General features: G+C 70.6%; 54 protein-coding genes (2 of these 54 only partly in view). 21 read left to right on the top strand and 33 right to left on the bottom strand.

Features of this window, described 5'->3' with window-relative positions; all coding sequences use genetic code 11:
- The 6 genes in view from D7X30_RS32220 to mraZ are tightly spaced (at most 49 nt apart) and all read right to left on the bottom strand, a layout consistent with a single transcriptional unit that may run on beyond the window.
- Positions 1-181, bottom strand: partial view of a UDP-N-acetylmuramoyl-L-alanyl-D-glutamate--2,6-diaminopimelate ligase gene (locus tag D7X30_RS32220; RefSeq protein ID WP_120566802.1) — the start only. Its footprint begins 1,358 nt before the window's first position; 181 of the gene's 1,539 nt are visible here — the first part of the coding sequence; the start codon lies at positions 179-181; its stop codon lies off the left edge, out of view.
- A 49-nt stretch (positions 182-230) separates the two neighbouring features.
- Positions 231-2,252 (bottom strand): penicillin-binding protein, encoded by a 2,022-nt coding sequence (locus tag D7X30_RS32215; RefSeq protein ID WP_120566801.1) that lies wholly within the window; start codon positions 2,250-2,252, stop codon positions 231-233.
- The gene (gene ftsL / locus D7X30_RS32210; RefSeq protein ID WP_120566800.1) at positions 2,249-2,641 is read right to left on the bottom strand and encodes a cell division protein FtsL; all 393 of its coding nucleotides are present in this window, start codon (positions 2,639-2,641) and stop codon (positions 2,249-2,251) included. Before ftsL ends, D7X30_RS32215 begins: the two co-directional genes overlap by 4 nt.
- On the bottom strand, positions 2,638-3,543 hold the full coding sequence (rsmH, locus tag D7X30_RS32205; protein WP_120566799.1) for a 16S rRNA (cytosine(1402)-N(4))-methyltransferase RsmH: 906 nt from the start codon (positions 3,541-3,543) through the stop codon (positions 2,638-2,640). The genes ftsL and rsmH overlap by 4 nt, the downstream gene beginning before the upstream one ends.
- 23 nt (positions 3,544-3,566) lie before the next feature.
- Entirely contained in the window at positions 3,567-3,950 is a 384-nt protein-coding gene (locus D7X30_RS32200) for an STAS domain-containing protein (protein ID WP_120566865.1), read from the bottom strand.
- 49 nt (positions 3,951-3,999) lie between these two features.
- Complete coding sequence (gene mraZ / locus D7X30_RS32195; protein WP_120566798.1) at positions 4,000-4,452, bottom strand: division/cell wall cluster transcriptional repressor MraZ; 453 nt, start codon at positions 4,450-4,452, stop codon at positions 4,000-4,002.
- Between the two features lie 237 nt (positions 4,453-4,689).
- Here mraZ and D7X30_RS32190 point away from each other — a divergent pair, with 237 nt between their 5' ends.
- Positions 4,690-5,400: a PilZ domain-containing protein gene (locus tag D7X30_RS32190; protein ID WP_120566797.1), complete on the top strand. Its 711-nt coding sequence runs from the start codon at positions 4,690-4,692 to the stop codon at positions 5,398-5,400.
- A 31-nt stretch (positions 5,401-5,431) separates the two neighbouring features.
- On the opposite strand, the gene D7X30_RS32185 is transcribed toward D7X30_RS32190, so the two are convergent.
- Positions 5,432-7,240, bottom strand: a complete 1,809-nt coding sequence (locus tag D7X30_RS32185) for an acyl-CoA dehydrogenase family protein (RefSeq protein WP_120566796.1) — start codon at positions 7,238-7,240, stop codon at positions 5,432-5,434.
- Positions 7,241-7,421: 181 nt separating this feature from the next.
- Entirely contained in the window at positions 7,422-8,075 is a 654-nt protein-coding gene (locus D7X30_RS32180; protein WP_370051856.1) for a hypothetical protein, read from the bottom strand.
- Between the two features lie 292 nt (positions 8,076-8,367).
- Between D7X30_RS32180 and D7X30_RS32175 the strand changes: the two genes are divergently transcribed.
- The 7 genes from D7X30_RS32175 to D7X30_RS32145 all read left to right on the top strand — a co-directional run bounded on the left by D7X30_RS32175 (position 8,368) and on the right by D7X30_RS32145 (position 16,039).
- On the top strand, positions 8,368-10,581 hold the full coding sequence (locus D7X30_RS32175; protein WP_120566794.1) for a serine/threonine-protein kinase: 2,214 nt from the start codon (positions 8,368-8,370) through the stop codon (positions 10,579-10,581).
- A 97-nt stretch (positions 10,582-10,678) separates the two neighbouring features.
- Positions 10,679-10,894 (top strand): hypothetical protein, encoded by a 216-nt coding sequence (locus D7X30_RS32170; protein ID WP_120566793.1) that lies wholly within the window; start codon positions 10,679-10,681, stop codon positions 10,892-10,894.
- A 78-nt stretch (positions 10,895-10,972) separates the two neighbouring features.
- Entirely contained in the window at positions 10,973-11,932 is a 960-nt protein-coding gene (locus D7X30_RS32165; protein ID WP_120566792.1) for a CarD family transcriptional regulator, read from the top strand.
- 83 nt (positions 11,933-12,015) lie between these two features.
- Positions 12,016-12,528, top strand: a complete 513-nt coding sequence (locus D7X30_RS32160; protein WP_120566791.1) for a hypothetical protein — start codon at positions 12,016-12,018, stop codon at positions 12,526-12,528.
- Entirely contained in the window at positions 12,515-13,465 is a 951-nt protein-coding gene (locus D7X30_RS32155; RefSeq protein ID WP_120566790.1) for a hypothetical protein, read from the top strand. The genes D7X30_RS32160 and D7X30_RS32155 overlap by 14 nt, the downstream gene beginning before the upstream one ends.
- Positions 13,462-15,324: an ArnT family glycosyltransferase gene (locus tag D7X30_RS32150; RefSeq protein ID WP_370038365.1), complete on the top strand. Its 1,863-nt coding sequence runs from the start codon at positions 13,462-13,464 to the stop codon at positions 15,322-15,324. The genes D7X30_RS32155 and D7X30_RS32150 overlap by 4 nt, the downstream gene beginning before the upstream one ends.
- A gap of 148 nt (positions 15,325-15,472) precedes the next feature.
- Positions 15,473-16,039 (top strand): hypothetical protein, encoded by a 567-nt coding sequence (locus D7X30_RS32145; protein ID WP_120566789.1) that lies wholly within the window; start codon positions 15,473-15,475, stop codon positions 16,037-16,039.
- A gap of 80 nt (positions 16,040-16,119) precedes the next feature.
- Here the strand turns inward: D7X30_RS32145 and D7X30_RS32140 are convergent, their stop codons facing one another.
- Positions 16,120-16,509: an ATP-dependent DNA helicase gene (locus tag D7X30_RS32140; RefSeq protein WP_120566788.1), complete on the bottom strand. Its 390-nt coding sequence runs from the start codon at positions 16,507-16,509 to the stop codon at positions 16,120-16,122.
- A gap of 192 nt (positions 16,510-16,701) precedes the next feature.
- Here D7X30_RS32140 and D7X30_RS32135 point away from each other — a divergent pair, with 192 nt between their 5' ends.
- Positions 16,702-17,226 carry a hypothetical protein gene (locus D7X30_RS32135; RefSeq protein ID WP_233591907.1) on the top strand — a complete coding sequence of 175 codons (525 nt, stop codon included), beginning with the start codon at positions 16,702-16,704 and terminating at the stop codon, positions 17,224-17,226.
- 83 nt (positions 17,227-17,309) lie between these two features.
- Here D7X30_RS32135 and D7X30_RS32130 read toward each other — a convergent pair whose 3' ends face one another.
- The 4 genes from D7X30_RS32130 to D7X30_RS32115 all read right to left on the bottom strand — a co-directional run bounded on the left by D7X30_RS32130 (position 17,310) and on the right by D7X30_RS32115 (position 22,101).
- Entirely contained in the window at positions 17,310-17,726 is a 417-nt protein-coding gene (locus D7X30_RS32130) for an ATP-dependent DNA helicase (RefSeq protein WP_120566787.1), read from the bottom strand.
- 158 nt (positions 17,727-17,884) lie between these two features.
- Positions 17,885-19,069 carry an iron-containing alcohol dehydrogenase gene (locus D7X30_RS32125; protein WP_120566786.1) on the bottom strand — a complete coding sequence of 395 codons (1,185 nt, stop codon included), beginning with the start codon at positions 19,067-19,069 and terminating at the stop codon, positions 17,885-17,887.
- Between the two features lie 13 nt (positions 19,070-19,082).
- Entirely contained in the window at positions 19,083-20,546 is a 1,464-nt protein-coding gene (locus D7X30_RS32120; RefSeq protein ID WP_199724610.1) for a glutamine synthetase family protein, read from the bottom strand.
- Positions 20,547-20,613: 67 nt separating this feature from the next.
- On the bottom strand, positions 20,614-22,101 hold the full coding sequence (locus D7X30_RS32115) for an aldehyde dehydrogenase family protein (RefSeq protein WP_120566785.1): 1,488 nt from the start codon (positions 22,099-22,101) through the stop codon (positions 20,614-20,616).
- Positions 22,102-22,189: 88 nt separating this feature from the next.
- On the opposite strand from D7X30_RS32115, the gene D7X30_RS32110 reads away from it, so the two are divergent.
- The 5 genes from D7X30_RS32110 to D7X30_RS32090 all read left to right on the top strand — a co-directional run bounded on the left by D7X30_RS32110 (position 22,190) and on the right by D7X30_RS32090 (position 28,397).
- A complete protein-coding gene (locus D7X30_RS32110) occupies positions 22,190-22,948 on the top strand; it encodes a glutamine amidotransferase (RefSeq protein ID WP_199724609.1) in 759 nt (252 codons plus the stop codon).
- Positions 22,949-23,050: 102 nt separating this feature from the next.
- Positions 23,051-23,878, top strand: coding sequence for a triacylglycerol lipase (locus tag D7X30_RS32105; protein WP_120566783.1), 828 nt, complete (start codon positions 23,051-23,053; stop codon positions 23,876-23,878).
- 3 nt (positions 23,879-23,881) lie between these two features.
- Positions 23,882-24,343 carry a hypothetical protein gene (locus D7X30_RS32100; protein ID WP_120566782.1) on the top strand — a complete coding sequence of 154 codons (462 nt, stop codon included), beginning with the start codon at positions 23,882-23,884 and terminating at the stop codon, positions 24,341-24,343.
- Positions 24,344-24,472: 129 nt separating this feature from the next.
- Positions 24,473-25,690 (top strand): AI-2E family transporter, encoded by a 1,218-nt coding sequence (locus D7X30_RS32095; protein ID WP_120566781.1) that lies wholly within the window; start codon positions 24,473-24,475, stop codon positions 25,688-25,690.
- Positions 25,691-25,829: 139 nt separating this feature from the next.
- Positions 25,830-28,397: an ATP-binding protein gene (locus D7X30_RS32090; protein WP_120566780.1), complete on the top strand. Its 2,568-nt coding sequence runs from the start codon at positions 25,830-25,832 to the stop codon at positions 28,395-28,397.
- Positions 28,398-28,418: 21 nt separating this feature from the next.
- On the opposite strand, the gene D7X30_RS32085 is transcribed toward D7X30_RS32090, so the two are convergent.
- Together D7X30_RS32085 and rho are read right to left on the bottom strand one after the other, a co-directional pair.
- Positions 28,419-28,739 (bottom strand): hypothetical protein, encoded by a 321-nt coding sequence (locus tag D7X30_RS32085; RefSeq protein WP_014398915.1) that lies wholly within the window; start codon positions 28,737-28,739, stop codon positions 28,419-28,421.
- Positions 28,740-28,765: 26 nt separating this feature from the next.
- Positions 28,766-30,379, bottom strand: a complete 1,614-nt coding sequence (gene rho, locus D7X30_RS32080) for a transcription termination factor Rho (RefSeq protein WP_120566779.1) — start codon at positions 30,377-30,379, stop codon at positions 28,766-28,768.
- Between the two features lie 497 nt (positions 30,380-30,876).
- Between rho and ligA the strand changes: the two genes are divergently transcribed.
- The 6 genes from ligA to D7X30_RS32050 all read left to right on the top strand — a co-directional run bounded on the left by ligA (position 30,877) and on the right by D7X30_RS32050 (position 39,149).
- On the top strand, positions 30,877-32,901 hold the full coding sequence (gene ligA / locus D7X30_RS32075; protein ID WP_120566778.1) for an NAD-dependent DNA ligase LigA: 2,025 nt from the start codon (positions 30,877-30,879) through the stop codon (positions 32,899-32,901).
- A gap of 10 nt (positions 32,902-32,911) precedes the next feature.
- Complete coding sequence (locus tag D7X30_RS32070) at positions 32,912-33,199, top strand: acylphosphatase (protein ID WP_120566777.1); 288 nt, start codon at positions 32,912-32,914, stop codon at positions 33,197-33,199.
- Positions 33,196-33,639, top strand: a complete 444-nt coding sequence (locus D7X30_RS32065; protein WP_120566776.1) for a DUF3052 family protein — start codon at positions 33,196-33,198, stop codon at positions 33,637-33,639. Before D7X30_RS32070 ends, D7X30_RS32065 begins: the two co-directional genes overlap by 4 nt.
- A gap of 575 nt (positions 33,640-34,214) precedes the next feature.
- Positions 34,215-36,920, top strand: a complete 2,706-nt coding sequence (locus D7X30_RS32060; protein ID WP_120566775.1) for an Rne/Rng family ribonuclease — start codon at positions 34,215-34,217, stop codon at positions 36,918-36,920.
- A 376-nt stretch (positions 36,921-37,296) separates the two neighbouring features.
- Positions 37,297-38,673, top strand: coding sequence for a YhjD/YihY/BrkB family envelope integrity protein (locus tag D7X30_RS32055; RefSeq protein ID WP_120566861.1), 1,377 nt, complete (start codon positions 37,297-37,299; stop codon positions 38,671-38,673).
- 125 nt (positions 38,674-38,798) lie between these two features.
- Positions 38,799-39,149: an HU family DNA-binding protein gene (locus tag D7X30_RS32050; RefSeq protein ID WP_043321998.1), complete on the top strand. Its 351-nt coding sequence runs from the start codon at positions 38,799-38,801 to the stop codon at positions 39,147-39,149.
- 3 nt (positions 39,150-39,152) lie between these two features.
- On the opposite strand, the gene D7X30_RS32045 is transcribed toward D7X30_RS32050, so the two are convergent.
- The 11 genes from D7X30_RS32045 to D7X30_RS31995 all read right to left on the bottom strand — a co-directional run bounded on the left by D7X30_RS32045 (position 39,153) and on the right by D7X30_RS31995 (position 48,185).
- Positions 39,153-41,228, bottom strand: coding sequence for a flagellar biosynthesis protein FlhA (locus D7X30_RS32045; RefSeq protein WP_120566774.1), 2,076 nt, complete (start codon positions 41,226-41,228; stop codon positions 39,153-39,155).
- The gene (locus D7X30_RS32040; RefSeq protein ID WP_120566773.1) at positions 41,228-42,274 is read right to left on the bottom strand and encodes an EscU/YscU/HrcU family type III secretion system export apparatus switch protein; all 1,047 of its coding nucleotides are present in this window, start codon (positions 42,272-42,274) and stop codon (positions 41,228-41,230) included. Before D7X30_RS32040 ends, D7X30_RS32045 begins: the two co-directional genes overlap by 1 nt.
- A complete protein-coding gene (locus D7X30_RS32035) occupies positions 42,271-43,065 on the bottom strand; it encodes an EscT/YscT/HrcT family type III secretion system export apparatus protein (RefSeq protein ID WP_120566772.1) in 795 nt (264 codons plus the stop codon). The genes D7X30_RS32040 and D7X30_RS32035 overlap by 4 nt, the downstream gene beginning before the upstream one ends.
- On the bottom strand, positions 43,062-43,331 hold the full coding sequence (locus D7X30_RS32030; RefSeq protein ID WP_120566771.1) for a flagellar biosynthetic protein FliQ: 270 nt from the start codon (positions 43,329-43,331) through the stop codon (positions 43,062-43,064). The genes D7X30_RS32035 and D7X30_RS32030 overlap by 4 nt, the downstream gene beginning before the upstream one ends.
- Positions 43,332-43,335: 4 nt before the next feature.
- Positions 43,336-44,061, bottom strand: a complete 726-nt coding sequence (gene sctR, locus D7X30_RS32025) for a type III secretion system export apparatus subunit SctR (RefSeq protein WP_120566770.1) — start codon at positions 44,059-44,061, stop codon at positions 43,336-43,338.
- Complete coding sequence (locus D7X30_RS32020) at positions 44,058-44,549, bottom strand: flagellar biosynthetic protein FliO (RefSeq protein WP_120566769.1); 492 nt, start codon at positions 44,547-44,549, stop codon at positions 44,058-44,060. Before D7X30_RS32020 ends, sctR begins: the two co-directional genes overlap by 4 nt.
- Complete coding sequence (gene sctQ, locus D7X30_RS32015) at positions 44,546-45,697, bottom strand: type III secretion system cytoplasmic ring protein SctQ (RefSeq protein ID WP_233591906.1); 1,152 nt, start codon at positions 45,695-45,697, stop codon at positions 44,546-44,548. Before sctQ ends, D7X30_RS32020 begins: the two co-directional genes overlap by 4 nt.
- Positions 45,698-45,829: 132 nt before the next feature.
- Positions 45,830-46,309 carry a hypothetical protein gene (locus D7X30_RS32010; RefSeq protein WP_120566768.1) on the bottom strand — a complete coding sequence of 160 codons (480 nt, stop codon included), beginning with the start codon at positions 46,307-46,309 and terminating at the stop codon, positions 45,830-45,832.
- A 7-nt stretch (positions 46,310-46,316) separates the two neighbouring features.
- Positions 46,317-47,135, bottom strand: a complete 819-nt coding sequence (locus D7X30_RS32005) for a flagellar M-ring protein FliF (protein ID WP_120566767.1) — start codon at positions 47,133-47,135, stop codon at positions 46,317-46,319.
- A 15-nt stretch (positions 47,136-47,150) separates the two neighbouring features.
- On the bottom strand, positions 47,151-47,639 hold the full coding sequence (locus D7X30_RS32000; protein ID WP_120566766.1) for an ATP-dependent helicase HrpB: 489 nt from the start codon (positions 47,637-47,639) through the stop codon (positions 47,151-47,153).
- Between the two features lie 12 nt (positions 47,640-47,651).
- A complete protein-coding gene (locus D7X30_RS31995; RefSeq protein ID WP_370039809.1) occupies positions 47,652-48,185 on the bottom strand; it encodes a hypothetical protein in 534 nt (177 codons plus the stop codon).
- Between the two features lie 190 nt (positions 48,186-48,375).
- On the opposite strand from D7X30_RS31995, the gene D7X30_RS31990 reads away from it, so the two are divergent.
- Entirely contained in the window at positions 48,376-48,708 is a 333-nt protein-coding gene (locus D7X30_RS31990; protein WP_120566764.1) for a PilZ domain-containing protein, read from the top strand.
- An 18-nt stretch (positions 48,709-48,726) separates the two neighbouring features.
- Here D7X30_RS31990 and D7X30_RS31985 read toward each other — a convergent pair whose 3' ends face one another.
- The 7 genes from D7X30_RS31985 to D7X30_RS31955 all read right to left on the bottom strand — a co-directional run.
- Positions 48,727-49,128 carry a response regulator gene (locus D7X30_RS31985; protein ID WP_120566860.1) on the bottom strand — a complete coding sequence of 134 codons (402 nt, stop codon included), beginning with the start codon at positions 49,126-49,128 and terminating at the stop codon, positions 48,727-48,729.
- A gap of 129 nt (positions 49,129-49,257) precedes the next feature.
- Positions 49,258-49,983 carry an SH3 domain-containing protein gene (locus D7X30_RS31980; RefSeq protein ID WP_120566763.1) on the bottom strand — a complete coding sequence of 242 codons (726 nt, stop codon included), beginning with the start codon at positions 49,981-49,983 and terminating at the stop codon, positions 49,258-49,260.
- The gene (locus D7X30_RS31975; RefSeq protein ID WP_120566762.1) at positions 49,983-51,857 is read right to left on the bottom strand and encodes a BatD family protein; all 1,875 of its coding nucleotides are present in this window, start codon (positions 51,855-51,857) and stop codon (positions 49,983-49,985) included. Before D7X30_RS31975 ends, D7X30_RS31980 begins: the two co-directional genes overlap by 1 nt.
- Complete coding sequence (locus D7X30_RS31970) at positions 51,841-52,869, bottom strand: tetratricopeptide repeat protein (RefSeq protein WP_120566761.1); 1,029 nt, start codon at positions 52,867-52,869, stop codon at positions 51,841-51,843. Before D7X30_RS31970 ends, D7X30_RS31975 begins: the two co-directional genes overlap by 17 nt.
- Positions 52,866-53,921: a VWA domain-containing protein gene (locus tag D7X30_RS31965; RefSeq protein WP_120566859.1), complete on the bottom strand. Its 1,056-nt coding sequence runs from the start codon at positions 53,919-53,921 to the stop codon at positions 52,866-52,868. Before D7X30_RS31965 ends, D7X30_RS31970 begins: the two co-directional genes overlap by 4 nt.
- On the bottom strand, positions 53,921-54,931 hold the full coding sequence (locus D7X30_RS31960; RefSeq protein ID WP_120566858.1) for a VWA domain-containing protein: 1,011 nt from the start codon (positions 54,929-54,931) through the stop codon (positions 53,921-53,923). Before D7X30_RS31960 ends, D7X30_RS31965 begins: the two co-directional genes overlap by 1 nt.
- A protein-coding gene (locus D7X30_RS31955) for a hypothetical protein (protein ID WP_120566760.1) crosses the window boundary here: on the bottom strand, positions 54,906-55,610 show its 3' portion. Its footprint extends 300 nt past the window's final position; the window shows 705 of its 1,005 coding nt (coding positions 301-1,005); the start codon falls outside the window, past its right edge — the gene reads right to left on this strand; the stop codon is at positions 54,906-54,908. The genes D7X30_RS31960 and D7X30_RS31955 overlap by 26 nt, the downstream gene beginning before the upstream one ends.

The raw sequence follows: 55,610 nt of genomic DNA, 5'->3' as shown, positions 1-55,610 counted from the left end.
CGCGCGACACGGCTTCACCAATGAACTGGGCCCCATCTTCCTTCAGGCCCGGCACGGCAATGAAGAGATCCCCCGGCTTCACGCGCCGCGAATCCTGCGTCACTCCCGTGACGTCGACCGCGGAACGGCCGCCCGAGGTCTGCTCGGCTCCACACCCTGCGAGGACATCCGTCAGCTTCATCTCTTCCCCTTCACACGCATTGCTTGCGGGGCCTGGAAAGGACACGGCCTCATTGCCGCGTCGCCAGTTCCAGCGTCACCCGGGCCCCCTTCTCCACCAGCGCACCGGCGGGGGGGGTCTGAGATACGACTCGTCCACTTCCTTGCAGCTGTGGCTCCAGCGCCGCGGCGAGCAGCTTCACCACGGCCTCCCGTCCTGCCTGTCCCTGGACGTCCGGCACACGCACCGTGCCGGGTTCCGGGGTCTCGGTCACCGCATCCTCCAGACCGGCCCTGACGGGCACGGCCTTCGCCAACGCCTTCGGTGCCGGAGGGGGCACCACGGGCGCGGCGGCCGCGGCCACCTCGGCGGGTGCCACCGTACGGGACGGGGGCACGGCCAGGTGGGCCATGGCAGCGGTAGCGATTTCCTTGAAGGCAGGGGCAGCCACGTTCCCCCCGTATACGTCTGTCTTGGGTTCGTCCACCACCACGAGAATCACGGCGCGCGGGGCCTCGGCTGGCACCATGCCCGCGAACGACGCGATGCGTTTGTCGGAATACCCCCGTGCCACGGGGTCCGCCTTCTGCGCCGTGCCCGTCTTTCCGGCCACCCGGTAGTCGTCCATGGCGGCCTTGGGCGCGGTTCCTCCCTTGACCACCACGCTCTCAAGCATGCCCACGACCTGGCGCGCCACCCTCTGGGAAACGACCCGGCGCAGCTCCGTGGGCTGGTTCTCCAGCAGCACCACGCCGTCCGGGTCCACGACCTTGGAGACCAGGAACGGGCGCATCAGCACGCCGTCGTTGGCCAGCGCCCCGTAGGCCGCCGTCAGCTGGACGGCGGTGGAGGTCATACCCTGGCCGAAGGATTGGGTGGCCAGGGAGATGTCCGATTTCGGAAACGGGATGACGCCGCGGCTCTCGCCGGTGAGCGCCAGGCCGGTGCGCTCCGCGAAGCCGAAGGCGTGGTAGGCGGCGACAAACTTCTCGCGGCCCAGGGCATCCGCGACCTTCGCGGCGCAGATGTTGGAGGACACCTGGAGGATGCCCTGCGCGTTGAGCCAGCCGTGCGGGTGGGTGTCCCGGATGGTGTGACGGCCGATGCGGAGGGCGCCGTTCTCACAGAAGAACAGCGTGTCCGGGGTGATGGCCTTCTGCTCCAGCGCGGCGGCCACCACGAAGGCCTTCATCGTGGAGCCGGGCTCGAAGGCGTCCAGCGCGGCGCGGTTGCGGATGGCGTTCTTCACGCCGTCCTCGGGCGTGTTGGGGTTGAAGCGCGGGTTGTTGGCCAGCGCCAGCAACTCCCCGGTGCGCGGATCCAACACCACCGCCATGCCCGCCGCCGCCTTGGCGTCGTCCACCGCCTTGGCCAGCGCCTTCTCCGCCACGTACTGGAGGTGGCGGTCCAGCGTGAGCGTGACGGCGGCGCCCTGGCGCTCCAGCGGATCCATGGCGCCCTGGACCATCAGCTTGCGGCCCTTGGCGTCGCGGATGCCGGAGGTGCGCGAGTTCTGCCCGGACAGCTCGTCCTCGAAGGCCAGCTCCAGGCCCTCCAGGCCGTGGCCGTCGGTGCCCACCATGCCGATGATGTGCGCGCCCAGCTCTCGCTGGGGATAGAAGCGCTTGGGCTCCTTGGTGAAGCCCAGGCCCGGCAGGCCCAGCGCCTTCACCGCCTCCACCTCCTGGGGCTTCGCCTGACGCTTCACCCACGCGAAGCGCTTGGCGCGCGACAGGCGCGCGGTCAGGTCGCCACTGTCCAGGTGCACGGCGCGGGCGAGCTGACGGGCCGCCTGCCGCACGTCGGGGAGCATGGACGGGTCCACCCAGATGGAGTCCACCTCCACGCTCTGCGCGAGCGGCGTGCCGCGCCGGTCGAAGATGTCTCCGCGCCGGGCCGGGATGTCGATCTGCCGGACGTACTGGTCCTGCGCCAGGCCGCGCAGCTTCTCCTGCTGGAAGACCTGGAGGTAGACCGCGCGGCCGAACGCCGTGCCCAGGAGCGCGAGGAACAGCCCGAACAAGAGCTGGACCCGCAGCCTGAGCCCCTTCGTGTTCGACTCCGGAATCCGCGCGCTCTTGAGGTCCCTCACCGACCGGTCCCCCGCTCCGCCACGCGGACGGCCGGGGCCGCCGAACGGGCCTGCGCGGTGCCGGAGCCCTTCACGCGCTCGTCGGCGATGGACACCACCGCGCCGCCCTTGGGCATGGCCATGCCCAGCTGCTCACGGGCCACGCGCTCCAACCGGCCCGGCGCCTTGAGCGTGGCCAGCTCCAGCTTGAGCCGGTCGTTCTCCCGGGTGAGCGAGCGGCTCTCGCCCTCCGCGTTGGACAGGCGGTAGCCCATGTCCACCACCAGCACGCGGCTGGTCACGTGGAGGATGCCCACGGCCACGAACAGGGTGAAGAGCATGACGGCGGGCAGCAGATGCATCAGCACGCCGGCCACGGACACGGAGGGACGCGAGAGGGCCTTGCTCATCGAATTTTCTCCACCGCGCGCAGGTGCGCGCTGCGAGAGCGGGGGTTGGCCTCGACTTCCGCTTCGGAAGCCGCGACGGCCTTCTTGGACACGAGGGCGAAGTCACCCTGGCTGTTGCACACGCACACCGGGAAGCCCGGCGGACAGGTGCACCCACCCACCAGGGCGCGGAAGGCTTCCTTCACCTTCCGGTCCTCCAGGGAGTGGAAGGAGATGACCGCGGCGCGGCCCCCCACCTTCAGCAGCGAGGGCAGCGCGGCGAGCAGCGCGTCCAGCGCCTCCAGCTCCCCGTTCACCGCCATGCGCAGCGCCTGGAAGGTGCGGGTGGCCACGTTGATGCGGTCCGGCCACGCCTTGCGGGGCACGGCGCGCTTCACCACCTCCACGGCCTCCAGCGTGCGCTGGGGCAGCGCCTTCTTCAGCTCCCGGGCGATGGGCCGCGCGAAGGGCTCTTCTCCATAATCCTTGAGCAGCCGGGCCAGGTCGCGCTCGTCCGTTTCGGCGATGAGCTCCGCGGCCGTGACGCCGCTGTCGCCCATGCGCATGTCCAGCGGGCCGTCCTTCATGAAGGAGAAGCCGCGCTCGGCCACGTCCAGCTGGGGCGAGGAAACGCCCAGGTCCACCAGCACGCCGTCCACGGGCAGCAGGTCGTGCGCGACACGGAGCAGGTCCGCGAAGTTGCCCTGCCGGGCCTGGAAGCGCGTGTTGCCGCCCATGCGGGCGGTGGCCGCGGCGAGCGCCACGGGGTCCCGGTCCACGCCCACCACCGTGGCGCCCCGGGCGAGCAGCGCCTGGGTGTGGCCGCCGCCTCCGAGCGTGCCGTCGAGGATGACCTTGCCCTCCGCCGGGTTCAGCAGCTCCACCGTCTCGTGGAGCAGGACGGTCTGGTGCTGGAAGTCCACGGGAGGGGGCCTTGGGTGCAGGGTCAGACGAAGGGAGCGCGCGCGAGCTGGAAGGCGGCCCGGGCATCGTTCATGTGCGGGTACAGCTCGAAGGCGTCATGGGCGCCGGCCGCGCGGAAGATGGCGGCCAGGTACGGCGACAGCCCGGACAGCTTCACGTCCCCACCGGAGCGGCGGAACGCGTCCGTGCGGGCCATCAGCGGGCGCACGCCGCGGTAGTTCAGGTGCGACACGTCCGCGAAGTCCAGGACCACCTGGCGCGTGCCCCGGTGCAGCCGGTGCATCAGGTCCTCACACAGCTTGAGCAGGTCCGCCTCCTCCAGCTCGCCCTCCAGCATCAGCGTCTCCACGCGCTCGGACGCCGCCACCACCGCCCTGTTCCGACGAACCTCCTGCACCTGGTCCATGCGCCTGCCCATCCTTCTCTCGCGAAACTAGAGGCTGTCGACTTCCTGGCTACGGCTGGCGCAGCTCGCCCAGCACCCGCAACACGTCCGGGGAGGTGGCTTCCTGGCGCGCGTCCTCCTGCGCCTTCGCCCAGCCTTCCTGGCTCCAAAGCTCAATCACCTTCACCATCCCCGCCCACACCACTTCCTTCTCCAACTTCGCGTACGCCCTGAGCGACGGCGGGATGAGCAACCGGCCCAGCTTGTCCAGCGGGCACTCCTGCGCGCTGGCCACGTACAGCCGCATCAACGTCTTGACCCCCGGCTCCATGGGGTTGCGCCGGGCGAGCGCGGTCTCCAACGCCTCCCACTCCCGCACCGGGTAGGCGTGGAGGCAGGGGTCCAGGGCCGTGGTGACGATGAGCCGCTCGTCGTAGGCGCCCACCAACGTCTCCCGAAGCTTCGCCGGGAGGCTGGTGCGCCCCTTCGCGTCGATCTGGTGCTCATAGACGCCTCGGAACACGCGGGACGATCCACCTTTTCAGCCCAGCACGGGACGGACCACCACTCCTTCCCACTTCTTACCCCTCTGCGGCCGGCATACATACGCGCCCCCCCCAGGGGGGTCAAGAAAGCGCGCAACAGGCTGGAACACCGCTCGCCCGGCGCCGGACATCCTCCAGGGCACATGCCGGACGGCCTACCTTTGGGGGTGGGGTAAACTTGAGTTCTTTCGCTCCCAGGCTGAGACTGGGAGCGCGTGAACACGAACGTTCGACTGAAGGTGGCCTACAAAACGCCGCAGTCGCTGGTCGGTGAGTACACCCGCAGCGTGGGTCAGGGCGGCGTCACCCTGGAGACGCGCAGGGCCCTGCCACTGGGCACCCGCTTCACCTTTGAACTGCACGCGGGCGGCATGCCGCGGCCGGTGGAGGTGCTGGGCGAGGTCGTCAAGGTGGAGCCGCGCCCCGGCGAGCGATTCATGCTCACCGTGCGCTACGACGGCTCGGAGGATCGCAGCGCGCTGGACGCGGTGCTCCAGTTCATCTTCGCCCAGGAGGAGCAGAACGGCCTGCGCCGCTTCCCGCGCCTGCCGCTGCACCTGCGCGCGCGGGAGAGCGACCCCCGGGCGCCGTTCTTCTACGTGCGCGACATCTCCCGCGGCGGCGTGGGCCTGGAGGTGGACGCCCCCGCCCTGCCCCGCGAGGTGCAGGTGGGCACGCCCTTCTTCATGGAGATGGACATGACGGAGGGGCCGCTGCTGCTCCACGGCGAGGTGGCGTGGACGTCGTCCGTGCCGCGCAAGGGCGTGGCGCAGGCGGTGACGCCGGGCTTCGGCGCGACGTTCGGCAGGCTGCGGCCGGACATGCTCCAGCGGCTGGAGGACCTGATGGCGCTGGAGCACCTGCCGCCCGCGCCCTGGCGGGCCCGGGTCAGCTTCGGCCTGGATGCCGTGTCGCGGATGCCCTGACGCTGCGTCCAGGGCACCCGCGCTTCAGCCGTTACAGCGGGTTGTACGGGTAGCCGCCGGCCTCTTCCAGGCCCGCGACAATCGTCTCCCGCAGCTCCGCCGGGTCGTACGGCGTGAAGGCGTCCAGCGCGGACAGGCGCTTGAGCTCCAGCGAGAGCGTGTCACCCTTGAGCGTGGCGCAGAGCGCGCGGCGGGTGCGCTCGAAGGCGCGGGTGGTGGACTCCATCGCGTACAGCCGCACCAGCGCCACGCGCACCGGGTCCTGCACGCCGCCGGTGGCGGCCTGACGGGTGCGCGTCACCATGGAGTCCAGCGCGTACGCGTCCATCACCACGTCCGCCAGCGCGGCCATGACCTCCTGGTGCTTGTCCAGCTCCGTGCCGAAGGTCTCCGCGGCCAGGCGCATGCCGTGGATGGCCAGGTGCTTGGCGCACTCGGCGGCGATCTCCTCGTTGGCCAGCGCGTCGTGGCGGCCCGCGCGGGGACGCTCGCCGCGGCTCAGCTCCTCCGCCACGGAGCGCGCCTGCGCGAACAGCGGCAGGTCGCCCTTCACGGCGCGCTTGAGCAGCATGCCGGTGATCAGCATCCGGTTGATTTCGTTGGTGCCCTCGAAGATGCGGTTGATGCGCGCGTCGCGGTAGGCGCGCTCCACCGGGTACTCCTCGATGTAGCCGGCGCCGCCGTGCACCTGCACCGCGTCGTCCACCAGGAAGCCGATGGCCTCCGAGCCGAAGACCTTCATGATGGAGGCCTCGGTGGCGAACTCCTCCATCGCGGCGATGACGTGCGCGTCGTAGTCCGCGTCCGAGCGCTCCTTGGACGCAAGGCGCCCGTCCACCAAGCCCGCCGTGCGGTACGTCATGCTCTCCACCGCGTAGACGAGCGTGGCCATGCGCGCGAGCTTCTCGCGGATGAGCGGGAACGTGGCGATGGGCGCCTTGAACTGCTTGCGCTCCTGCGCGAACTTCAGCGCGCTCTGCAACTGCAGCTTCATGCTCCCGATGACGCCCGCGCCCAGCTTCAGGCGGCCGTAGTTGAGGATGTTGAAGGCGATGCGGTGGCCCTTGCCCAGTTCTCCCAGCAGGTTCTCCACGGGCACCAGTGCATCTTCGAAGTAGAGCGGGCACGTGGACGAGCCGCGGATGCCCATCTTGTGCTCCTCCGGGCCCACGGTGAGGCCCGGGGTGTCCTTCTCCACGATGAAGCCGGTGAACTTGTCGCCGTCCACCTGCGCGAAGACGACGAACACGTCCGCGAAGGCCGCGTTGGTGATGTAGAGCTTGGAGCCGTTGAGGACGTAGTGCTTGCCGTCCGCGGACTTCACCGCCTTCGTCTTCGCCCCGCGCGCATCGCTGCCGCTGCCCTGCTCCGTCAGTGCGTACGCCGCCACCCACTCACCCGTGGCCAGCTTCGGCAGGTACTTCGCCTTCTGCGCCTCGTTGCCGAACCACACGATGGGCAGCGACCCGATGCCGGTGTGCGCGCTGGACGTCACCGACCACGAGCCCAACAGGCTCATGGCCTCCGCGAGCAACAGCGACGTCGTCTTGTCCAGGCCCGTGCCGCCGTACGTCTCCGCGATGTCCACGCTCAAGAGGCCCAGGTCACCCGCGCGGCGCAAGAGGTCGCGCAAGAGCGCGTTGTCCTTGCCCTCGATGCGCGCGGCCTGGGGCAGCACCTGCTCCCGGCAGAACTGGAGCGCCGTCTTGAAGAAGAGCCGCTGCTCCTCGGAGAACGCCTCGGGCGTGAGGATGCGGGTGGAGCCCACCTCCTGGAAGAGGAAGGTGCCCCCGGCGAGAACATCCTGGGGACGGGAAGCGGGCTCGGTTGCGGCGACCATCAACGACCTCCGGGGAGGGAGCATTGCCCTCCGAAGCCTTCAGGGAAAAAGGCGCGCGGCACATTAGGGCGCGCGGACCTCCACGGGTAGTAGCGGCGCGGACCCACCACCTCAATGCGTCGTGGGACTCCACCCGGGGTGCGTGCCCGCCCGCCAGGCGGGAGGCTTCGCGGCCCCTGCCTTACGGGGAACCCGCGTCCGGAGCGGACCGGGGCGTGGGGTACACGAGGCAGAGCGTGTCGAAGAGCCCCTCCTCCGGCGCGACGTACGTGCCGCCGAGCGCCCGCGCCACCTGCACCACCTCCGTGCCGAACGAGGGGACGAGGCACAGGTCGTCCGACGTGGTGAAGCGCGTCTTCAGCCGGGCCAGCTCCCGCCGCAGCGTCGCGATGTCCTGGCGCCCGCCGCGCACCGGCACGGAAGGGCCGTTGCGGTCCGGCCCCGGCAGCTTGCCCACGCTGGTGCTCAGCTCGAAGCCGTCCGCGCGCTGGATGATGCGCAGCTTGCCGGGCGCCACCTCCTCCAGCCACGCCCGGAAGCCCTGCTCGTCGCGCAGCACCAGCCGGTAGGCCACCGGCGCGTCCGGGTGCAGAAGCCACACCTCCGCCGCCTGCGCGCGCAAGACCGCCAGCGAGTCCGACACCTGCGCGAGGAACGTGTCCGCGTCCCCCACGGCGACGAGCACATCCCGGCCCCGCACCCGCTCCGCGAGCCTGGCCGCGTCCTGGGCTCGGGCCGGCGTGAAGGTCTCCGTGCCCAGGCGCACCTGCTCTCCCGACAGCTCCAGCCGGAGGACGTCGTCCGGGAGCGGCTCGCCCCAGGCGGGCGCGGACACGGGCGTGACGGTCGCATCCGCCCAGGTGCCCGCGTCCCTGGGAGCGGGTGGAGGGGACTCCGATTCCACGCGGAGTGATGGCGCAGGAGATACCGTGCGTGCCGGCTCGGCGGGCGTGGGCTCCCGACAGCCACCCCATGTGAGGCTGCTCCACACCAAGAGGAAGAATGCAGGGTTACGGGAACAGGCTGGCGAGCGTAGCGGAATATTCCACCCAGGGCGTCTGAATGGCCTCATGATAGCTTCTCGCGGTTTTTGCGAAGGACTCCCCTCCACCGGAGCCGATTCGAACGTGCCGCCGCTTTCCGCCGGCTTCCAGTTCGGCAAGTACAAGCTGCTCGAGCGCATCGCGACGGGCGGCATGGCGGAGATCTACCGCGCCCGGATGACGGCGGTGGCGGGCGTGACGAAGCCGGTGGTCATCAAGAAGATCCTCCCGGGCTACGCGGACGACAGCGCGTTCGTGTCCATGTTCATCAACGAGGCGCGCATCGCGCTGGGGCTGTCACACGGCAACATCGCGCAGATCTTCGACTTCGGCGAGGTGGAGGGCGAGTACTTCCTCGCGATGGAGTGGGTGGACGGCCATCCGCTCTCGCACGTGCTGCGCCGTGCGCGGGAGAAGGGGCTGCCCGCGCTGCCGCCGCCCCTGGCGGTGCTGGTGGCCATCGACATGCTGCGGGGGCTGGCGTACGCGCACACGCGGCTGGATGACAACGGCCGCCCGCTGCACATCGTCCACCGGGACGTGAGCCCGCAGAACGTGCTCCTCTCCTTCGAGGGGCAGGTGAAGCTGGTGGACTTCGGCATCGCGCGGGCGCGGCTCGCCGGGCGCTCCGACACGAAGGTGGACCCCGCGAAGGGCAAGTACGTCTACTTCGCGCCGGAGCAGGCGCGCGGCGAGGCGCTGGACGCGCGCACGGACGTGTTCGCCGCGGGCACGGTCCTCTACGAGATGCTCTGCGGACGGCGCCCCTTCGAGGGCTCGCTCCAGGACGTGCTGCGCAAGATTTCCCAGGGCGACTTCCCCCGCCCGCGCGAGTGGGTGCCGAACATCCCGGCCGCGCTGGAGCGCATCCTGCTCACCGCGATGGCCACGAGCCCGGAGCAGCGCTACCCCACCGCGCAGGCCTTCGCGGAGGCGCTGGCGCGCCAGCTCCACGTCACCGCGCCGGACGTGTCCGCCAGCGACCTGGGCCACTTCATGGGCTACCTCTTCGAGCCGGAGCTCGTGGAGGCCGGCCGCCCGGTACAGCTGCCGCGCGAGTTCGTCGCACGGGTGGGCCGCTGGAGCGGCATCGCCGAACCGCCGCCCATCGCCACGCCCCCGGAGGTGCCCCGCCACGTCTCCGAGCCCGGGGGGGAGCCCCGAGGCGATTTGACGACGCAGCCCCTGCCCCCGCAGGCGATGCCTCCGGAGCCGCCGCCCGCGTGGCACCGCTCCCTGCGCGGCTGGGCGGTGCGCGGCGCGCCGGTGGTGGTGGCGGCGCTCGTGGCCACGTGGCTGGGCCTGGTCATGGGCGGCTCCAACACGTTCGCGGTGGAGCTCAGCTCCTCGCCCCCGGGCGCCACCATCCGCGTGGACGGCCGGACGCTGGCGGAGACGACGCCCACGCTCATCACCCAGCTGCCGTCGGACCGCGACCACGTGCTGGAGGTGCTGCTGCCGGGCATGGTGCCCTTCAGCCAGCGCGTGCACGCCGAGCGCGGCACCACGCTGGCGGTCCATGCGCGGCTCGCGCCGAAGCAAGCGGTCGCGGCGCGCGCCCTGCCCCGCACGGGGCCGGACAACACACCCGCGTCCATCGCCCGCTACTCCTCTGGAGGCCCGTTCGCGCTCAGCGCGGTCGCGCATGCCCTGCGTGTGCCTCCGTCCCAGGCGGCGCGCATGCGGTTGGATCCGTCCCGCACCTACGGCCTGCGTGTGGAGGGCCGCGTGTCGGTGGGCGGCCCGCTGCCGGTGGCCCAGGCCGTGTACTTCCTGGAGGGCGGCACGGCGCTGGCCGCGCGCGACAGCTTCGGCCTGGTGGGCGCCGACGAGGTGCTGGTGCGCGACGCCTCCGTCCTCTACGTATTCCTCTGGGACGACCGGCCCGACGACAACCGCGGCGCGCTCCAGGTGCACGTGCGCGAACAGGCGAGCGGCGCCATCACCACCCTGCTCCTGGACGCGCGTCGGCACGCCGTCTCGCTGTCCCCCCACGACGGCTTCACGCTCCGGGAGCTGGATCCGTCCACCACCTACCGCGTCGTGGTGCGTTCGGCCGGAGAACCGGCGCGCACGCGCGGCTTCGGCGGCGGCGAGGTGAACGGCGTGCTCGCGCTGCACGGCGCGGGGCCGTCCCCGGCCGTGGCCCCGGGCACGCTGGAGGTGCTGGAGGTCAACCAGCCCACGGTGATGCGCGGCGCGAGCTGGCTGCGGCTCGCGTTCCCGGATGACGACGTCCACGACAACTCCGGCGGCCTCACGCTGGAGGTGACGCCGGTGGCGCCGCTGCACCAGTAGCGCGCGCGACGGGCCGCTACAGGACACCGCCAGCCTGTAGCCGAAAAATTGATCATCCGGGCGCCGCCCCTACCCTGGGCCGCCACGGAGGACGCTCATGAAGAAGCTGCTGGCGGTGCTGGCCCTGGGGATCGCGGTGATGGCGACGGTGGGACTTTCCACCCGCGTGGACGCGCGGCCCGGAAGCACGGCGGACGAGGGGCCGACCGACGCCCAGATCGACGCTGTCCTGGACTCGCAGGCTCACGAGATCATGGCCAAGCTGTTGGAAGCGCAGCGCAGTGCCAACCGGATGACAATGCTTCCCCGGTAATCTCGTGGCATCCGGCGAGGCTCGGTGCTACGACCGGCGCTCGCTTCGGTGCTCATCCCACCCGCCCACGAGGGGGCCATGCCAGAAGGGTCCGCTGCACTCCAGCTCCAGGTTGGAGACCGGGTCGTCTACCCCAACCAGGGGGTCTGCCGCGTTGCCGCCATCGACGTGAAGGAGGTGGCGGGCCAGAGCCTCACCTTCGTCACCATGCGCCGGGAGGAAGACGGCGCGGTCGTGATGGTGCCACAGGGGAAGATCCTCTCCATCGGCGTGCGCAAGGTGGCCAGTCCCGCCGACGTGGAGGAGATCTACGCGTTCCTCCGCTCGGACAGTGACAAGGCCGACCTGGATTGGAAGCAACGCGCGCGCACCAACCTGGACCGCATGACCCAGGGCGGCATCCTGGGGCTGGCGGAGGTCGTCAAGGGCCTCCAGGTCCTCAGTGAGCTGCGGCCGCTGCCCACCAAGGAGCGCGAGCTCTACGACAACGCCCGGCACCTGCTGGTCTCGGAGGTCGCCGCCGCGCTGGGCACCGCCGAGGCCAACGCCGAGGACTCCATCGACATCGTCCTCTTCCCGCCCGGGAAGGAGCGTCCCAAGCGCACCGCCGCGGAGTTCGCGCGGCCCGGTGGCGACGAGGACGACATGGACCTGGACGGCGACCTCATGGGTCTGGAGGGCGGAGAGCTGGACCTGCCCTCGGACGAGGAGCCGCAGTCCGAGTCCGAAGAGGAGTCCTCCGAGGAAGAAGGCGGCGAGGAGGAAGGCGGCGAGGAGGGGGGCGAGGACGCTCCCAAGAAGCGCGGCCGTCCGCCCAAGGCCAAGCCGGCCGAAGGCGAAGAGCCCGCCGCCCCGAAGAAGCGCGGCCGTCCGCCCAAGCCGAAGCCCGAGGTGGCGGAGGGCGCGGAGCCCGCCGCGCCGAAGAAGCGCGGCCGTCCGCCCAAGGCCAAGCCACCCGAGGGCGCCGCACCCGCGGAGCCCGCCGCGCCGAAGAAGCGTGGCCGTCCTCCCAAGGCGAAGCCGCCCGAGGACGAGTGAACCCCACGGCCCTCCGGCCGCCCGCGTCGCGCCGCAAGCGCGCGCCCGGCACCGCGAGGGCCTTCCCGCCGAGGTGACGCCCCGTGATTCGCGTCGTGACGCTGGACCCCTTCGACGACAAGCAGCTCGCCAAGTTCAACCGCACGCTCTACACGGCCTTCGGCGTGGGCAGCGAGCACAGCGGCTCCGCGGAAGTCCCCGCGGGCATGTCCGAGCCCCTGGACGCGGAGAAGCTGCTCAATGAGGTGACGGGCATCCGGGCCTACAAGGACGACAAGGTGCTGCTGCTCACCTCTCGCAAGCTGAAGGACCGCGACCTGCCCAGCGGCAAGGCGCCCACGTCGGGCTTCGCCAGGTACGGCAAGGACCGGGCAATCCTCTCCATCGCGCCGTTCAAGGACCTGGAGAAGGACTTCAAGCCCATCGCGCGCCACGCGCTGCACCAGCTGGGCACGCTCTGGGAGCTGCACCACTGCCTGGATCCGCGCTGCTCGATGTACCCGCCCTGGACGCCGTCCTTCAATCAGGGCGACCACATCTTCTGCACCTTCTGCCGCGAAAAGAGCGAGCAGAAGATCCGTCTTGCCAAGTCCTAAGGTCCTGCGCGCCCTGCCCCTGGTGGAGCTGGGGGCTTTGTTGCTCGTCGCGCTCGGGTGCCTCGCCTTCCAGCTGAGGCTTCCGGGCCGGCTGCCCACGGACGCGGACGAGCGCGCCGTGGCGGACGTGCTGGCCCGCGACGCGCGCCCCGGGGACGCGGTGCTGCTGTTCCCCTGGTGGACCGAGCGCGCCCGCCTCTTCGTGCCTCCTTCCGTGCCCGTGTACGGGTGGCTGGAGTCGGACGGCGCGGATTTGAGCGCGCACCCGCGCATCTGGGTGCTGGGCCAGCCGGAGCTGCCCCGCTCCGACGTGGGCGCATTCGACGCGGCCTTCCAACCCGGCCGCAAGGCGCTGGGCCCCGAGTCGCGCCAGGGCCCGCTGTCGCTGCGCCTCTACGAAAACGGCCGCTACCGCCCGCGCCACTGGGTGGCGAGCGAGTCCGCGAGCGCGGCGCGCGTGTACCTGGAGCAGCCGGACGGCTCGCGCCGGGACTGCCCCTTCGACGGCAAGGTGCACCGCTGCCCCGGCCCACCGCACCTGTACGTGGCGCCGGAGTGGCACGAGATCCTCTACGAACCCCGGCGCTGCCTGTGGATGCACGCGCCGGGAGGGCCGCAGCGGCTGGTGGCGGAGTTCTCCAACGTTCCTTCCGGCATGGGCCTGCGGCTGGAGGGCGGCATCATCTTCGAGTTCGCGCACTCCAAGGACCCGCGCCTGTCCACCTCGTACCTGGGCGTGGATGACGCGGCCACGGGCGAGCGGCTCCTGGACGTGCCCATTCCCCCGGGCCGCGAGGGCGTGCAGAAGGCGGAGGTGGTGCTGCCGCCCGGACCGCCGCGCACGGTGAAGGTCTGGGTGCAGGCGGACAACGCGGAGTCGCGGCAGGTGTGCCTGGACGTGATGGCGCTGGAGCCCGCGGTGGGGGTGAAGCCATGACGGCTCCGGCGACGTTCCAGATGACGGGACGCCCCGCGACGCGCGAGGAGAAGTTCACGGCCCTGGCGCTGTGGGTGCTGGCGTTCGCGGCGCTGTGGAGCACGGAAGCCGCCGTGGGCTTCACGCGCGACGAGAGCGTCTACTTCGCCGCGGCGGAGGGCTATTCGCAGTGGTTCCGGCTGCTGCTGCACTCGCCCGCGCAGGCGTTCACGGACAGCGCCATCGTGCGGTTGTGGGACTACAACCACGAGCACCCGGCGCTGATGAAGACGCTGTTCGGGTTGAGCCACCTGCTCTTCCACGACACGCTGGGCGTGATGCGCGACGCGACGGCCTACCGGCTGCCCGCGTTCGCGATGGCGGCGCTGGTGCCCGCGCTGTGCTTCCTTTTGGGCAGCGCGCTGTACGGCCGCACCGCGGGGTGGTTCGCCGCCCTCTCCTTCCTGCTGGTGCCGCGCCAGTACTTCAACGCGGAGCTGGCGTGCTTCGACATGCCGGTGGCCGCGATGTGGCTGCTCGTCGTGTACTGCTTCTGGCGCGCGCTGGAGAGCACCCGCTGGGGCATCGCGTGCGGCGTGGCGTTCGGACTGGCCATCGCCACGAAGCACAACGCCCTCTTCCTGCCGTTCGTGCTGTCGCCGTTCGCGCTGTGGCGCGCGTGGCAGGCGAGCGAGGGCGCTCCGGAGGCTCGCGTGCGGCTGGCCCGCTTCGTGGGCCTGTTCGCGGCGGTGGCGGTGCTGTACGGCCTGCTGGTGGTGTTCCTGGGCGGGCCCGCCGGGTTCCAGAAGAAGTTCCTGCTCCTGAGCCCGCACACGCTGTTCTTCGTGGGGCTCGCGGTGGGCAGCGTGGTGCTGCTGCGCGACCTCGGGCGGGTGAGCCTGCCGGTGACGCGGGCGCTGGTGCCGCTGGCGGCCATGGCGGTGCTGGGCCCGGTCCTCTTCTACCTGCACTGGCCCTACCTGTGGCACGCGCCGGTGGACCGCACCGCGTGGTACCTGGCCTTCCACGCGACGCACAACCACTACGCCTGGTTCTACCTGGGCACGCTGATGCGCGGGCCGCCCTTCCCTCTCAGCTACGTGTTGGTGAAGACGGCGCTGACGGTGCCCACCAGCCTCTTCGCGCCCATGGTGACGGGCTTCGTGGTGCTCGTGGGCCGCGCGCTGCTCGGCTTGAGTGAGCGCACGCGCGAATGGGTGCGGATGCCCACCGCGGCGGAGGCGCTGGTGGGCGTCAACGCGGTGACGTCCATCCTCATCATCAGCCACCCGCAGGTGCCGCACTTTGGTGGCGTGAAGCACTGGTTCCCGTCCATGCCCTTCCTGGGCATCCTCGCGGGCGCCGCGGTGGCGCGCGGGTGCTTCGCGCTGTGGGAGGTGCTGAAGGCGCGGCGGCCCTCGGTGTCACCGCTGGTGGTGACGGTGCCGGTGTTCGCGCTGCTCATGGCGCCCGCGCTGCTGGGGCTGGTGCGGGTGTTCCCGTACGGCACGGCGGCGTACTCGGAGCTGGCGGGTGGGCTGCCGGGCGCGGCGACGATGGGGATGCAGCGGCAGTTCTGGTCCAGCCACGTCACCGGCGTGCTGCCGTGGATCAACGAACACGCGAAGCCGGGCGCGCGCATCTACCTGCACGAGGTCAACGGCTTCTCGTTCCGCGACTATCAGCGCAACGGCATGCTGCGGCCGGACGTGCGGGCGGTGAACAGCCCGTTCGACGCGGACATCGTCGCGTACCAGTACCACCAGGAGTTCCGCGAGCACGAGTTCCTCACGTGGCAGGCCTTCGGCACGCGCACGCCCGTCACCGGGCTGTACCTGGACGAAACGCCGCAGGTCATCGTCTACCAACGCCCGGAGTAGGTCCCGGCCTGGATGACGCAGGAAGCCATGTGCACGACCGTGCACTCGGCGGCCTCGCGGGCGACCAAGAAAAGCGGACAGGACGGGAAGGCGTGAGGCCAAGGTAGGCTGGCGGTGTCGGCCATTCCACCTTCCCGAGGAGGAACACATGACGCGCTGGACGGGCTTGTTGACGGTGATGGTGTTGGGAGCGGGCGTCGTGGGTTGCGACGACGCGAAGCCACTCGCGAAGGTGACGCGCGCGCAGGTGAAGCGGACGGGCCCCGCGACGATGGAGATCATCCCCGTCGAGGGACAGCTGCCCTACTGCATGCTCTTCACGATGTCCGAGAAGGGCGTCATCCGGCAGCTCACGCTCACGCGAGAGAACCGCTCCATCCGCTGCGACCCGGGCCGCCCCGTCGCCAACACCAGCTTCCGCGTGCCGGTGCAGGAGGGGAAGGTGCGCATCTACGTCTTCTTCTCCGACGAGCGCGTGCCGGCGGGCTCCGTGGCGCAGCAGCTCTACGACTTGCGCGACCGCGAGCGCGTCACCGCCATGGACCTGCGGCTGCCGGGGCGCATCTTCGTGGAGACGCTGGAGTTCACGCCGGAAACAGGCGAGCCGGAGCAGACGGGCGGCATCGTGGGCGCGGGCGGCGTGGTGACCTCCGACGGAGGCACGGCCTCGGACGCCGGCACTCCCGCCCTGACCGTGGAGCCGCTGGCCAACTGACCTCCAGACGCGAAGAGGCCCGAGGGTGGAAATCCGCCCCCGGGCCTCCGTGCTGCTTCAAGCTGAGACACCGTGGCCGCCTAGTTCAGCCAGCCACCGCTGTAGCGGCTGCGTTCCAGCCGGGCCAGGCGCTCCCGCTGCTGCCGTTCGCGCTCCAGCCGCGCCTGCCGCTCGCGTTCCTGACGCTCGCGCTCCAGTCGGGCCTGCCGTTCCCGCTGCTGCCGTTCGCGCTCCAGCCGGGCCTGCCGTTCCCGCTCCTGCCGTTCCCGTTCCAGGCGCGCCTGCCGCTCGCGCTCCTGCCGTTCGCGCTCCAGCCGCGCCTGACGCTCGCGCTCCTGACGCTCGCGCTCCATGCGGGCCTGGTCCTGGCGGCTCACGAGGGGGGTGGCGGCGTGGAAGTCCGCCGCCATCACCGGGGAGCTCGCGACGAGCGCCACAGCCACCACCATCTTCTTGAGCATCGCCTTCATGACCTGCCTCCGTGAGCCGCGTTGTTGCTGCGTTCTGAACCTACTGACGGGGGAGGCCCTGCTTGATTCAACCGCGCCATCGGAAGATGGCCCTGTTGAAACACTCTGAAATCAAACCGGAGTGAAGCCGCTTCGCACGCGGACAGGAGGGTAGGCTCGCGGTCGGTATCCCTCCTTCCCAGGGAAGAACACGTGACGCGCTGGACGGGCTTGTTGACGATGATGGCGTTGGGCGCGGGCTCCGTGCGCTGCGACGACGCGAAGCCCGCGAAGGTGACGCGTGCGCTGGTGAAGCGCACGGGCCCGGCGACGATGGAGATCATCCCCGTCGAGGGACAGCTGCCCTACTGCATGCTCTTCACGACGTCCGAGAAGGGCGTCATCCGGCAGCTCACGCTCACGCGAGAGAACCGCTCCATCCGCTGCGACCCCGGCCGTCCCGTCGCCAACACCAGCTTCCGCGTGCCGGTGAAGGAGGGGAAGGTGCGCGTCTACGTCTTCTTCTCCGACGAACCGGTGCCGACCGGCTGGGTGGCGAGGCAGCTCTACGAGCTGCGCGATCGCGAGCGCATCACCGCCATGGACATGCGGCTGCCGGGGCGCCTCTTCATGGACACGCTGGAGTTCACGCCGGAAACAGGCGGCGTCGCGGACGCCGGCAGCACGGCTCCGGATGCGGGAGCCCACACGCTGTCCGTGGACTCTGGCGCCCGCTGACCTCCAGACGCGAAGAAGCCCGAGGGTGGATCTCCGCCCCCGGGCCTCCGTGCTGCTTCAGGCTGTGACACCACCGTGGCCGCCTAGTTCACCCAGCCGCCCCGGTAGTGCGAGTCGCGCCGCGCCAGCCGCTCCCGCTCCTGCCGTTCCCGCTCCATCCGAGCCAACCGCTCCCGCTCCTTGCGCTCCCGCTCGATCCGGGCCTGGCGCTCCCGCTCGAACCGCTCGCGCTCCAGCCGGGCCTGACGCTCACGCTCCATCCGCGCCCGCTCCTTGCGCTCGCGCTCCAGCCGGGCCTGACGCTCGCGCTCCATCCGCGCCCGCTCCTGCCGTTCCCGCTCCAGGCGCGACAGCCGCTCCCGCTCGTGCCGCTCGCGCTCCATGCGGGACTGGTCCTGACGGCTCACGAGGGGGGAGGCGCCGTGGAAGTCCGCCGCCATCACCGGGGAACTCGCGACCAGCGCCACAGCCACCACCATCTTCTTGAGCATCGCCTTCATGACCTGCCTCCGTGAGCCGCGTTGTGCTGCGTTCTGAACCTTCTGACGGAGGAGGCACCGCTTGATTCAAGCGCTCCAAAGGCACGGGGCCCCTCCCGTTTCCCTCGGAAGAGGCCCCGCTGAAACACTCTGAAATCAAGCCGGAGTGAAGCCGCTTCTCAGTACGCCTCGCGGGCCATGGCCAGCAGGTCCGCCTCTGTCACGGCGCGCGGATTCCCCTGGTGGGACGCGTCCTGGAAGGCCTTCTGCGCGATGTGCTCCAGGTCCTTCTCCTGCACGCCCGCTTCGCGCAGCCGCGTCGGAATCCCCACGGACGCCGCCAGCTTGCGCACGCGGTCGATGGCGTTGGCCGCGAGCACCTCCTCACGCGCGTTGGACGTGTCCCCCAGCGCTGTGGCGATGCGCGCCAGCCGCGCCGTGCAGGCCGCGCGGTTGAACTCCATCACCGCGGGCAGGACGATGGCGTTCGCCAGGCCGTGCGGCACGTTGGAGATGGGCGTGAGCGCGTGCGCCAGCGCGTGGCTCGCACCCAGGCCCTTCTGGAAGGCCATCGCGCCCTCCATCGCGGCCACCATCATGTCCGTGCGAGCCGCCAGGTCGCGGCCCTCCTTCACCGCCGTCACCAGCGAGCGCCCCACGCGCATCACCCCGTCGATGGCCACCGCGTCCGCGAGCGGATGGAAGCCATTGGCGACATACGCCTCGATGCAGTGGGTGAGCGCGTCCATGCCCGTGGCCGCGGTAACGGACGGGGGCAGACCAAGCGTCAGCTCCGGGTCGATGACGGCCGCCTTCGGCAGCAGGTGCGGGCTGAAGATGACCGTCTTGCGGCCCGTGTCCGCCAGCGTCACCACGCCCGAGCGCCCGACTTCAGAGCCCGTGCCCGCCGTCGTGGGAATGGCGATGAGCGGAGGCAGGTCGTCGCGCACGTACTGGTCGCCGCCCTTCGCGTCGTCGTAGCGGCTGAGCGGCGGCTCGTGCGTGGTGAGCAGCTGCACCAGCTTGCCCGCGTCCAGCGCGCTGCCACCGCCCAGGGCGACGATGCCGTCCGCCTTGTGCGCGCGGTACGCCTCCAGGCCCGCGAACACGTCGCGCTCCGTGGGGTTGGGCTCCACGCGGTCGAACACCGCGCAGTCCATCCCCGCGCCCTTGAGTACGTCCGCGACGCGCGCGGCGAGGCCCGCCTTCACCACGCCCGCGTCCGTCACCAGCAGCGGGCGCTTCATGTTCAACCGCGCCGCGTGCGCGGGCAGCTTCTGGAGCGCGCCCGCGCCGAACACGATGCGCGTGGGCCACGCCATCTCCGTGACGCGAGGCTCCGAGGGAATGTCGAAAGGCTTCATGGAAGGTCCTCCTTCAGATGAGCTCAAGGTAGCGCTCCAGCTCCCAGGAGGTGACCGCCCGCTCGTACTGGCGCACCTCCCATTCGCGGGTGCGCACGAAATGGTCCACGAAGCCCTCGCCCAGGATTTCGCGGGCGCGCTCGCTGTTCTTCAAGAGGGCCACCGCGTCCTTCAGGGTGCGGGGCAGCGGCTTCGTGTTCTTCGCCTCGTAGGCGTTGGACAGCACGGGCGCGGGCGGCTCGATTTCGTTCTCGATGCCCCACAGGCCCGCGGCCAGGCTCACCGCCATGCCGATGTACGCGTTCATGTCCGCGCCCAGCTGGCGGTACTCGATGCGCATGGACTTGCCGCTGTCTCCGATGACGCGGATGGCGCAGGTGCGGTTCTCCAGGCCCCACGTCGCGGTGGTGGGCGCCCAGGTGTTCTCCACGCTGCGCTTGTAGCTGTTGATGGTGGGCCAGTAGAGCGCCGTCAGCTCCGGCATCAGCGCCACCTGCCCGCCGATGTAGTGCCGCATCAGCTTGCTCATCCCGTGCTTCTGCGACGGGTCGTGGAAGAGGTTCTCCTCCTCCTTCAGGTTCCACAGCGACTGGTGCACGTGGCCGGAGCAGCCCGGCAGCTTTGGATCCACCTTGGCCATGAAGCACGCGGACACGCCGTGCTTCGCGCAGATCTCCTTCACCACCGTCTTGAAGAGCGCCGCGCGGTCCGCCGCCAGCTCCAGCGTGTCGTAGCGGATGGCGGCCTCGAAGACGCCAGGGCCCGTCTCCGTGTGGAAGCCCTCGATGTTGAGCCCGTACGCGTTGCACCCGTCGATGAGCGCGTGCACCAGCGGCGCGTTCATCGACGTGCGCAGCCACGAGTAGCCGAACATGCCCGGCGTCAGCGGCGTGAGGTTCTTGAAGCCCTTCTCATGCAGGCTCTGCGGGCCCTCCTTGAAGAGGAAGAACTCGTACTCCGCGCCGAACTTGGGCAGGAAGCCCAGCTTGCGCGCGCGCTGACCCATCTTCTGGAGCAGCTGGCGAGGGCTCGCCTCGAAGGGCGTGCCATCCGGGTTCACGAAGTCCAGCAGGAAGGCCGCGGTGTCCGGCTCCCACGGGATGATGCGCGCCGTGGACAGGTCCACCTTCGCGGGCGTGTCCGGGTAGCCCGTGTGCCAGCCCGTCACCTTCGTGTTGTCCAACAGCTCGTCGCCCAGGTCCCAGCCGAAGACGACGTCGCAGAAGCCCATGTTGCTCTTCGCGGCGCTGTAGAACTTCTCCAGCGAGACGTACTTGCCGCGGAAGACGCCATCCACGTCGATGGCGCCCAGCTTCACCTTGCGGACGCCCTTCTCGTCCATCCACCGGCGCAGGGAGTCCATGTCCCCCTGCTGCCCGGGCACCGCTCGCGGCCCTCCCTCGCTGCGCTCCTTCCCGCGGGCCCGGCGGGCCATCGCCGGATGGGTGAGCACCTTGGCCTTGGGACGCGACGCCATGCGGACCTTCCTTTTCTTCGTCATGCGGCGGTGAAGCGGTGGAATGGAGTGGAGCGCGCGGGGTGCGTCACGGAGACGGCAACTTCGTCCACACGGCCTTCGTCTGGAGATAGCCATCCAGCGCGTGGTGGCCCAGGTCCTTGCCCCAACCGGATTCCTTGTAGCCACCGAAGGGCGCCGCGTCGTCGAACTCGTTGAAGCAGTTGATCCACACCACGCCGCTCTTCACCTGCTTCGCCAGCGCGTGGGCCTTGGCCACGTCACCCGTCCAGATGGACGCGGCCAGGCCGTACTGCGTGCTGTTCGCCATCGCGATGGCCTCCGCGTCGTCACGGAAGCGCAGGCAGCTGAGCACCGGGCCGAAAATCTCTTCCTGGGCGATCTTCATGTCCGGCTTCACGTCGCCGAAGATGGTGGGCTTCACGAAGCAGCCCTTCGCCTTGAAGCCCTCCGTGTCGCGGCCACCGCCCGCGAGCAGCTTCGCGCCCTGCTGCTTGCCGCTCTCGATGTAGCCCAGCACCACGTCCATCTGCTTCTGGCTCACCAGCGCGCCCATCTCCGTGGACACATCCAGCGGGTCGCCCACCTTCATCGTGCGCGCCTTCTCCGCGAGCTTCGCGACGAAGGACTCGTAGGCGTCCTGGTGCACCAGCACGCGGCTGCCCGCGTTGCAGGTCTCACCCTTGTTGCCGAAGATGCCCCAGAAGCACGCGTCCACCGCGCGGTCGAAGTCCGCGTCCGGGAAGATGATCTGCGGGCTCTTGCCGCCCAGCTCCAGCGTCAGCTTCTTCAGGTTGCTCGCGGCGGAGGCCTGGAGCAGCCGGCGCGCGGTGCGGCCAGAGCCGGTGAACGAAATCTTGTCCACGTCCGGGTGCCGGGCGATGGCTTCACCCGCGGGGTCGCCCAGTCCGGTGATGACGTTGATGACGCCGGGCGGGAAGCCCGCCTCCAGCGCCAGCGCGCCCAGCTTCAGTGCGGTGAGCGGCGTGTACTCGGACGGCTTCACCACCACCGTGCAGCCTGCGGCCAGCGCGGGCCCCAGCTTCCAGCCCAGCATGCACGTGGGGTAGTTCCACGGCACGATGGCGCCCACCACGCCCACCGGCTCCTTGAGCGCGTAGGTGTGGAAGGGGCCGTCCACGGGCAGCACCTCGCCCGTAATGGTGCTGGCCATGTCCGCGAAGTTCGCGAGCGTCGCGGCGGCCGGCGCCACGTCACCCCGGATGGCGTCCTTGAAGGTCTTGCCGTTGTTCAGCGACTCGACGAGCGCGAACTCCTCGCGGCGCTCGTAGAGCAGGTCCGCCAGCTTGCGGATGAGCTTGCCGCGCTCGCGGCCGGTCATCTTCCCCCACGGCCCGGATTCGAAGGCGCGGCGCGCGGCCTTCACCGCGCGGTCCACGTCCGCGGCGGTGCCCGCGGGCACGTCCGCCAGCTTCTGGCCGGTGGCGGGATTCACCACCGCGAAGGTGCCCCCTTCAATGGGGTCCACCTGCTGCCCGTCGATGAGCAGCTTGAGCACGGGGAGCTTGGGAGTGAGCGAACGAGCGTCGGTCATGGCGAGGCCTCGGGTGAGCACGGCGCGCGAGCGACCTGGAAGTGGCGGGCACCGGACACGGACGGCTGGACACGGTAGGAATGGGGACATGACGCGGCAACCTGCCCCCATGAAGAACGTCCTCCTGCTGAAAGCCGGCGACGCGGCGACCTCCGTCCAGCTCTCCGTGGGCGACTATGAGCGGTGGTTTCTGCAAACCATTGGACTGTCCGGTCAGCGTTTCGACGTCCTTCCCGTGCACAAGGGCGCGCCCCTGCCGAAGGACGCGAAGGGCTACGACGCGGTGATGATGACGGGCTCGCCCCTGTCGGTGACGCAGCGCGAGCCGTGGATGGAGCGCGCGGGCGCCTTCATGGTGGAGGCGGGCGAGCAGGGCATCCCCGTGCTCGGCGTGTGCTTTGGTCAACAACTGCTCGCGGAAGCCTACGGCGGCAAGGTGTCGCGCAACCCCAAAGGCCGCGAGACGGGCACCGTGGAGGTGACGCTCTCACCCGAAGGCCGCGCGGATCCGCTGTTCAGCGGCCTGCCGGAGCGCTTCACCGTGCAGCAGACCCACGAGGACATCGTCTCGCGCCTGCCGGAAGGCGCCACGGTGCTCGCGGGCAACGCCAACACCGCGAACCAGGCGCTCGCCTTCCGGAACAACGTGCGCGGCGTGCAGTTCCACCCGGAGATGGCCACGGACGCCATGCGCGCGGTCATCCTCGCCCGCGAGGACAAGCTGGAGTCGCTGGCGCGGGAGAAGGGCATCCCCGAGGGCGAGTACGTCCCCCGGCTGTTGTCCGGCATCACCCCGACGCCGCACGCGCACCGGGTGCTGATGAACTTCCTCGAACACTTCACCTGACCGGACCGTCCGGGTTCGGGCCGCGAGTTGGCGCGCGACCTAGCTTTGCTCCGTGTTCCAGGACGGCGGTCCACGCACCGTCCAGGAGGGCGGGGGCTGGGGATGAATCCGTTCGTGCTGCAGTACCGGAAGCTCAAGTGCCAGCTGAAGTACCTGGCCAGCTACGTGGATCTGGATCCACGCGGCAACCAGGTCGTGCGTCGCACGGACTTCAAGCACTGCCAGAAGCCGGTGCTCCTGTTGCACGGCTTCTTCAGCACGCGCCGCGTCCTGGAGGTGCTGGAGCACCGCCTGCGCCGCGAGGGCTACTGCGTCTGGTCCATCCACCTGGGTGGCACCATGGACCGCTTCAACACGCACCGCATCGACGAGCTGGCGCGCAAGGTCCAGGGCAAGGTGGACCGGCTCTACGAGCGCCACCCGGGCATGGGGCCGCTCACCATCATCGGGCACTCCAAGGGCGGCCTCATCGGCACGTACTACGTGAAGCGGCTGGGCGGGGACACGCGCGTGAAGAGCCTCATCACCCTGGGCACGCCGCACCGGGGCACACGCATGGCCTACCTGGGCTGCGCGACGCTGGGCTGGTTCAGCCGCAGCATGTGGCAGCTCACCCCGAAGTCGCGCTTCATCAAGGACCTGGGCGTGGGCGCCTTCCCGCGCCACGTGCGGCTCACGTCCATCTACTCGCGCGACGACGTCATCGCGAAGTTCCCCTCCTCCGTGCTGGACGTGGACGGCCAGCCCAACGTCTTCAACGTGGAGCTGTCCGGCGTGCCCCACGGCGAGCTGCTCACGCGCCGGGCCGTGTGGGAGATCATCCAACGCGAGCTGGCCCTGGGCTATGTTGACGGCCCCGTGGCCACACCCGTCGCCGCGCTTCCGCCCCCTCCCCTTCCGGTGGCCCTGCCCGCCGCCGCCAGCCCCTGACACATGCCCTCGCGCTGGGACCACCTCTTCGACCTCAAGCCCGTCGCCCTCGTGGACCACCTGCTGGACGAGGTGGCGCGGCTGCTCGCCAAGGACCTGGAGTCCTGGCCCCCGCCCGTCCAGGACCTGGACCCTGCCACCCTGGGCGAGTTCGCCCCGCTGTTCCAGGAGGCCACCCGGCGCCCCGCCCCAGCCGTCTACACGGAGGCCCTGCGGCTGGCGAAGTGGGACCTGGCCCGCGAGTTCGACGCCTTCGACGACTACGTGCGCAACAAGCGCTACCTGGAGCGGGGCCTGGCCCCCGAGGACCGCGTCCCCCTGCTCTTCCTCACCCGCTGGCTCACCGAACAGATGCTGGGCCTGGGAGAGGCCACCCAGGGCCGCATCAAGCGCCCCCTGATGCGCGAGTGCCTGGACCGCCTGGAGCCCCGGCTGGGCGACCGGTCCCGGCTGCCCCAGGCCTGAGCCCCCGGCCGGCCGCCTGCCTTCATCCGAGAGGTTCCGGACCCTTTGGGGGCATAGGAGCCGGGGCCCACAGGAAGCTTTCCGCCGGGAACTTGTCAGGAGGGAGGCCACTGCCTTAAGCCCGGGTGCATGTCGCAGCCCGTGGAAGCCACCGCCCCCGACGAACGCCGCAAGCGCCTGCTCCTCCTCGCCGGATTGTGGGTGGCCATCGCGGTGACGCTCTTCGCCCTGCGCTCGGTGGTGATGCCCTTCGCGGGCGCGGCGCTCATCGCGTACCTGGTGCAGCCGCTGGTGGCGCGCATCACGCGGCTGAAGGTGGCCGGCCACACCGTGCCGCGCTGGGTGGCCATCCTGCTCATCTACGCGGGGTTCTTCCTGGCGGTGTACCTCTTCTTCGTCGCGCTGGTGCCGCAGCTCTACCGCGAGGTGGCGCGCATCAGCCGCGAGATGGCCGCCTTCGCCAGCGCGCTCACGCCGGAGCACGTGCAGGGGCACGCGCAGCGCGCGGAGGCGTGGCTCAACACGTACGGCATCCCCGTGGCCCTGTCGGACCGGGCCATGGAGGACGCGGCGGGCGCGTCCGGCGGCTTCAGCATGGCGCTGGACCTGGAGCAGATGCTCACCGACGCGGTGACGCGCGTGACGTCGCTCGCGAAGGAGAACCTGGCGGACATCGTCAACGTGTCGCGCCGCATCGTCACGGAGGTGTTGACCGGCGTCTTCATGCTGTTCTTCATCCTGATGGTCGCCGCGTTCTTCTCCATCGACGCGCAGGCCATCCGCCGCTACTTCGGCACGCTCATCCCCGCGGAGTTCCTGCCGGACGCGAAGACGCTGGTGGCCCGCATCGACAAGTCGCTGTCCGGCGTGGTGCGCGGGCAGGTCACCATCTGCCTGGTGAACGGCGGCCTCACGCTGCTGGGCCTGCTCCTCTTCGGCGTGAAGTTCGCGTTCCTGCTGGCCACCATCGCCACGCTCTTCAGCCTCATCCCCATCTTCGGCACCATCATCAGCTCGGTGCCCATCGTCCTCATCGCGCTGGCGGACGGCTTCCAGAAGGGCGTCGCGCTCCTGCTGTGGATCATCGGCATCCACGCGCTGGAGGCGTACTTCCTCAACCCGAAGATCATGGGCGAGGCCGCGCGCATCCACCCCGTGGTGGTGGCCTTCTCCCTCATCGCGGGCGAGAAGCTCTTCGGCCTCTGGGGCGCGCTGTTCGCGGTGCCGGTGGCCTCCATCGCGGTGGCCTGCTTCGACTACGCGCGCCTCAAGGCACAGCCGCCCCCGCTGGTGGCCGCTCCGGCCCAGCAGGCGGTCGCCGCCACGGACGCCGCCCCTGCGGCCTGAACTTCTCCACCGTGGTGGGATGCGGGCGGTCCCAAGCGTCCACCGGTGGAAAACCTGGGGCTGGCTCCCACTTTCCCCCCTGGCCATCCCGGGGGCGAATGACTAATTCCAGGCACGCCTCCGCCTCTGAGGACGTGTGATGCCCCCCAGCCCCTCACCGGCCCCGGACTACCGGAGCCTGTTCGAAGCCGCGCCCAACCCGTACCTCGTGCTGACGCCGGAGTTCGTCATCATCGGGGTGACGGACTCGTACCTGCGCGCCACGCGGACGCGGCGCGAGGACATCCTGGGCCGCCACATCTTCGACGTCTTCCCGGACAACCCCCAGGACCCGCAGGCCAGCGGGGTGACCAACCTGCGCGCGTCGCTGGAGCGCGCGGTGAAGACGCGCGCCCCGGACGCGATGGCGGTCCAGAAGTACGACATCCCCCGGCCCGAGGAGGCCGGCAGCGGGTTCGAGCTGCGCTACTGGAGCCCGCTGAACACCCCGGTGTTCGGCGAGGACGGCTCGGTGCGCTACGTCATCCACCGCGTGGAGGACGTCACCGACTTCATCCGCCTGAAGCACCTGGACGAGGAGCAGAGCCGCCAGCACGCCGAGCTCCGCGCCCGCGCGGACGAGATGGAGGGCGAAATCTTCCGGCGCGCCCAGCAGATCCAAGAGGCCAACCAGCAGCTGCGCGTGGCGAACGAGCAACTGGGCGAGCTGGACCGGCTCAAGTCGGAGTTCTTCGCCAACGTCAGCCACGAGTTCCGCACGCCGCTGACGCTGATGCTGGGCCCCACGGAGGACCTGCTCGCCGGGCGAGCGGGCCCGCTGTCGGACGAGGTCCGCAAGGAGATGGAGCGGGTGCACCGCAACGCCGGGCGCCTGCTCAAGCTGGTGAACGCGCTGCTGGACCTGTCGAAGCTGGAGGCGGGCCCCCGGGAGGAGCGCTTCGCGCCCACGGACCTGGCCGCGCTGACGAAGGACGCGGCGTCCAGCTTCCGCTCCGCCATGGAGCGCGCGGGCCTCAAGCTCACGGTGGACTGCCCTCCCCTGTCCCAGCCCGTCTACGTGGCGCCGGACCTGTGGGAGCAGATCGTCCTCAACCTGGTCTCCAACGCGTTCAAGTTCACGCTCCAGGGCAGCGTCACGCTGCGCCTGCGCGAGCACGGGCAGCGGGTGTCGCTGGAGGTGGAGGACACCGGCTCGGGCATCCCCGCGCACGAGCTGCCCCGCCTCTTCGAGCGCTTCCACCGCGTGTCGGGCTCGCCGTCGCGCACGGTGGAGGGCAGCGGCATCGGGCTCGCGCTGGTGCAGGAGTTCGCCCGGCTGCACGGCGGCAGCGTGTCCGCGAGCAGCACCGAGGGCGAAGGCAGCACCTTCCGCGTGGAGCTGCCGCTGGGCCACGCGCACCTGCCGCAGGAGCGCATCCGCACCACCTCCCGGCCGCGCTCCGCGGCGCGCGAGGCCACGTCGGCCTACGTCGAGGAAGCCCTGCTGTGGGGCAGCGCGAAGCCCAAGGACCGCACGCAGTCCTCGCACCACCAGCACCCGGCGTCCGCGGACGGCCACGCGCTGGCCCCGGTGCCGCGCGCGCGCATCCTGCTGGTGGACGACAACCGGGACATGCGCGACTACATCCAGCGCGTGTTGTCCGCCGAGTACGACGTGGAGGTGGCGACGGACGGCGAGAAGGGCCTGGAGGCCGCGCTGGTCCGGCCACCGGACCTGGTGCTGTCGGACGTGATGATGCCGAAGCTGGACGGCATGGGCCTCCTGAGGGCCCTGCGCGCCGCGCCCACCACCCGCGAGCTGCCCATCCTGCTGCTGTCCGCGAAGGCCGGTGAAGAGGCCACGGTGCAGGGCCTGACGTCCGGCGCGGACGACTACCTGGTGAAGCCCTTCTCCGCGGGCGAATTGCTCGCGCGCATCGCGTCCAACCTGAAGCTCGCGAGGATGCGCGGGGAGATGGCCAACGAGCGCGCCCGCGCGGAGAACCTGACGGAAGCCCTGCGCGCCCGCGACGACTTCCTCTCCGTGGCGGCGCACGAGCTGCGCACGCCGCTGGCGGCCTTCCAACTGCACCTGGAGCTGGTGGAGCGCGGCCTGGGCAAGGACGCTCCGGCCAAGGCGCTGGAGCGCCTGAAGCAGGCGCGGTCCTTCATCCGCCGGCTGGCGATGCTCGTGGACGTGCTGATGGACGTGTCGCAGATCACCAGCGGCCGGCTGAAGATCACCCGCACGGACGTGGACCTGGGTGACCTGCTGGTGGAGGTGACGCGCTTCGCGGAGGAAGAAGCGCGCCGTGACGGCACGCCGCTCACCGTGGACGTGAAGGGCCCGGTGATGGGCACCTTCGACCCGTCCCGCATCTCGCAGGTGGTGCACAACCTGATCGCCAACGCGCTGAAGTTCGGCCGGGGCCGCCCGGTGGACGTGACGCTCCAACCGGATGGGGAGGTCGTGCGACTGTCCGTGGTGGACCACGGCATCGGCATCAAGCCGGAGGACCGCGAGCGCATCTTCGACCGCTTCGAGCGCGCCGTGTCCACGCACCACTACGGCGGCCTGGGCCTGGGGCTCTGGGTGTCGCGTCAGGTGGTGGAAGCACACCAGGGCCGCATCGACGTGGAGGACACGCCGGGCGGCGGCACCACCTTCCGCGTGACGCTGCCCTTGAGGGATCCGCCAGTGGACGTGGTCAGCGGGCTGGCCGGCTGAAGCAGGCCGTGCGGCCACCCGCTACTGGCAGGCGGCGGCGCAGCGCGCGTTGCGGCAGGTGGGGATGCACCGGCCGCAGTCCACGCTGTTGGGAGTACACGTCCCGTCGCACCGCACGCCGGTGCAGTCCGGCCCTACGTCGCGGTGGGTGATGGCGGTGCCCTCACCACAGCACGCGTTCGCGACGCAGTCCGAGTCGTCGTAGCAGACCTGGCTGGAGAGCACCGGTGGGGTGTCTCCAATGGGCAGGTCCTCCACCCCCAGGTCGCAGCCCGCCAACAACCCCAGGGTGAGGCCCGCGACAGCGCGGGCGACAAGAAGAGGGAGGCGGGCACGACGCATGGGGGGCTCCTTGGGCCGGAAGGGAACTACCGGTTCATCGAGCCCAGGAACTCCGCGTTCGCCGCCGTCGGACGCATGTGCTTGAGCACGAACTCCATCGCGTCGATGGGGGTGAACGGGTGGAGCACCTGGCGCAACGCCGTAATGCGCACCAGGTCCGCCTGAGACAAGAGCAACTCCTCCTTGCGGGTGCCGGATTTGTTGATGTCGAGCGTTGGGAAGATGCGCTTCTCCATCAACTTCCGGTCCAGGACGATTTCGGAGTTACCCGTGCCCTTGAACTCCTCGAAAATCACTTCATCCATGCGGCTGCCGGTGTCGATGAGCGCCGTGCCGATGATGGTGAGGCTGCCGCCCTCTTCGATGTTGCGGGCCGCGCCGAAGAAGCGCTTGGGCTTGTGGAGCGCATTGGCGTCCACGCCGCCGGACAGGATCTTGCCGGACGCGGGCACCACCGTGTTGTAGGCGCGCGCCAGACGGGTGATGGAGTCCAGCAGGATGCAGACGTCGTACTTCTGCTCGACCAGGCGCTTGGCCTTGTCGATGACCATCTCCGCCACCTGCACGTGGCGCGTGGCGGGCTCGTCGAAGGTGGAGGACACCACCTCGCCGCGCACGCTGCGCTCCATGTCCGTCACTTCCTCCGGGCGCTCGTCCACGAGCAGCACGATGAGGTAGACGTCCGGGTGGTTGCGGCTGATGGCGTGCGCGATGTTCTGCAGCAGCACCGTCTTGCCGGCCTTCGGAGGCGCCACGATGAGACAGCGCTGGCCCAGACCGATGGGGCAGAACATGTCGATGATGCGCGTGGTCATCTCCGACGACTCGTGCTCCAGCTTGAGCTTGCGCGTCGGATAGAGCGGCGTGAGGTTGTCGAACAGGATGCGCTCGCGCGCCGCGTCCGACATGGGGTCCGCGAAGTTGACCTTGTCCACCTTCTGCAGCGCGAAGAAGCGCTCGCCCTCGCGGGGCTGGCGGATGGGGCCCGTCACCGTGTCGCCGGGCCGCAGGTTGAAGCGGCGCACCTGCGACGGAGACACGTAGATGTCGTCCGGGGACGGCTGGTAGTCGCTGTCCGCGCTGCGCAGGAAGCCGAAGCCGTCGCTGAGCAGCTCCAGCACTCCTTCCGCGTGGACCTCGAAGCGCTTGTCGGCGATGCCGCCCAGGAGCGCGAAGATGAGGTCCTGCTTCTTCAGACCCTGGTAGCCCTCGATGCCCGTGTCGTGGGCCATCTTCGCCAGGTCGACGATCTTCATCCGCTTCAGGTCATTGAGCTTGATGACCTGCATCGGGGTGCCGTCGCGCTCGACCTCCGTGATGGCGGGGCCTTCCGCGGACTCCTGCGGGGCGGCCGGAGCGGCCTCCTCGGCGGGCGTCTCCTCCTCCGTGCCGCGCAGCTCCTGGAGCTCGTCGTCACGCACGGGACGGGAGATGGGAGTGAGCACCGGACGGGGCGCTTCCGCGACGACCTCGGGGGCCTCGGCCTCCTCGGCGGGAGCCTCTTCACGACGAGCCGGCGCACGACGCGTCCGGGGAGCGGGCTTCTCCGCCTCCTTCGCCGCCGCGCGCTTGCGCCGGGGCTTCTCCTCGGTGAACACCGGCTGGACTACCTTCTCTCGGGGGGAACGGGCTTTGGCCATGACGGTCTGCGTACGGAAGTAGGGGGGAAGCGCCCGAAGGCTCGGGCAGGCTGTACGCGGGACGGCGATCCGTCCGCGCGGCGCTCGGAAGCACCTTCCAGGGGGCAGCACCACCCAAGTCCTTGGGAACGGACCGGAGGGCGCGTGGGCCTGTGGTTGGGAAGAGACGGCGCCGGGGGAACCCCTGCGCCAGGAACCGCGCTGGAAACTATTGACCGCCTCCAGAGCTGTCAAGGCATCCGTGCCTGGCTCTGTCCCGTTTTTCAGGGGGTTGCACTGGAGGGCGGGGGTCTTGCCAACAGGGAATCCGCTATGTAGCTGAAATCCGGGCCTAATGGGGCGGCGGATGCGCCTCCTTGCCGTGAACACGCGCCCCCGGGTTCCCCTTCCCGAGTGCGTGAAGCGGCCCTGTCAGGTGGTGCCGGTAGAGTGCTCCTCCTCCAACGCGGGGCGTGCGCAACTGGCCGCGCCCCTGAATTGGGGTAAGGACACCCGCCGTGGACACCTTCCCGAAAGCCGAAGCCCGCGCCCGAGCGCTCCGTCAGGAGCTGGCCCACCACAACCACCGCTACTACGTGCTGGACGCGCCGGAAATCAGCGATGCCCAATACGACACGCTGATGCGTGAGCTCCAGGGGCTGGAGGAGCAGTACCCCCAGCTGGTGACGCCGGACTCGCCCACCCAGCGCGTGGGCGGCGCGGCGGTGGAGGACTTCGGGCAGGTGGTGCACACCACGCAGATGCTGTCGCTGGCGAACATCTTCGATGACGCCGGGCTGACGGAGTTCGACGACCGCATCCGCAAGCTGACGGGCCTGTCGCAGGTGGGCTACGTGTGCGAGCCCAAGCTGGACGGCCTGGCCATCTCCCTGCGCTTCGAGGACGGCCGCTTCGTGCAGGGCGCCACGCGCGGCGACGGCACCACGGGCGAGGACGTCACGGGCAACCTGCGCACCATCAAGAGCCTGCCCCTGGAGCTGTTCCCCCAGGACGGCGTGAAGGTGCCCAGGCGGTTGGAGGTCCGCGGCGAGGTCTTCATCCGCAAGGAGGACTTCCGCAAGCTCAACGAGAAGCGCGAAGAGGCGGGCGAGTCACTCTTCGCCAACCCGCGCAACGCCGCCGCGGGCAGCCTGCGCCAGTTGGACCCCAGGGAGACCGCCGCCCGGCCCCTGTCCGTCTACCTGTATGAGTGCGTGCCCGGCGACGGCGTGCCCGCCTTCAAGACACACACGCAGAAGCTGGAGTACCTGAAGACGCTGGGCCTGCCCATCAACCGCTACCAGCACGCGGACGGGGCGGACGGAGTGCGCCAGCGCTACGACGAGTCCCTGAAGGGCCGCCACGCCCTGCCCTTCGAGGTCGACGGCATGGTGGTGAAGGTGGACGACGAGGACCTGCGCCGCCGCCTGGGCCAGGTGTCCAAGAGTCCGCGCTGGGCGGTGGCCTACAAGTTCCCGCCGGAGGAGGAGTCCACCACGGTGGAGGACATCGGTATCCAGGTGGGCCGCACGGGCGCGCTCACGCCGGTGGCGCACCTGAAGCCGGTGAAGGTGGGCGGCGTGATGGTGTCGCGCGCCACGCTGCACAACGAGGACGAGCTGCGCCGCAAGAACGTACGCAAGGGCGACACCGTCTTCGTGCGCCGCGCGGGTGACGTGATTCCGGAGATCGTCTCCGTGGTGCTGTCCAAGCGCCCGGAGGACTCCCAGCCCTTCACCTTCCCCACCCACTGCCCGGTGTGCCACGCGGTGGCGGCCAAGGACGAGGATGGCGCCATCATCCGCTGCACGGGCGCGTCCTGCCCCGCGCAGCTGGTGGAGAAGGTGCGCCACTTCGCCAGCCGCATCGCCATGGACATCGAGGGCCTGGGGGACAAGCTGGCCATGCAGCTCGTCACGTCCGGGCAGGTGAAGACGTTCGCGGACCTGTTCGCGCTCACCCGGGACTCGCTGCTCAAGCTGGAGCGCATGGGAGAGAAGAGCGCGGACAACCTGCTGGCCTCCATCGCGGGCAGCAAGGACACCACCCAGCGCCGCTTCCTGTATTCGCTGGGCATCCGCCACGTGGGCGACTCCACGGCGCGCGCCCTGGCGGAGTCCTTCCCAGAGGTGAAGTCGCTCTTCACGGCCAGCCTGGAGGACATCAGCCGGGTGAAGGACGTGGGCCCGGTGATGGCGCAGGTCATCCACACCTTCTTCCAGGAGCCCCAGAACCAGGCCACCATCCAGGCCCTCCTGGACGCGGGAGTCCAGCCGGCGCCCCCGGCGGTCGCCACGGGCGGCCCCTTCGTGGGCAAGACGGTGGTGCTCACCGGCACCATGGAGCGGCTTGCGCGCGAGCAAGCCAAGGAGGAAATCGAACGGCGCGGCGGTAAGGTCTCTGGAAGTGTCTCGCGCAAGACCGATTTCGTCGTCGCTGGCGAGGACGCGGGTACCAAGCTGAAGAAGGCGCAGGAATTGGGCGTAAGAATCCTGGATGAGCAGGCGTTCCTGAAGCTGCTAGAAGGGGATGCCAGAGCATGAGGCCAGAGGCATGAGCACGCAGCGCCGGGTGACCCTGCGCATCCAGGGCACGGTCCAGGGCGTCTCCTATCGGGAGAGCGCCCGCCAGGAGGCGCTGCGCCTCGGCCTGTCCGGCTGGGTTCGCAACCGGAGCGACGGCTCCGTGGAGGCCATGGTGGAAGGCGAGCCCGGCACTCTGGAAGACTTCATCCGCTGGTGTCACACGGGTCCCCGCATGGCGCGCGTCACGGACGTGGCGCGCACGGACGGACAGGCCACTGGCGAATTCCGCACCTTCACGGTGGAGCGCACATCATGACGCCCTACGCGCTGGCTTCCCTGCCGGCCATGCTGGGCATCCGGGCCGGCACCAAGGTTTCCGTCATCAACCCCCCGCGGGGCTTCGTGCAGAAGCTCAACCCGCTGCCGGACGGGGTGGAGTTCCTCGTCACGGCCCAGACGGGGCTGGACGTCATTCTCTTCTTCACCTCCGACGCCACGGAGCTGGTGCAACGGCTGCCCGCGCTGTCGCGAGCCACCACCCTCAACGGCGGCATCTGGGTCTGCTGGCCCTCCGGCGAAAGCGTGAAGACGCGCCTGTCCGAGGACTTCGTGCGCCAGGCGGCGCTCGACATCGGACTGGTGGACAACAAGATCTGCATCATCGACGAGACCTGGACCGGCCTGCGGCTGGTGCGCCGTCCGCGCGGGAAGCTGGACAAGCCGGAAGGGCGCAAGCAGGCCCCCGCCCAGGCCTGAACGTCCGTTTCCGAGCGCCCGGGGACCCGCCGGGCAGGCCCGCCTTCCATCTGCCCGACAGTGGATGAACGGGCGCATCGGGCCTTTACACACCTGGAGGGGCGTGGAAAACTCTCCGTGTTTCTGGGCGGTTGTGTGACGCCCCGCGTTGGCGGGACATCACGCCCAGGCAGGAATTTCGACGGGTTGCGCTTCCGGATTCCTCCGGATGCCCCTGCTGCTCCGGGGCCCCCAGACACCCCCCCAAGGTGGCCCACATGACGGGCACCGACCGGGTGTGGAAGAGGGGGCGGACGGCACGGGCGTGGAGGAAGCCTCGAGCGCGTGAAGAGAAGCAGCCCCGCCCGGCACGGTGCCGGTCGCAATGCGGGGCGACATGAACTCGGAGGAGCAGGCGGCGATGTCCTCGGCCCCCATCCAGGTGATGCGTTCTCCCTCCGGGTATTCCGGAAGGCGTCCACACGCCGGGGGGCCGCTGGCCGCCTCTCCCCTCGCGGCGTGCTCGGAGGTGTGGCGTCTCGCCGCCTCCCGTCCGGTGAGGTCCCCCCTACCGCGCGCGCTACCAGGATTCATCCATGAGCAGTGTGCTCGTCATCAATGCCGCGGGTCGGGAGACCCGGGTGGCGCTCGTCGAGGGCGGCCATATCGCGGAGTTCTACCTCGAGCGTAAGAAGGACAAGGGCGTCGTCGGAAACATCTACAAGGGTCGTGTCGTCCGGGTGCTCCCGGGCATGCAGGCGGCCTTCGTGGACATCGGGTTGGAGAAGGCCGCCTTCCTGTATGTCAGCGACGTCGTCTACGACCCGGACTTCGCCCGCGCGCAGTTCGAGTTGACCGAGGGCGAGCACGAGGACGCCCCGGAGGTCCCCACCGAATCCGAGGCCGACGCCGTGGAGTTCGCGGCCTCCAACGTCCCTGACGCCACGCACGCGCTGCCCGCCGGCACGGAGGCCCCTGCGGCTTCTCCGGAGCCGGTGCTGGCGCACGACGGCGCGCTGGCGCTGGACGTCCAGGCCCAGGGCGCCCCGGCCGTGGAGTCGTCCCCGGAGGCGACGCCCGAGGCCGTGAAGCCGGCTCCGGAGGCCGCCCCGGCCCCGGTGGAGGCCCAGGCTTCGTCCGAGCCTGCCGAGCCCGCGGCGCCCGTGGGCGTCATCGCGGAGACCCCGGCTGAAGGCGCCACGTCGGAGTCCCCGGTCGAGGTGTCCACCGCCGCCGTGGCGGTGCCGCTGACGGAGAACGGCACGCCTCCGGTGGAGGCCTCCGCGGTGGTGCAGGAGACGCCCGCGGAGAGCGCCGCTGTCGCCACCGTCGCCGAGTCCGGCGTGGAGCCCGCGACGGAAGGCAGCGCCGCCGAGCCGCCGCCGCACGCGTCCGCCCTGGGCGAGCTCATCCCCTCCCCCGCCGCCGACGCCCGTCCCGCCGAGGTCTCCGGCGAGCGCCGCACGCCGCGTGAGGCGCGCGAGGCCCGCGAGCCGCGCAACCGGGAGGGCCGCGAGAAGGACAAGGACAAGGACAAGGACAAGGACAAGGACAAGGACAAGCGCCGCCAGGAGCAGCCCCGCCGCGACAAGCGCGACGAGGAGAAGGAGAAGCCCAAGCAGCGCAAGACGGACAAGATTGAAGACCTGCTGAAGGTGGGCCAGGAGGTGGTGGTCCAGATTTCCAAGGACCCCATCGGCACGAAGGGCGCGCGGCTCACCTCGCACATCTCCATCCCGGGCCGTCACCTGGTGTTCATGCCCACGGTGGACCACGTGGGCATCAGCCGCCGCATCTCCAACGAGAAGGAGCGCCGCCGGCTGCGCGAAATCGTGGACCGGCTGCGGCCGCCCGGCACGGGCTTCATCGTGCGCACCGTGGCGGAGAACGTTCCCCAGGAGAAGCTGGAGAGCGACATCCGGTTCCTCATCGAGGTGTGGAACCAGGTGGTGCGCCGCAACGAGAAGCGCGGCGGACCGGGCCTGCTGCACCCGGACCTGGACCTCATCCTGCGCGCCACGCGCGACCTGTTCGCCCACGACGTGGAGAAGCTCGTCGTGGACGACGCGGAGGAGTACGAGCGCATCCAGGGCTTCGTCACCGCGCAGGACCCGGCGCTGCGCGACCGCGTGGTGCTGCACGAGACGGACGAGCCCGTCTTCGACGCCTACGGCATCGAGCAGGAGCTGCAGCGCGCCACCCAGCGCAAGGTGTGGCTGAAGAGCGGCGGCTACCTCATCATCGACCAGGCGGAGGCGCTCACCGCCATCGACGTCAACTCGGGACGCTACGTCGGCAAGAAGAGCCTCGAGGAGACCATCACCAAGATCAACGTCGAGGCGGCCAAGGAGATCGTCTACCAGCTCCGGCTGCGCAACATCGGCGGCATCATCATCTGCGACTTCATCGACATGGAGAAGGCGCAGAACCGCGACAAGGTCTTCAAGTCGCTGCAGGAGGCGCTGGGCCGGGACAAGGCCAAGACGAACGTGCTGCGCATCTCCGAGCTGGGCCTGGTGGAGATGACGCGCAAGCGCGTGCGCGAGTCCATTGGCCGCGTGCTGCACGAGGACTGCCCGTACTGCGACGGCAAGGGCTTCGTGAAGACGGCCACCACGGTCGCGTACGAAATCTTCCGGGAGATCCGCCGCGAGGCGCCGGGCTACAAGGACTCCACGCTCGTCATCAACTGCAACGCGGAGGTCGCGCGGCTGCTGCAGGGCGAGGAGCGCAACGAGCTGCGGCACCTGATGGACCGCTACAACAAGTCCATCCAGGTGAAGGCGCAGCAGAACTACCACCGCGAGCAGTACGACATCTACGGCCGGTCGGCCACGGGCCCCGAGCACAAGGTGGCCTCGTCGCCGGGCTCCGGTGACGGCGAGCTGGCGATGCAGCAGCGCCGCCCGGAGAGCAACTACGGCGGCGGCCGTCAGGACCAGGGCCGCCGTGGCGGTGGCCGGGACCGCGACCGTGAGCGCGGCGGCGGTGAGAACCGCGGCGGCGGCGAGAGCCGTGGCGGGGGCGAGAGCCGTGGCGGGGGCGAAAGCCGTGGCGGGGAACGCGGAGGCGAGCGCGGCGGCGGCGACCGTCGCGAGGGCCGGCGTCCCGAGCGCGGCGAGCGCGGCGGTGACCGCAACCGGAGTGGCGACCGTGAACGTCGCGGCGGCGGCGAGGGCCGTGGCGGCGAGCGCGGAGGCGGTTCCGGCGGTGGCCACAACGGCGGCAATGGTGGCGGCACTCCTCCCGCGGCGTCCGGCGGGGGCTCGTCCGAGCCGTCCGGCGGGAGCAGCGAAGGCTGAACGCTCGAGCGACGCCGGGCCATTGAGTCCGGACCGTGAGTGACCGCGAAGGCCCGGTGGGTGCATCCCGCCGGGCCTTCTGCATTGGAGCTGGAGCACGGCCTCCCGCATGGTGGTCAACCAGGCGGGCGAGGTCCGTGCATGTGCGGACAACGTCCGCTCGGGCGGGGTGGGAGGGCTGGTTCAGCGGGGTGGGGTTTGGCTACGGTGGCACTTCCACGCCGGGGGGTCGTTCAGTCCCCGGCCCATTTGAATCGCCTGGGATGAACCGCTCGCCTTCGCGCCTTCGCACGCTCGTGGACTCCCGCGCCCTGGCCGCACCGGGCTGGAAGCGCACCGGGAGGGAGCCTTGAGGTTCCGGAAGCTGTCCTGGCGCGTGCGGCGCTCGCTGGTGCGTGCACGGGCCTGGGCGGTCCAGGCAGCGGCCCGCGTGTGGGCGCCCATCGGGGCCACGTCAGCGGGCCGCTTCGCGGCGGACATCTTCTTCGCGGGGCGCACCGTGGCGCGCGGCTTCATGGGCGAGAACCTGCGCCTGCGCGCCGCCGCGCTCACGTACATCAGCATGTTCTCGCTGGTGCCGCTGCTGACCGTGGGCATCGTGCTCTTGCGCACGCTCCACCAGGAGCAGTTCCAGCGGAAGCTGCGCTTCGTCATCTCCGAGGTGCTGGCGCCGGGGGTCAGCGAGGAGTCCGCCGCCCTGCTCGACCGGTTCCTGCACCCGGGAGACTCCATCGCGGTGGGCAGCGTGGGCTTCCTCGCGGTGCTGTTGTCGGCGGGCTCGCTGCTGCGCCACATCGACGGCGCGGTGAACGAACTGTGGGGCATCCGGCGCCAGCGCCCGTGGCTGACGCGCCTGTCCATCTACGCGGGCCTGCTGCTGCTGGGGCCCATCTTCCTGGCCATCTCCTTCTCCGGCACGGGCCGGGTCCGCATGCTGCTGCAGAGCCACGCCCCCTCCGCGCCGTTCTTCATCGGGGTGGGCACCATGCTCATCGCCATGGGCAGCCTGACGCTGCTGTACCTCTGGACGCCCTACGCCCACGTGCGCGTGCGCTCGGCGCTGGCGGGCGGACTGGTGGCCGGGCTGGGCTGGATGCTGGCGAAGCAGGTGTACGCCGAGTTCGCCGCGCGCAGCTTCCTCTACAACCCCCTCTACGCGTCGCTGGGCGCCCTGCCCCTGTTCCTCGCCTGGGTGTACGTGAGCTGGCTGGTGATGCTGTTCGGCGCCCGGCTGTCCTACGCCGTGGAGCACGTCTCCTTCCGCGACTCCCTCTTCGCCTTCGGCAGCCACCCGCGCGCGCACGAGCTGGTGGGCGCACGCGTCGCCCAGGACGTCACCCTGTGCTGGGTGGATGGCGCCACCCCGCCCCTGCCCCGGGAGCTGGCCACGCGGCTGCGCGTGCCGGAGTCGCTGGTGCACGAGGTGGTGGACCGCATGGTGGAGGCCCGCCTGCTGGAACGAGGACGGCGGGGCGGCCTGCGCCCCACGCGGGACCCCGCCGACATCACGCTCGCCGACACCACGCTCGCCGTGCACGGGGTGATGATCACCGGCGGCCCGGAGACCTGGACGGGCCCCAAGGCCCCGGGCTTCGAACAGTTCGAACCCCTTTTCCAGGCGGCCGACTGTGCCGGGGTCGACCTGCTGCGCCGCACCCGGTGGCTGGACCTGGTGACGCCGCTGCGCCCGGGGCTGCTCGCCCCGCCCGCCCCAGAGGCCCCCAAGGCAGCGGCCAGCGACGGAAATCCGTAACGTTTATAGAGGGTTGGGAGCCCACCCGGCTTGCAAGGAGGAGGTGTTCTGTTATGTATTCGGGACTCGACAACGGGCCAGAGAGCCCTGTCACCAAGGGGTCACGGGGTTTGCGGGAGCGTCCGATGCTCAAGTCTGATCTGATCAACATCCTCGTTGCCAAACGAGGCGTGACCCAGAAGCAGGCGGAGGCGACCATTGAGACGATCTTCGAGTCGATGAAGGACGCCCTCTGCCGCGGGGAGAACATCGAGATTCGCGGGCTTGGCGCCTTCCACGTGAAGAACTACCAGGGCTACCAGGGCCGCAACCCGAAGACGGGCCAGGTCATCCCGGTGAAGCCCAAGCGCGGCCTGCTCTTCCGCACGGGCAAGGAGCTGCGCGACCGGGTCAACCGCCCCGCGCCGCTGCAGGCCCAGTCGGACCTGCCGCCCTCCTCCGAGTTCAAGGGCAGCAGCGGCACCGGTACCCTCTAGGCCTCACCGCCCCACGGCGACCGGCGACAGCCGGCCGATGGGGCGAATCTGCAGGTCCCCGTCCAGCTCGCCGTAGGTGAGCACCGCCACATCCGGGAAAGAGCCCTCGCACAGCTTGCGCAGCGGACGGCGGATGTCCGGGGCCGCGAGCACCACCGCCCGGCCCCCGTTGGCGATAACCCGCACCCCCTCCAGGATCTCCATGATGCGCTCCGGCTCCGGCGAGAGCCCCCGGGGACCGCTGGCGCGCAGCACCTCCTCCACCTCAGGGTCCACGAGGTACGCGTAAAGCGGGCCGGTGGGCGCGAACTGGTGGCTCAGGTAGCGGTGCAGGGCCTGACGGCAGCGCTCGGCCAGGGCCGTGGCGTCGCCTTCGGTGGTGGGCGCCACGAGCGCCTCCAGGATGGCGCGCAGGTCTCGGATGCTCACCTGCTCCTGCACGAGCCGCCGCAGCACGTCCACCAGCAGCGGCAGTGGCACCTTCTGCAACGCCTCCTTCACCAGCACGGGCGACTGGGCCTCCAGCCCCTCCAGCAGGCCCTGCACCTCCTGGAGTCCCAGCAGCGCGGCGGCGCGCAGGCGCAGCACGGCCCGCAGGTGGTCCGCGATGAGCTCCGAGGGCTTGCGCACCGGCACCTGGGCCAGATCCAGCCGGGAGCGGGCCCCCTCCCCCACGCGGCTGATGGGCCGCCCGCTGGCGGGCTCCACCGACGCTTCCGCCTGGACCTCCAGGAAGGCCAGCTCGCTGGGAGGAACGAGCGCGTACAGGGCGCCGGGCTGCACCACGCCGCCACCGGCGGGCACTTCGTCCAGGAGGATGCGGTACTCGCCCGGGCCCAGGTAGGCGGCGTGGGTCCGCACCCGGATGCCGGGGATGCGCACGCCCAGCTCGAAGAACAGCTCGTCGCGCACGGCGTTCAGCACGGTGTGCACGAAGGCGCCTCCGTCTGCCTCCGCGAGCGGCGTCAGCTGCGCGGACAGGTCCAGCGTGAGCGGCGTCACCCCGACCGGCGCCTTCGCGCTCTCCGGCGGCTTGCCAGCGGCTCCAGCGGGCACCGCGGCCTCCGAGGAGGCGCCATCCTTCGACGGTGACTTCTCCGGCGCCTGCCCCTTGCGCCGCAGCGCATACCCGAGCCCGCCGAGGCCCGCCGCCAGCGCGAGGAAGGTCAGGTGCGGCATGCCCGGCATCAAGGCCAGCGCGACGCACAGGCCCGCGACGGTGAGCAGCGTGCGGAAGTCGCCGAAGAACTGGGAGCCGATCTCCGCCCCGAGCGAGTCCTCTTCCTTCTCCGACGCCACCCGAGTGACGACGAGGCCCGCGGCCACCGCGATGCACAGTGAGGGCACCTGGGACACGAGCCCGTCGCCGATGGCGATGAGCGCGAAGGTGGCGGCTGCCTCGGAGAAGGACTGGCCGTTCTGCAACACGCCGATGAGGGTGCCGCCCAGCAGGTTCACCGCGACGATGACGAGGCCCGCGACGACGTCCCCCTTCACGAACTTCATCGCGCCGTCCATGGCGCCGAACATCTGGGACTCACGCTCCAGGTCGCGCCGCCTGCGCCGGGCCTGGGTCTGGTCGATGGCGCCCGCGCGCAGGTCCGCATCGATGGACATCTGCTTGCCGGGCATGGCGTCCAGCGTGAAGCGGGCGGACACCTCCGCCACCCGCTCGGCGCCCTTGGTCACCACCAGCAACTGCACCAGCGTGAGGATGGCGAACACCACCGCGCCCACCACGTAGTCGCCTCGCACCACGAACTCGCCGAAGGCCTGGATGACCTCGCCCGCGTGGCCCTCGGAGAGCGCCAGCCGCGTGGACGACACGTTGAGCGACAGCCGGAACAGCGTGGTGAAGAGCAGCAACGTGGGGAACGACGTCACCCGCAGCGCGTCCTTCGCGTTCAGCGCGGCGACCAGCAGCGCCACCGCCGCGGCCAGGTTCACCGCGAGCCCCATGTCGAGGAGCCACGCAGGCAGCGGGATGATGAGCGCCCCCAGCACCGCCGCCATCGCCACCGCGAGCACGACGTCCGAGGACTGACGGGCCTTCAGCAAGACCTTCAGGAATGGGGGCATCACGTCTGTCTCCGTGGACGGTCGTCCGGCTCGCGAAGCTCCATCGCGGTCCGCAACACGACGGCCGCCGCCTGGTACAGCTCCTCGGGGATGGACTCCCCGACGTCGAAGTGGATGAGGCTGCGGGCCAGAGGCACGTCCCGGACCACGGGGATGCCCTGCCGGCGCGCCTCCTCCTTGAGCGCGAGCGCGTCCTGTTCGCGGCCCTTGGCCACGAGGTAGGGCGCGTCGCATTCGCCCGCGTCGTAGCGGAGCGCGACCGCGATGTGCGTGGGGTTGACGATCACGGCGGTGGCCTTTTGCACTCCACGTGCCGGACCGCCCTGCGCCAGTTGGCGATGCAGGGCCCGCCGTTGTCCCTTGTGACGCGGGTCGCCCTCGCTCTCCTTGTGCTCCCGCTTGACCTCTTCGCGGGTCATCATCAGTTCGCGCCGGTGACTGCGACGGGCGAGCGCGTAGTCCACGGCACCGCACCCCAGCACCACCCACGCCAGTCGCGTCACCAGCGCCGCCAGCCGACCGAGCAGGAACTCCATTCCCCGGGTTCCATCGAGCCACGCGGTTCGCAAGGCATCCGGGCCGACCGCCTCCACCTCGTTCCAGACGATGAGGCCCAGCAGTGCAGCCACGAGCAGCGCCTTGCCCAGCTCGAGCAGCGGCCGGACGCTGAAGAGACGCTTGAGGCCCGCGGCGGGGTTGATGCGCTCGAGCTTCGGCGCGGCATGGCGAGCGTCCAATTCGAAGCCCACGGTGGCCACGGAGACCGCCAGCGAGGCCACGAGCGCACCACCCAAGGCAGGGCCGCACAATCGCGCGGCGACCCAGGCCCCCTCCTCCCATGCGCCAGCGGCGGCCTGTTCCAGCATCAACCGCGCGGTCCAGTCCCGCAGCCGGGCAAAGCCGTCTGGCGCGAACGCGATGAAGCCCAGCAGCCCGCCCAGCGTCGTCGCGCTGGAGGTCAACATCCGGCTGCGCGGAAGCTGGCCCTTGCGCCGGGCCTCTCGCATCCGTTTCGCGGTGGGCTGCTCCGTCTTCTCGCCGCTCATCGGGAGACCTCGCCCAGCAGCGCCAGCGCTCCCTCCGTCGAGGCCACGCCCGCGAGCAGCCGCTCACACAGCAGGCCCACGCCCAGCCACAGCAGCGCGCCGCCTCCGAGGATGCGTAGCGGAGCCCCCAGCTCCTGGAGGTTCACCTGGGCCGCGGCCCTCGAGGCCATGCCCAGGAAGCAGTCCACCGCTAGTGATGCAGCCGCCACCGGGGCGCCCACCGCGAGTCCCGTGGCCATGGCGCCGCCCACCATCACCACCACGTGCAGGGCCGAGGCCTCCGTGGGTACGAAGGCCCCCAGTTGAACCACTCCGAAGCCGCGCAGCAGGGCGGAGAGCACCACGGGGAACAGCGCGCCCGACACCACCCTCGCCACCAGCAGGTGGTACAGCGCGTCTCCCGTGGCCGACTCACGGCTGCCCGCCTGCGGCAGACTCGCCTCCGCGGAGGTTCCGCGGAACAGGTCGATGAACCGGCCGCCCATCCTCGCCGCGTCGAAGGGCAGCGCGGCCACGAGCCCCACGGAGACACCGTAGGCCAGCTCACGCACCACGAGCGCCGCCATCACCACCGGCGTCTCCACCGTGCCGCGGAACTCCACGCCCGCCTCGACGTGAAGGAAGAGCGAGAGCGCGAGCACCAGGCCCAGCCGGACCGTCGTCGGCGCGGCCTGCCCCCCCAGCAAGGGACAGAGGAACGCGATGGGCACGAGCCTCGCCGCGCACAGCGCCACCGCGACCACGTGCGGTGCCAGGGCGAGGAGCTGTTCGCCCAACGCTTCTGGGTTCACAGCGCCACGTCCGCGATGAGCATGAGGAGTTGCTGGGTGAAGCGCGTGAGCTGTCCGGCGATCCACGGCCCCGCGAGCACCAGGGACAGCACCGCCGCGCACAGCTTGGGCACCACCGACAGCGTGCTCTCCTGCAACTGGGTCGTTGCCTGGAAGAGGCTCATCAGGAAGCCCACCAGCAGGCTCGCGCCAATGGGCGGCAGCGAGGCGAGCACCATCAACAGCAGGGCCTCACGCCCCAGGGTGAGCAGGACGTCCTGACTCATGGTGTCACCGGTAGCCGAGGATGAGTCCCCGCGCGAGCAGGGCCCAGCCATCCACGGCGACGAAGAGGAGGATCTTGAAGGGCAGGCTCACCTGGCCCGGCGACAACGTCTGCATGCCCAACGCGAGCAGCACATTGGCAATGACCATGTCGAGCACCAGGAAGGGCAGGAAGACGATGAAGCCAATCTGGAAGGCCTCCTTCAGCTCGGTGATGACGAAGGCCGGGATGACGACGAACAGGTCCGTCTCCTGCACCTGCTCGGATTCCTCCGGAGGACGCAGCTCGCGGGCCAGGTCCACGAAGCGGGCCCGCTCCTCCGGACCTCCGTGCTTCATGAGGAAGGCGCGCAAGGGCTCCGTCACCTGCTTCGCGGCGGAGAGGACCTGCGCTCCGGAATGCACCTCGTCGTACGCCGCCTGTCCCGCGTCGTACATGCGCTCCATCACCGGCGCCATGATGTGCCCCGTCAGCACCACCGCGAGCCCCGTGAGCACCAGCGTCGGCGGTGCCTGCTGCGTGCCCATCGCCGAGCGGGCCAGGGAGAGCACCACGGCGATCTTCGAGAAGCTCGTCAGCATCAGCACCGCGAACGGCAGCAGCGACAAGAGCGCGAGCATCCCCATCATCGCCAGCGGACTGCCGGCATAGGAGGCCTGCGCCAGGGACTGCTCCGCTGCGAACGCGCTCGCGGGCAGGAACACGCCGCATCCCAATCCGAGGGCCTTCATTCCCCACCCCGCTTCCGGAGCGCTCCACACGCCGTCTTCGTCTGTCGCGCGCGCGGGAAGAGCACCGTCGGCTCCAGCTCCAGGTCGAACCTGGGTTTCATCGTCGGCTTGGGCGTGCCGCCGGGCAGGACCGCCATGGCGCGGGTCTCATGGATCTCCGCGAAGGTGTCGCCGTAGGCCACGAGGTACCGCTGTCCATCCGCCTCCACGAGCGCGAGGCCACAGCGCTGTGAAAGCCCCGTCCGAGAGACGATGCTCAGGGGCTCCGGAGCGGCCGCATCGGCACTCCCGGCCATGCCTCCCTTGCGGAGCACCACCCAGCCCAGCCCGGCCAGCGCCATCGCGCCGATCAACAGGCGCGAGGAACCTACCAACGACAGTCCCCCCAGGGGAGCGAGCGTCGCCAGCCCCACGAGGAGGGCCGACGCGAACAGCAGCCTGCCGCGTGGCGAGAACGAGGACAGCAGCGTGTTCACGGGTGCGCTCACGGCAGCAACGCCAGGATGCGGGCGCCCACTTCGCCTTCGATCTCCACCAACTCCGCACGCGCGACCACGCGGTCGCCCACGCGCAGCAGCACCGGGCTGCTCGCGTTCACGTGCAGGGGCAGCAACGTGCCCGGCTTCAGCGCCGCCAGTTCCGCCAGGGGCAACATCAACCGCGTCAGCTCGATCTCCACATCCACCGGGAGCGGCGGCATCGCCTCGCTCCGCTTGTTCGTCGCCACCATGTCCGACTCCTGTTGGGCCGCGCGCGAGTGCACGCTCCCTGTCGAAAAACCTTCCGCGAGAAACTCACCCCGGAGCGCGAAGCCCCGGGTGATCAGCTGTCCCTGTCCCTCCACCCGGCCGCCCCGGAGACGCACGCCATCGAAGAGCACGACGTCTCCCGCGGACAGCGCATCCACCGCCGAGGCCTGCAATGGACTGCGCCCCATGAGGCAGCGCGCGGGGACCGACGCCGCCAGCACCTGGGGCGCCACCGCGCCTCCTGGCTCCATGGGCAGCTCCTGGAAAGCGGTCTGCACGGCACGGGAGGGCAGGAGCACCCGGCCGCCCACCGTCGCTCCCTCCACCGTTGCCGTCAGCAACACCGCCACATAGGGCTGTCTCGGGTCGACTCGCGTCAGCACGTCACCGCGCCGCATCGACACCGCGGACAAACGAGGCCCCAGCCTTCGCACCCATTCGCCTTGCCCGCGCATCGCGGCCAGGGCGGACAGCAGCAGGTACACCAGCGTGGACTCTTCCAACCGGGTCAGCTCCGCCACGGGAGCCGACCGCACTCCCGTCCCCGCCAGCCTCGCCAGCGCCGCGAAGACCAGGGGCACCTCCAGCTCCACGATGGCGGTGCCCCCCACCGCCGACAGCTCCACCAGCGCGAACACCATTCCCATCGCCAGCTCGCGCTCTGGCTGGACCGCCGCCGGCACCAGGTGCCCCTCCACGTGGACCGCCGCGCCCAGGTCCCGCGACAGTGCCGCGCCCACGTCGCGCAGGAGCTCCGCGCCCCAACGTCCCACCTGGGGCCGCTGCCCCAGCACCAGGTGGGCTCGCGTCAACCGCCGCGCTCCCGGGCGGAACGGACGCGTGGGCTTCTTCGCGACGCTGGGGGACCTGACTGGATTCGTTTGCATCCGGAGCTCCGGGACGGCGATGGGACACACGTCCCCTGTGCACGGCCATGGCCAGGGGGCCGGCTCGTGGAATCAGGGTGTTGGCAGGAGCGGAGGTCCGTCTTCGGGATGGCCCTCCACGCCCGAGGACGCTCAGCGCAGGGCTTCGCGGATGCGCCGCTCCGCCAGGGCGGTCAGGGCTGGTGCGGCATCCGCTCGCGATTCGATCCCTTCCCACTGGGGAAACCGGCTTCGGTGGTACGGCGGAAGGCCTCGAAAGGCTTCCTGGCGGAGGGCTTCGGGAGCTGTCTCCAGGAAGAGGGCCAGCCGGTTCGAGCCGTCCGCCCGCTCGCCGAACTCCACCGCCACCTTGGCCTGGCGCTGGGCGGAGGGCATGGCGGCGAAGCGCTCCAGGTGGCGCAGCGCCCTGCCCGCTTCGGCGTCCACCAGTCCCCCCAGCAGCTCCGCGGCGCGCTCCCGCGCCAGGACGCAGACGACCAGCGCGATGCGTTCCAGGGGCAGGGACAACGCGGGCAGCGTGACCTCCGCCACCGGGACCCGCGGTGCTTCCTTCCTCGCGGACAGGAGCTTCCGGGCCTTGCGTAGCACCCGTCCCACGCGTGTGACGTCCATGGCGTGCTCAGGCCAGCTTGCGCGTGGAGCCCGGGGTCACCACCGGCCGCGCGGGCGTGGGCGGGGCAGGCGGCGCCACGGGGGGCTGGGGCTGCTCCGACAGGGCCCGGTAGTGCCTCCAGCGCAGCGTCACCCAGACGAGCGCTCCGGACAGGCCCGTCACCAGCACGCCCAGCAAGGCGAGCACCACGCGCAGCCGCAGTGGGACGGGGCCTCCCTTCGGGGACGGCGCCACGTGCGTCGTCACCTCGTCCACCAGCAGCGATACCGCCTCCGGTGACAGCCCCTCCACGCCTCCCGCGATGAGCTCACGCAGCGTGTCCGCTGACTTGCGTACGCGCGTCGCACCGCCGGGTGCTGTTCGCAGCATGGCCGACGCCTTCGAGGGCGCGGGAGCCTGTCCTGGCCTCGGCGGCGGTGGGACCACCAGGTGCACACGCGCCAGCAGCACGCCGTCCACCGTCTGGAGCGTCTTCTCCAGCTCCCGCTCCATCCCCCGGACGCGGCAGACCTGCTCCTCCAGCGGCGAGCGCACGAGCCCGCTTCCGCCAAACACGTCACAGCCCGTCTCCGCCGCGAGCCGGGGCAGCCCCAGCTCCGCCAGGATGCGCACCGCGTCCGAGGACTGCGCGTCCGTCACCTCGATGGCCCAGGTGGGTTTCTTGCCCTGCTCGGGCACCTTGCGCGCGTCGAGCCCCCGCTCGACGAGCACCGTCTGCAGCTCATTGGCCTGACGCTCGTCGAGGCCGTGCTGGATGCGCTCCCGGCACGCCGAAGCGCCCAGGAGCAGGAGGAAACAGAGACTACGAAGGGGAGCGAAACGCATGGAAGGAAGGACTCCTCACACCTGGGTCTGGAGGACCTGCTTGACGCCGCCGGTGGCCTTCTCGACGACCTTGCCGGCGAGATCGAGCTCCTGACTGGCGCGGTAGACGTGGGCCTGGAGCGCGAGCAACTCCGAGGGACTGAACGAGCGGCCGGACTCGGCGAGCTTCAGGATGTGGTCCAGCCGCTGCTGCGCCTGCCCCACCCGGTCCAACATCTCCACCGCTTGCTGGCTGCGCGCGGCCTGGGCCGAATCCACGCGGGCCCCCGGCTTCACCTCCGCGCAGCCCGCCTTCGCCCGCTCCACGCCGTCCGCCCGCGACGTGCCAGCGGGGGCCTCGATGGGCGTGCGCACCGGCTTCGGCGGCCCCTCCGTCGTCACCGGCACGGGGCGTGACTGGGGCGTACGCACGCCCTCCAGCACCTTGCCGAACGTCTCCCTGCCGGACTCCACCGCGGGCGAAGGGCCCGCGCCGCCCACGGCTCCCAACTTGTCGATGGCCATCTCGAACGCGCCTCAGCGGATGTTGTTGATGGCGGCCTTCGCCGAGTCGTGGCGGACCTTCATGATGTTGGAGATGGCGTTGTGCTCGCGGCTCTCCTTCTGCATCTCGTTCTGGAGAGCCACATAGGCCATGTTGAACTTCTGGCCGTCCGAGGCCATCAGCTTCTGCGCCTCCAGCAGGTCCCACGCGTCCCCCTGCCCCGTCGCCGCGCTCCCCGTCGAAGCCGTTGGCCCCGGCGTGCTCGCGCGCGCCGACGTCGCGGAGGCGCCTCCCGTCGCCGACACCGACGACACCGCTTCAGCCGGCACCGCCGCGGACACCGTGCCGCTCAGCGTGGACACCACCGCGCTGGAGATGGGGCCTGACGGCAACATGCCGCCCACGAGCCCCGCGCCCGTACGCACCACCTCGCGCGCCGCTCGCGCCAGCGTGGGGCCGAACTCCGTCTTCGGTGTCTGGCGCGCGATGGACGGGGCGATGCTCAACGACGGGATGCGACGGTCTTCCAAGGGGTGCCTCCGGCAGGGATTCGCCAGGGCTGCCATCCACCATCCGTGCCAGGGGCCAAACCCTTGAAACGACAGGAGCGCGCTCCGTCACCCCAGCGCCAGGCGTCTCCGCGGCGCGCGCGCCAGGTCCACGGCGCGGGACGGCGGACGAAAACCCGAAAACTTGCCACCGCGCCAACCTGCTTCACAGTTGTCGCGTCCTGTCGCACCCGAAGGTGAGCCCCCGATGCTGAACCCCTCCAATGGTCCCCGTCCGAACGAGCGCGAGCGCTACCACCCGCGCGTCGAAGCCCGGCTCCAGGTGAAGGTGCTCCTGTCGGGCCGCACCGTGACAGCGCAGGCGCGCGACATCTCCATGAATGGCCTGTTCCTCCAGGCCCACCCGGCCGACTCGCAGCGGGCGCTCACCATCGCCCTGCCGCTGCCGGGCGACCGGGAGCTCGTCACCATGTGCACCATCCGCCGCCGCGAAGTGGACGGCGTCGCGCTGGAGTTCGGCGAGCTGGACTGGGACGACCTCATCGCCCTGGCCCGCTTCCTCCACCCTCACCTGCCGTAAGGGCCTTCCGGAGGAGCGTCAGTCCGCGGCCGAGCGGGCCGTGCGCAGCCGCTCCACCAGGTCCATCAGCTCCGCGCCGCGGAAGGGCTTGTGGATGTAGCCATCCGCGCCCGCCTGCGTCGCGCTCGCCACGTCCGCCTTCTTCGCCTTCGCGGTGAGCATGTAGAGCGGCACCTTCGCCGTGGCCGGGTCGCTCTTCAGGATGCGGCACACGGAGACGCCGTCCAGCTGCGGCAGCACCACGTCCATCAGGATGAGGTGGAAGTCGCGGTCGCGGGCCAGCTTCAGGCCTTCGATGCCATTGGCCGCGCAGACCACGTCCACCGCGCCGTCGCTCAACATGGAGCGCACCAGCTCGCGAATGACGGGCTCGTCCTCGACGAGCAGGATGTGGAAGGGCGCTTGCGCGTTGCCAGCCATGATTCCTCGGGGCCCCTCGTAGGCCATTGCCCTGGCGACGTCCAGCGAAGCGACACCTCCCGGTAGCCCCTCTGTACGAAAGCGGTCCCCCGTCGGTTTTCCGCGCGGATGGGGTCGCTCCGGCCCCGCCTAGATTTCGGCGACGCCGTCGCGCTCGGCCCAGCCCTCCAGGCCGTTGGGCAGGCGGATGCGGACGTACTTCCCCGTCTCCTCCAGGAGCTGCACCTTCAGGCCGGCGTGCACCTCGAAGAGGGAGCGCCCTTCCGAGCGAGGCAGCTCCCTCGCCACCAGCGTGGGCGCCAGCACCACGGCCTCATGCACGTTCTGGTGCACCCAGATGTGCGCGCCCAGGAGCAGCGCCGCCGGCACCGCCGCCGTGAGGCAGAGGCCCGCCACCACCGCCACCGCCGTGCTCCGCATCGCGGGGAAGGCGCGCCGGAAGAGCAGCAGCGCGAAGCCCACCAGCCACGCGACGAAGAAGACCCAGGCCACCGCCGCGCCGTCCGTCGCGGCGGCCAGCCGGGGGAGGAAGGCCTCGTCCGCGGCGGCGCCCACGACCTTGTCCACCTGCCGCGCCCGCGCCAGGGCCAGGTTGGCCTCCAGGTCCTCGGCGCGTCCGCCCTGCTTCCGGGCCTGCTCCAACGACAGCACCGCGCGGCCCAGGTCGCCCCGGGCCAGGTGCGTGGTGCCCAGGTTGTAGAGCACGTCCGGTCCGCCGAAGCCGTGGGCGATGAGCTTCTCGTACTGGGCCTGCGCGGTGGCGTAGTCCTCGCGGCCATACGCGTCGTTGGCCTGCTGGAAGACGGCCTCCGCTTCCTCGGCGGTGTAGTAGCCCTGCGTCGCCGCGTCGCTCATCACGCCCAGCCTTCCATCACCGCCGCCGCGGTCGCCAGCACCTTGCGCCGCTCCCCCGGCTCCACCCCACCGCCGTAGCGGCCCAGGTCGCACGCCTCCAGCACGAAGAGCACACGCGCGCGCCGCTCCGCGTCCACGCCCGCCGCCGCCAGCTTCTCCCCGAGCGCCTCACGCGTCAGCCCGCCCACGGGGAAGCCCAGCTGGGCCTCCAGGAAGCCGACCACCGCCCGCTCCACCTCCACGTAGAACGCACCCGCGTCCGAGCCCGCCTTGAGCTTCTCCGCCTCCGCCAGCCGCTTGCGCGCGGCCTTCGCCTGCTGACGGCCCCTGCCCGCCTCGGAGCGCGTGGCCAGCCGTCCGCGCATGCCGCCCATGAACGCCACGCCCGCCAGCAGGCCCAGCGGCGCCAGTACGCCCGCGACGAAGAAGGGCCGCGCCCACACGGGCTGCGACGGCCCCACGAAGTGGGCCCGGGCGCGCACCGGACGCAGGCCTCCGGTGGAGAGCACGTTCTTCTGCTCGTTGGCCGCGTCCGCCATCTGCGAGGGCGTCATCGACGACGGCAGCGAGGACACGCCGCCCGCGCCCGCCTCCACGGTGAGGGTCACGGGGTCCGTGCGCGCCGTCTCGTACTGGCGCCGCGACGGGTCGAAGTACGGGAAGCGCAGCTCCGGCAGCGTGAAGGTGCCCGTGCGCTGCGGCATCACCAGGTACTCCACCACGCGGCGGCCCTGGATGCGGTTGCGGTTGGGCGTGAGCCGGTCCGTCGTCGTGGGCTCATAGATTTTCAGCGCGGACGGGCCGGTGAGCTTCGGCGGGGTGACGTTCTTCACGTTGCCCTGCCCCTCCAGGATGACCTTCACCGTGATGGGCTGACCCAGCTCCACGCGCGTCTGCGACACGTCCAGCGACATGCGCCACGAGCCCACGTTCGCGTTGGACATGTTCGGCGGCGCGCCGTTCGGCAGCGGCCGCACCTTCACCTTCAGGCCGTTGGACACGCGGTGCACGCGGTGGCCCGCGAAGAGGAAGCCCGTGGTGATGTCCGCCTCCGCCGGGGTGATCAGCAGCGTGCCGGACTTCACCGGGAACAGCGCGCGGCGGCGCAGCAGGTAGGCGCGGTATGGGATGCCGTCCACCACCTTCTGCTCGCCCGTGAGCTGCGTGGGGCTCTCCACCTCTTCGGTCCAGAAGCCCTCCAGCTTGGGCATCGTCACCGCGTCCACGCTGGACAGGTCCACGCGCGAGTAGATGTAGAGCGACAGCGTGGCCTGCTCGCCCACGTAGAGCTCGTCGCGGTCCAGGCTCGCGCGCAGGAACAGGTCCGAGTCCCCACGCGGAATCACCGGCTCGTCGTCCCGCAGGTCCGAGTCGTCCCCGAACGGATCCGGCATGTTGCGGAAGTTGCGGAACGGATCCGGCAACTGCGGCCGGCCACCCTGCTGCGCCTGGGGGGCGTTGCCCACGCGGCCTTCGCGCACGGTCAACTGCACGGCGTCCGTGCGGTACGTGCGGCCGCCCGCGGTGAGCGTGGCGGGCGGAAGGGTGAGCTTGCCCGCGCGCAGCGGACGCATCAGCAGCTCGTGTCGGGTGATGTCCTGGATGACGGCGGGGCCGCCGCCGGACAACGAGATGGAGCGCTGGCTGCCGCGCGACGAGGAGAGCACCTCGAAGTCGTTGGACTCGGGCAGGCGCAGCTGGGCGTTGGACGGTGCGTCCACCATCACCACGGTGAGCTTGAAGGTGTCGTCGGTGCCCACCTCGGTGCGGTCCACCGTCTGGTAGAACTCGATGTCCGCCGCCCACGCCGGCGCCGTGGCCAGGAGGGCGAGCACGGCGAGCAGCGCCGTGCGCCCGCTACCAGTCCTTCTCATTGGGCTTCCTCTGCTTCTTCTTCTGCTGGAAACGCCAGAGCTGGAGATTCTTCTCGTTCTGCTTCATCGCATCCAGCAGGCGCTCGGCCTCCTGCCGGTCGACGTCGCCCGGCGAACTTCCGCCGTCGCGCGGGTTGGATTCCGTCTCCTCCTCGCCCTCGCTGCCGCCGTCCGCGCCACCATCGCGCGAGTCCCCTTCGCCCTCGTCCTGGCCTCCGTCGCCCTGGCCTCCATCCCCGCCACCGTCGCTGGGACCGCCATCGCCGCCGCCGTCCTGCCCCCCATCCGAGCCACCGTCGCCAGGACCGGCATCGCCGCCGCCTCCGTCCGCGCCGCCGTCCTGACCGCCATCCTGCCCACCGCCGTCCTGGCCTCCGTCGGCCCCACCGTCCGCGCCACCATCCGGACCGCCGTCCTGGCCTCCGTCCTGCGGCGTGCCGCCGTCACCCTTCTGGCCGCCGTCCTCGCCCGCGTCCGGACGTCCGCCGTCGTTGCCACCGTCCTGGCCTCCGTCGGTGCCGCCATCCGGGCCGTTCTGGGGCGGAGGCAGGTCGCGCAGCACCACCTCGTAGTTGTGCCGGGCCTGCGGATCCGTGGGATCCAACGTGAGCGCCTTGCGGTAGGACTTGAGCGCCTCCGTACGGTCGCCCGCCGTGGCCGCGAGGTTGCCCAGGTTGTACCAACTCTTCTGCGACAGGTCGGGCTGACGCGACGACTCCGCCACCTGCTTGAAGGCCTCGCGCGCTTCCGCGGAACGGCCCAGCTTCGCCAGCGCGTCCGCGCGGTTGAACTCCACCGTCGGATCATTGGGCCGCTCCTTCTTCGCGGCCTCGAAGTCCCGGAGCGCGTCCTCGTAGCGTCCAGCCGCGTAGGCCTCGCGCCCGCGCTGCACCAACGGGTGGTCCTTCTCCAGCGGCCCCACCGCCCATGCGGGCCCCGGCAGCGCCAGCAGCCCCGCCAGGCCCACCGCCATCGCGCGCGCCGCGCGCCGCCGCATCGGTTGCGTGCTCATGCGGCCCTCCGGCGCGAAGGGATGAGCGCCATGCCCAGCACCAGCAGCACCAGGCCGGGGACGGCGAACCACTGGAAGCGCTCGTCGTAGCGGACCGTCACGCGGCTCTCCAGCTCGCTCTTCTGCAACTGGTCGATGCGATCCACCACCTGTCCCATCGCCACGCCATTGGGCTGGTAGAAGAAGGCGCCGCCCGTGGCGTCCGCGATGGCCGTGAGGCCCGCGCGGTCCAGGCGCGTGATGACCGTGTCGCCGTTGGAGTCCTTCTTGTAGTCCACGAACTCGCCGCGCCTGTCATAGACGGGGATGGGCTCACCGGAGTCCGAACCCACGCCCACCGCGAGCACCTGGACGCGCGCGTCCTTGAGCGCCTCCGTGGCCTCGCGCACGTCGCCCGTGAGGTCCTCGCCGTCCGACAGCAGCACCACCACGCGCTCCTTGGAGCCCCGGTCCGCGTTGTCCAGCACCTGCTTGGCCAGCCGCAGCGCCGCGCCCACGTTCGTGCCGCCCTGGGGCATCGCGTCCGGATCCACCGCGCGCAGGAACAGCTTCACCGCCGAGTAGTCCGACGTGAGCGGCGACTGCACGAACGCATCACCCGCGAACACCACCAGGCCCGCGCGGTCGCCCTTCAGCTCGTCCAGCAGCGTGTTGAGCTCCAGCCGCGCGCGGTCCAGCCGGCTGGGCTGCACGTCCCTGGCGAGCATGGACTTGGACGCATCCAGCGCCACCACCACGTCGATGCCCCGGCGCTTCGTCAATTCGCTCTTCGTGCCGCACTGGGGCTGCGCGAGCGCGAGCCCGAACAGCATCAGCCCCAGCCCGTACAGGCCGCCCTGCACCGCCGGCCGCCACACGGACACGCCGGGCGCGAGCGCCGTCACGTGGCGCTCCGCGATGAGCGCCGACAGCCGCGTCCTGCGGCCCAGCGCCTTGAGCAGCGCGAGCAGCCCCAACAGCAGGCCCACCAGCAGCAGCCCCAGGTACAGCGGCTGCGCCAGGCCCACCTGGTAGCCCAGGAGCGTGAAGCGCCAGGCGTCCAGCGTGGGCATCATGGGAACACCCGCAGGACGGTGGCGCGCAGCAGCAGCTCCAGCGCGGCGAGCCCGAAGGCCACCAGCAGGAACGGGTGGAAGTTCTCCTTGTACGTGGCGCTGGCGCCGCCCTCCATCAGCTTCGAGCGCTCCAGCGAGTCCAGCACCTTCTGCAGCCCCCGCTTGAGGCCCTCCGGGTCGGTGGCGCGGTAGTACTCGCCGCCGGTGCGGTCCGCGATGTCCTGCATCAGCTCCGGGTTGATGGGGATCTCCGTCTCGCGCCAGACGGTGTTGCCGAACAGGTCCGTGCCCTGCGGGAAGGGCACCTTGCCGCCCTTGCCCACCAGGATGGTGTAGATGGGGATGTGGAGCGACGCGGCCATGTTCGCCGCGTCCAAAGGCGAAATCTTGCCGGCGTTGTTGTCGCCGTCGGTGATCAGCACCACCACGCGGCTCTTCGCGTCGGAGTCGCGCAGGCGGTTGAGCGACGTGGCGATGGCGTCACCAATGGCCGTGCCGTCCTCCAGCACGCGGGTGCGCAGCTGCTTGAGCACCTCCTTGAGCACGCCGTAGTCCAGCGTCAGCGGGGACTGCGTGTACGCGGCGCCAGAGAACACCACCAGGCCCAGGCGGTCGTTCACGCGGCCGGAGATGAACTCGGTCAGGACCTCCTTCGCCACGTTGAGGCGGTTCTGCGGACGGAAGTCACCGGCCTCCATGGACGTGGACAGGTCCAGCGCCACCACGATGTCGATGCCCTCCACCGACAGGTCGCGCACGCGCGAGTCGCGCGACTGCGGCCGGGCGATGGCCACCACCGCCGCCACCAGTGCCGCCACGCGCAGGATGGGCAAGAGCGGCAGCAGGTACGTGCGGAAGCCCCGGCCGCCCTTCGCGAAGACGTGCGCGGCGGAGAAGCGCAGCGTGGCGCGGCGCTTGCGTTCCCAGAACGCGAGCGCCAGCAGCAGCGGCGCCAACAGCAGGGCCCAGAGCGCCTCCGGGTTATTGAACGCGAGGTCCGGGGGCAGCATCGGGCTTGGGGGGAGCGGGAGGAACGTACGTTTTGGCGAGCAGGTCGTAGCCGAAGGCCAGCGCCTGATTGCAGGACTCGGGGGAAGCGTCGGCGCGGGCGTACTTCACCATGTCCGACTCGGAGACGAAGCGCATCAGCGCGTCCTCTGGCAGGCCCGGCGTGGGCAGCTTGCGCAGGGACGCCATCAGTTCGGACGACGTGCACTCCAGGGCCTCGAAGCCGTAGCGCTCGCCCAGGTAGCCGCGCACGATTTCGGAGAGGCGGAAGTAGAAGTCCTTCACGTGGCCGCGGCCGGGCAGGTCCTCGCGCTTGAGCGCGTCCAGGGACTGGCGCACGCGCACGTCCAGCGGCAGCACGGGAACGACCTTCTCGCGCTTCGGCCGGCGCTGCCACCAGCGCACCAGCGCCCAGACCGCGACGGCCACCGCCAGCGCCACCGCCAGCGCGTAGAGCAGCGTCCAGGAACGGATGGGCACTTCCTGCGGAGGCTGGTAGTCGAAGAGCTCCGCGCCCTGCCCCTGTGCGTCCGGCGGCAGCGTGGAGGTCACCTCCACCGTCTTGCCCTTGAGCACGAAGCGGCGCGGCCCCTCCGGAGTCGCCACGTCGAAGGCGAGGTCCGGCAGCTGCACGTCGCCCAGCTCGAAGGCGGAGAAGCGCAGGCCGAACGTCGTGGT

The sequence above is a fragment of the Corallococcus sp. AB011P genome, from assembly GCF_003611605.1.
Taxonomy (GTDB): Bacteria; Myxococcota; Myxococcia; order Myxococcales; family Myxococcaceae; genus Corallococcus; species Corallococcus coralloides.
The sequence above is the reverse complement of the archived record's forward strand: the minus strand, read 5'-3'. Positions and strand labels throughout refer to the sequence as shown.

Excerpts from the sequence above, each read along its gene's own strand:
- ftsL (WP_120566800.1), bottom strand. The coding sequence starts at position 2,641 with ATGAGCAAGGCCCTCTCGCGTCCCTCCGTGTCCGTGGCCGGCGTGCTG.
- D7X30_RS32200 (WP_120566865.1), bottom strand. The coding sequence starts at position 3,950 with ATGGACCAGGTGCAGGAGGTTCGTCGGAACAGGGCGGTGGTGGCGGCG.
- D7X30_RS32185 (WP_120566796.1), bottom strand. The coding sequence starts at position 7,240 with ATGGTCGCCGCAACCGAGCCCGCTTCCCGTCCCCAGGATGTTCTCGCC.
- D7X30_RS32170 (WP_120566793.1), top strand. The coding sequence starts at position 10,679 with ATGAAGAAGCTGCTGGCGGTGCTGGCCCTGGGGATCGCGGTGATGGCG.
- D7X30_RS32165 (WP_120566792.1), top strand. The coding sequence starts at position 10,973 with ATGCCAGAAGGGTCCGCTGCACTCCAGCTCCAGGTTGGAGACCGGGTC.
- D7X30_RS32150 (WP_370038365.1), top strand. The coding sequence starts at position 13,462 with ATGACGGCTCCGGCGACGTTCCAGATGACGGGACGCCCCGCGACGCGC.
- D7X30_RS32145 (WP_120566789.1), top strand. The coding sequence starts at position 15,473 with ATGACGCGCTGGACGGGCTTGTTGACGGTGATGGTGTTGGGAGCGGGC.
- D7X30_RS32140 (WP_120566788.1), bottom strand. The coding sequence starts at position 16,509 with ATGAAGGCGATGCTCAAGAAGATGGTGGTGGCTGTGGCGCTCGTCGCG.
- D7X30_RS32130 (WP_120566787.1), bottom strand. The coding sequence starts at position 17,726 with ATGAAGGCGATGCTCAAGAAGATGGTGGTGGCTGTGGCGCTGGTCGCG.
- D7X30_RS32125 (WP_120566786.1), bottom strand. The coding sequence starts at position 19,069 with ATGAAGCCTTTCGACATTCCCTCGGAGCCTCGCGTCACGGAGATGGCG.
- D7X30_RS32120 (WP_199724610.1), bottom strand. The coding sequence starts at position 20,546 with ATGGCGTCGCGTCCCAAGGCCAAGGTGCTCACCCATCCGGCGATGGCC.
- D7X30_RS32115 (WP_120566785.1), bottom strand. The coding sequence starts at position 22,101 with ATGACCGACGCTCGTTCGCTCACTCCCAAGCTCCCCGTGCTCAAGCTG.
- D7X30_RS32110 (WP_199724609.1), top strand. The coding sequence starts at position 22,190 with ATGACGCGGCAACCTGCCCCCATGAAGAACGTCCTCCTGCTGAAAGCC.
- D7X30_RS32105 (WP_120566783.1), top strand. The coding sequence starts at position 23,051 with ATGAATCCGTTCGTGCTGCAGTACCGGAAGCTCAAGTGCCAGCTGAAG.
- D7X30_RS32100 (WP_120566782.1), top strand. The coding sequence starts at position 23,882 with ATGCCCTCGCGCTGGGACCACCTCTTCGACCTCAAGCCCGTCGCCCTC.
- D7X30_RS32095 (WP_120566781.1), top strand. The coding sequence starts at position 24,473 with ATGTCGCAGCCCGTGGAAGCCACCGCCCCCGACGAACGCCGCAAGCGC.
- D7X30_RS32090 (WP_120566780.1), top strand. The coding sequence starts at position 25,830 with ATGCCCCCCAGCCCCTCACCGGCCCCGGACTACCGGAGCCTGTTCGAA.
- D7X30_RS32085 (WP_014398915.1), bottom strand. The coding sequence starts at position 28,739 with ATGCGTCGTGCCCGCCTCCCTCTTCTTGTCGCCCGCGCTGTCGCGGGC.
- rho (WP_120566779.1), bottom strand. The coding sequence starts at position 30,379 with ATGGCCAAAGCCCGTTCCCCCCGAGAGAAGGTAGTCCAGCCGGTGTTC.
- D7X30_RS32070 (WP_120566777.1), top strand. The coding sequence starts at position 32,912 with ATGAGCACGCAGCGCCGGGTGACCCTGCGCATCCAGGGCACGGTCCAG.
- D7X30_RS32065 (WP_120566776.1), top strand. The coding sequence starts at position 33,196 with ATGACGCCCTACGCGCTGGCTTCCCTGCCGGCCATGCTGGGCATCCGG.
- D7X30_RS32060 (WP_120566775.1), top strand. The coding sequence starts at position 34,215 with ATGAGCAGTGTGCTCGTCATCAATGCCGCGGGTCGGGAGACCCGGGTG.
- D7X30_RS32050 (WP_043321998.1), top strand. The coding sequence starts at position 38,799 with ATGCTCAAGTCTGATCTGATCAACATCCTCGTTGCCAAACGAGGCGTG.
- D7X30_RS32045 (WP_120566774.1), bottom strand. The coding sequence starts at position 41,228 with ATGCCCCCATTCCTGAAGGTCTTGCTGAAGGCCCGTCAGTCCTCGGAC.
- D7X30_RS32040 (WP_120566773.1), bottom strand. The coding sequence starts at position 42,274 with ATGAGCGGCGAGAAGACGGAGCAGCCCACCGCGAAACGGATGCGAGAG.
- D7X30_RS32030 (WP_120566771.1), bottom strand. The coding sequence starts at position 43,331 with ATGAGTCAGGACGTCCTGCTCACCCTGGGGCGTGAGGCCCTGCTGTTG.
- sctR (WP_120566770.1), bottom strand. The coding sequence starts at position 44,061 with ATGAAGGCCCTCGGATTGGGATGCGGCGTGTTCCTGCCCGCGAGCGCG.
- sctQ (WP_233591906.1), bottom strand. The coding sequence starts at position 45,697 with ATGCAAACGAATCCAGTCAGGTCCCCCAGCGTCGCGAAGAAGCCCACG.
- D7X30_RS32010 (WP_120566768.1), bottom strand. The coding sequence starts at position 46,309 with ATGGACGTCACACGCGTGGGACGGGTGCTACGCAAGGCCCGGAAGCTC.
- D7X30_RS32005 (WP_120566767.1), bottom strand. The coding sequence starts at position 47,135 with ATGCGTTTCGCTCCCCTTCGTAGTCTCTGTTTCCTCCTGCTCCTGGGC.
- D7X30_RS32000 (WP_120566766.1), bottom strand. The coding sequence starts at position 47,639 with ATGGCCATCGACAAGTTGGGAGCCGTGGGCGGCGCGGGCCCTTCGCCC.
- D7X30_RS31995 (WP_370039809.1), bottom strand. The coding sequence starts at position 48,185 with ATGGCAGCCCTGGCGAATCCCTGCCGGAGGCACCCCTTGGAAGACCGT.
- D7X30_RS31990 (WP_120566764.1), top strand. The coding sequence starts at position 48,376 with ATGCTGAACCCCTCCAATGGTCCCCGTCCGAACGAGCGCGAGCGCTAC.
- D7X30_RS31985 (WP_120566860.1), bottom strand. The coding sequence starts at position 49,128 with ATGGCTGGCAACGCGCAAGCGCCCTTCCACATCCTGCTCGTCGAGGAC.
- D7X30_RS31980 (WP_120566763.1), bottom strand. The coding sequence starts at position 49,983 with ATGAGCGACGCGGCGACGCAGGGCTACTACACCGCCGAGGAAGCGGAG.
- D7X30_RS31975 (WP_120566762.1), bottom strand. The coding sequence starts at position 51,857 with ATGAGAAGGACTGGTAGCGGGCGCACGGCGCTGCTCGCCGTGCTCGCC.
- D7X30_RS31970 (WP_120566761.1), bottom strand. The coding sequence starts at position 52,869 with ATGAGCACGCAACCGATGCGGCGGCGCGCGGCGCGCGCGATGGCGGTG.
- D7X30_RS31965 (WP_120566859.1), bottom strand. The coding sequence starts at position 53,921 with ATGCCCACGCTGGACGCCTGGCGCTTCACGCTCCTGGGCTACCAGGTG.